This window comes from Janthinobacterium breve (assembly GCF_051380895.1).
Classification (GTDB): Bacteria; Pseudomonadota; Gammaproteobacteria; order Burkholderiales; family Burkholderiaceae_D; genus Janthinobacterium.
Window position 1 is genome coordinate 1 of record NZ_JBNYXY010000016.1, and the last position, 55,022, is coordinate 55,022.

Annotated in this window: 58 protein-coding genes (1 of these 58 running past the window's edge); 35 read left to right on the plus strand and 23 right to left on the minus strand. The window is 62.5% G+C overall.

The genetic code is table 11. From position 1 onward, the window contains the following. Nucleotides 1-250: 250 nt before the first annotated feature. The 4 genes from ACQ4W0_RS27480 to ACQ4W0_RS27495 all read left to right on the plus strand — a co-directional run bounded on the left by ACQ4W0_RS27480 (nt 251) and on the right by ACQ4W0_RS27495 (nt 4,581). Nucleotides 251-2,365, plus strand: coding sequence for an FUSC family protein (locus ACQ4W0_RS27480; RefSeq protein ID WP_436579626.1), 2,115 nt, complete (start codon nt 251-253; stop codon nt 2,363-2,365). 87 nt (nt 2,366-2,452) lie between these two features. Continuing rightward, on the plus strand, nt 2,453-3,592 hold the full coding sequence (locus tag ACQ4W0_RS27485) for a cytochrome-c peroxidase (protein WP_436579627.1): 1,140 nt from the start codon (nt 2,453-2,455) through the stop codon (nt 3,590-3,592). Between the two features lie 311 nt (nt 3,593-3,903). Beyond that, nucleotides 3,904-4,287 (plus strand): glutaredoxin family protein, encoded by a 384-nt coding sequence (locus ACQ4W0_RS27490; RefSeq protein WP_436579628.1) that lies wholly within the window; start codon nt 3,904-3,906, stop codon nt 4,285-4,287. 81 nt (nt 4,288-4,368) lie between these two features. Then, nucleotides 4,369-4,581 carry a hypothetical protein gene (locus tag ACQ4W0_RS27495; protein ID WP_219135024.1) on the plus strand — a complete coding sequence of 71 codons (213 nt, stop codon included), beginning with the start codon at nt 4,369-4,371 and terminating at the stop codon, nt 4,579-4,581. Between the two features lie 30 nt (nt 4,582-4,611). Here ACQ4W0_RS27495 and ACQ4W0_RS27500 read toward each other — a convergent pair whose 3' ends face one another. Beyond that, nucleotides 4,612-5,163 carry a cob(I)yrinic acid a,c-diamide adenosyltransferase gene (locus tag ACQ4W0_RS27500; RefSeq protein ID WP_436579629.1) on the minus strand — a complete coding sequence of 184 codons (552 nt, stop codon included), beginning with the start codon at nt 5,161-5,163 and terminating at the stop codon, nt 4,612-4,614. A 149-nt stretch (nt 5,164-5,312) separates the two neighbouring features. Here ACQ4W0_RS27500 and ACQ4W0_RS27505 point away from each other — a divergent pair, with 149 nt between their 5' ends. From ACQ4W0_RS27505 to glcF, 3 genes are read left to right on the plus strand one after another with little or no spacing between them, the layout of a single operon-like run. After that, nucleotides 5,313-6,803: an FAD-linked oxidase C-terminal domain-containing protein gene (locus tag ACQ4W0_RS27505; RefSeq protein WP_436579630.1), complete on the plus strand. Its 1,491-nt coding sequence runs from the start codon at nt 5,313-5,315 to the stop codon at nt 6,801-6,803. Between the two features lie 15 nt (nt 6,804-6,818). After that, the gene (glcE, locus tag ACQ4W0_RS27510; protein ID WP_436579631.1) at nt 6,819-7,889 is read left to right on the plus strand and encodes a glycolate oxidase subunit GlcE; all 1,071 of its coding nucleotides are present in this window, start codon (nt 6,819-6,821) and stop codon (nt 7,887-7,889) included. A gap of 6 nt (nt 7,890-7,895) precedes the next feature. Beyond that, on the plus strand, nt 7,896-9,119 hold the full coding sequence (gene glcF, locus ACQ4W0_RS27515; RefSeq protein WP_436579632.1) for a glycolate oxidase subunit GlcF: 1,224 nt from the start codon (nt 7,896-7,898) through the stop codon (nt 9,117-9,119). A 57-nt stretch (nt 9,120-9,176) separates the two neighbouring features. Here glcF and ACQ4W0_RS27520 read toward each other — a convergent pair whose 3' ends face one another. The 4 genes from ACQ4W0_RS27520 to ACQ4W0_RS27535 form a co-directional block, all read right to left on the minus strand. After that, a complete protein-coding gene (locus ACQ4W0_RS27520; protein WP_436579633.1) occupies nt 9,177-11,288 on the minus strand; it encodes a putative bifunctional diguanylate cyclase/phosphodiesterase in 2,112 nt (703 codons plus the stop codon). A gap of 183 nt (nt 11,289-11,471) precedes the next feature. Further along, nucleotides 11,472-11,957, minus strand: coding sequence for a glutathione peroxidase (locus tag ACQ4W0_RS27525; RefSeq protein WP_436579634.1), 486 nt, complete (start codon nt 11,955-11,957; stop codon nt 11,472-11,474). Nucleotide 11,958: 1 nt separating this feature from the next. Further along, complete coding sequence (locus ACQ4W0_RS27530) at nt 11,959-13,098, minus strand: PilT/PilU family type 4a pilus ATPase (RefSeq protein ID WP_436579635.1); 1,140 nt, start codon at nt 13,096-13,098, stop codon at nt 11,959-11,961. A 4-nt stretch (nt 13,099-13,102) separates the two neighbouring features. Beyond that, entirely contained in the window at nt 13,103-14,146 is a 1,044-nt protein-coding gene (locus ACQ4W0_RS27535; RefSeq protein ID WP_436579636.1) for a type IV pilus twitching motility protein PilT, read from the minus strand. A 70-nt stretch (nt 14,147-14,216) separates the two neighbouring features. Between ACQ4W0_RS27535 and ACQ4W0_RS27540 the strand changes: the two genes are divergently transcribed. Next, entirely contained in the window at nt 14,217-14,918 is a 702-nt protein-coding gene (locus tag ACQ4W0_RS27540) for a YggS family pyridoxal phosphate-dependent enzyme (protein WP_436579637.1), read from the plus strand. A 16-nt stretch (nt 14,919-14,934) separates the two neighbouring features. Next, nucleotides 14,935-15,765: a pyrroline-5-carboxylate reductase gene (gene proC / locus ACQ4W0_RS27545; RefSeq protein WP_436579638.1), complete on the plus strand. Its 831-nt coding sequence runs from the start codon at nt 14,935-14,937 to the stop codon at nt 15,763-15,765. Between the two features lie 7 nt (nt 15,766-15,772). Here proC and ACQ4W0_RS27550 read toward each other — a convergent pair whose 3' ends face one another. From ACQ4W0_RS27550 to ACQ4W0_RS27585, 8 genes are all read right to left on the minus strand, one after another. Beyond that, nucleotides 15,773-16,489 (minus strand): anti-sigma factor, encoded by a 717-nt coding sequence (locus tag ACQ4W0_RS27550; protein WP_436579639.1) that lies wholly within the window; start codon nt 16,487-16,489, stop codon nt 15,773-15,775. Beyond that, the gene (locus tag ACQ4W0_RS27555) at nt 16,486-17,043 is read right to left on the minus strand and encodes a sigma-70 family RNA polymerase sigma factor (RefSeq protein ID WP_436579640.1); all 558 of its coding nucleotides are present in this window, start codon (nt 17,041-17,043) and stop codon (nt 16,486-16,488) included. The genes ACQ4W0_RS27550 and ACQ4W0_RS27555 overlap by 4 nt, the downstream gene beginning before the upstream one ends. A gap of 216 nt (nt 17,044-17,259) precedes the next feature. Then, on the minus strand, nt 17,260-17,823 hold the full coding sequence (locus ACQ4W0_RS27560; RefSeq protein WP_436579641.1) for a DUF3455 domain-containing protein: 564 nt from the start codon (nt 17,821-17,823) through the stop codon (nt 17,260-17,262). An 88-nt stretch (nt 17,824-17,911) separates the two neighbouring features. Continuing rightward, nucleotides 17,912-18,259, minus strand: coding sequence for a hypothetical protein (locus ACQ4W0_RS27565; protein ID WP_436579642.1), 348 nt, complete (start codon nt 18,257-18,259; stop codon nt 17,912-17,914). Continuing rightward, entirely contained in the window at nt 18,256-18,642 is a 387-nt protein-coding gene (locus ACQ4W0_RS27570; protein WP_436579643.1) for a phage holin family protein, read from the minus strand. Before ACQ4W0_RS27570 ends, ACQ4W0_RS27565 begins: the two co-directional genes overlap by 4 nt. 51 nt (nt 18,643-18,693) lie before the next feature. Next, a complete protein-coding gene (locus tag ACQ4W0_RS27575) occupies nt 18,694-19,050 on the minus strand; it encodes an ElaB/YgaM/YqjD family protein (protein ID WP_436579644.1) in 357 nt (118 codons plus the stop codon). A 108-nt stretch (nt 19,051-19,158) separates the two neighbouring features. Continuing rightward, nucleotides 19,159-20,013 carry a 4-hydroxybenzoate octaprenyltransferase gene (ubiA, locus tag ACQ4W0_RS27580; protein WP_436579645.1) on the minus strand — a complete coding sequence of 285 codons (855 nt, stop codon included), beginning with the start codon at nt 20,011-20,013 and terminating at the stop codon, nt 19,159-19,161. Nucleotides 20,014-20,090: 77 nt separating this feature from the next. Beyond that, the gene (locus tag ACQ4W0_RS27585; RefSeq protein ID WP_436579646.1) at nt 20,091-21,029 is read right to left on the minus strand and encodes a hydrogen peroxide-inducible genes activator; all 939 of its coding nucleotides are present in this window, start codon (nt 21,027-21,029) and stop codon (nt 20,091-20,093) included. A 134-nt stretch (nt 21,030-21,163) separates the two neighbouring features. Between ACQ4W0_RS27585 and ACQ4W0_RS27590 the strand changes: the two genes are divergently transcribed. From ACQ4W0_RS27590 to ACQ4W0_RS27625, 8 genes are all read left to right on the plus strand, one after another. Beyond that, nucleotides 21,164-21,409, plus strand: coding sequence for a DUF3717 domain-containing protein (locus ACQ4W0_RS27590; protein ID WP_436579647.1), 246 nt, complete (start codon nt 21,164-21,166; stop codon nt 21,407-21,409). Between the two features lie 26 nt (nt 21,410-21,435). Then, nucleotides 21,436-21,918 carry a D-glycero-beta-D-manno-heptose 1-phosphate adenylyltransferase gene (gene rfaE2 / locus ACQ4W0_RS27595; RefSeq protein WP_436579648.1) on the plus strand — a complete coding sequence of 161 codons (483 nt, stop codon included), beginning with the start codon at nt 21,436-21,438 and terminating at the stop codon, nt 21,916-21,918. Between the two features lie 129 nt (nt 21,919-22,047). After that, nucleotides 22,048-23,532, plus strand: a complete 1,485-nt coding sequence (locus ACQ4W0_RS27600) for a hypothetical protein (RefSeq protein ID WP_436579649.1) — start codon at nt 22,048-22,050, stop codon at nt 23,530-23,532. Further along, entirely contained in the window at nt 23,529-24,998 is a 1,470-nt protein-coding gene (locus ACQ4W0_RS27605) for a hypothetical protein (protein ID WP_436579650.1), read from the plus strand. Before ACQ4W0_RS27600 ends, ACQ4W0_RS27605 begins: the two co-directional genes overlap by 4 nt. Nucleotides 24,999-25,040: 42 nt before the next feature. Then, entirely contained in the window at nt 25,041-25,478 is a 438-nt protein-coding gene (locus tag ACQ4W0_RS27610) for a hypothetical protein (RefSeq protein WP_436579651.1), read from the plus strand. Between the two features lie 37 nt (nt 25,479-25,515). Beyond that, the gene (locus tag ACQ4W0_RS27615; RefSeq protein WP_436579652.1) at nt 25,516-29,205 is read left to right on the plus strand and encodes a tubulin-like doman-containing protein; all 3,690 of its coding nucleotides are present in this window, start codon (nt 25,516-25,518) and stop codon (nt 29,203-29,205) included. A 33-nt stretch (nt 29,206-29,238) separates the two neighbouring features. Next, a complete protein-coding gene (locus ACQ4W0_RS27620) occupies nt 29,239-30,456 on the plus strand; it encodes a hypothetical protein (protein WP_436579653.1) in 1,218 nt (405 codons plus the stop codon). Nucleotides 30,457-30,473: 17 nt separating this feature from the next. Beyond that, entirely contained in the window at nt 30,474-31,220 is a 747-nt protein-coding gene (locus tag ACQ4W0_RS27625) for a hypothetical protein (RefSeq protein WP_436579654.1), read from the plus strand. Here ACQ4W0_RS27625 and trmL read toward each other — a convergent pair. Both trmL and ACQ4W0_RS27635 read right to left on the minus strand, forming a co-directional pair. Then, nucleotides 31,217-31,687, minus strand: a complete 471-nt coding sequence (gene trmL / locus ACQ4W0_RS27630; protein ID WP_133988631.1) for a tRNA (uridine(34)/cytosine(34)/5-carboxymethylaminomethyluridine(34)-2'-O)-methyltransferase TrmL — start codon at nt 31,685-31,687, stop codon at nt 31,217-31,219. The two genes, ACQ4W0_RS27625 and trmL, sit on opposite strands and share 4 nt — an antisense overlap. A 31-nt stretch (nt 31,688-31,718) precedes the next feature. Continuing rightward, nucleotides 31,719-32,468: a ComF family protein gene (locus ACQ4W0_RS27635; RefSeq protein WP_436579655.1), complete on the minus strand. Its 750-nt coding sequence runs from the start codon at nt 32,466-32,468 to the stop codon at nt 31,719-31,721. A gap of 57 nt (nt 32,469-32,525) precedes the next feature. On the opposite strand from ACQ4W0_RS27635, the gene ACQ4W0_RS27640 reads away from it, so the two are divergent. Next, a complete protein-coding gene (locus ACQ4W0_RS27640; protein WP_436579656.1) occupies nt 32,526-33,449 on the plus strand; it encodes a methyltransferase domain-containing protein in 924 nt (307 codons plus the stop codon). 159 nt (nt 33,450-33,608) lie between these two features. Here ACQ4W0_RS27640 and ACQ4W0_RS27645 read toward each other — a convergent pair whose 3' ends face one another. Next, nucleotides 33,609-33,836, minus strand: a complete 228-nt coding sequence (locus tag ACQ4W0_RS27645; protein WP_436579657.1) for a hypothetical protein — start codon at nt 33,834-33,836, stop codon at nt 33,609-33,611. 78 nt (nt 33,837-33,914) lie between these two features. On the opposite strand from ACQ4W0_RS27645, the gene coxB reads away from it, so the two are divergent. The 6 genes from coxB to ACQ4W0_RS27675 are packed head-to-tail and all read left to right on the plus strand — an operon-like array spanning nt 33,915 to nt 38,594. Further along, nucleotides 33,915-35,123: a cytochrome c oxidase subunit II gene (gene coxB / locus ACQ4W0_RS27650; RefSeq protein WP_436579658.1), complete on the plus strand. Its 1,209-nt coding sequence runs from the start codon at nt 33,915-33,917 to the stop codon at nt 35,121-35,123. 13 nt (nt 35,124-35,136) lie between these two features. Beyond that, nucleotides 35,137-36,747, plus strand: coding sequence for a cytochrome c oxidase subunit I (ctaD, locus tag ACQ4W0_RS27655; RefSeq protein WP_436579659.1), 1,611 nt, complete (start codon nt 35,137-35,139; stop codon nt 36,745-36,747). Between the two features lie 51 nt (nt 36,748-36,798). After that, complete coding sequence (locus tag ACQ4W0_RS27660; protein WP_219116544.1) at nt 36,799-36,903, plus strand: cytochrome oxidase small assembly protein; 105 nt, start codon at nt 36,799-36,801, stop codon at nt 36,901-36,903. A 1-nt stretch (nt 36,904) separates the two neighbouring features. Further along, nucleotides 36,905-37,477, plus strand: coding sequence for a cytochrome c oxidase assembly protein (locus ACQ4W0_RS27665; protein WP_436519826.1), 573 nt, complete (start codon nt 36,905-36,907; stop codon nt 37,475-37,477). 9 nt (nt 37,478-37,486) lie between these two features. Continuing rightward, a complete protein-coding gene (locus ACQ4W0_RS27670; RefSeq protein WP_034749002.1) occupies nt 37,487-37,693 on the plus strand; it encodes a DUF2970 domain-containing protein in 207 nt (68 codons plus the stop codon). Nucleotides 37,694-37,733: 40 nt separating this feature from the next. Continuing rightward, complete coding sequence (locus ACQ4W0_RS27675) at nt 37,734-38,594, plus strand: cytochrome c oxidase subunit 3 (protein WP_436579660.1); 861 nt, start codon at nt 37,734-37,736, stop codon at nt 38,592-38,594. 121 nt (nt 38,595-38,715) lie between these two features. Here the strand turns inward: ACQ4W0_RS27675 and ACQ4W0_RS27680 are convergent, their stop codons facing one another. After that, nucleotides 38,716-38,916, minus strand: a complete 201-nt coding sequence (locus ACQ4W0_RS27680; protein ID WP_034748996.1) for a twin transmembrane helix small protein — start codon at nt 38,914-38,916, stop codon at nt 38,716-38,718. A 36-nt stretch (nt 38,917-38,952) separates the two neighbouring features. Here ACQ4W0_RS27680 and ACQ4W0_RS27685 point away from each other — a divergent pair, with 36 nt between their 5' ends. Genes ACQ4W0_RS27685 through ACQ4W0_RS27710 form a run of 6 tightly spaced genes read left to right on the plus strand, consistent with a single transcriptional unit; the run spans nt 38,953 to nt 44,115 of the window. After that, nucleotides 38,953-39,699 (plus strand): SURF1 family protein, encoded by a 747-nt coding sequence (locus ACQ4W0_RS27685; RefSeq protein ID WP_436579661.1) that lies wholly within the window; start codon nt 38,953-38,955, stop codon nt 39,697-39,699. Next, the gene (locus ACQ4W0_RS27690) at nt 39,680-40,309 is read left to right on the plus strand and encodes an SCO family protein (RefSeq protein ID WP_436579662.1); all 630 of its coding nucleotides are present in this window, start codon (nt 39,680-39,682) and stop codon (nt 40,307-40,309) included. Before ACQ4W0_RS27685 ends, ACQ4W0_RS27690 begins: the two co-directional genes overlap by 20 nt. Before the next feature lie 18 nt (nt 40,310-40,327). Continuing rightward, entirely contained in the window at nt 40,328-41,503 is a 1,176-nt protein-coding gene (locus ACQ4W0_RS27695) for a COX15/CtaA family protein (protein ID WP_436579726.1), read from the plus strand. Next, the gene (cyoE, locus tag ACQ4W0_RS27700) at nt 41,504-42,403 is read left to right on the plus strand and encodes a heme o synthase (RefSeq protein WP_436579663.1); all 900 of its coding nucleotides are present in this window, start codon (nt 41,504-41,506) and stop codon (nt 42,401-42,403) included. It abuts the gene before it with no gap. Further along, nucleotides 42,400-42,993 carry an SCO family protein gene (locus ACQ4W0_RS27705; RefSeq protein ID WP_436579664.1) on the plus strand — a complete coding sequence of 198 codons (594 nt, stop codon included), beginning with the start codon at nt 42,400-42,402 and terminating at the stop codon, nt 42,991-42,993. Before cyoE ends, ACQ4W0_RS27705 begins: the two co-directional genes overlap by 4 nt. A 42-nt stretch (nt 42,994-43,035) precedes the next feature. Next, the gene (locus ACQ4W0_RS27710) at nt 43,036-44,115 is read left to right on the plus strand and encodes an AI-2E family transporter (RefSeq protein ID WP_436579665.1); all 1,080 of its coding nucleotides are present in this window, start codon (nt 43,036-43,038) and stop codon (nt 44,113-44,115) included. Here the strand turns inward: ACQ4W0_RS27710 and ACQ4W0_RS27715 are convergent. From ACQ4W0_RS27715 to nhaR, 3 genes are all read right to left on the minus strand, one after another. Then, nucleotides 44,112-45,452, minus strand: a complete 1,341-nt coding sequence (locus tag ACQ4W0_RS27715) for a hemolysin family protein (protein WP_436579666.1) — start codon at nt 45,450-45,452, stop codon at nt 44,112-44,114. The two genes, ACQ4W0_RS27710 and ACQ4W0_RS27715, sit on opposite strands and share 4 nt — an antisense overlap. A gap of 120 nt (nt 45,453-45,572) precedes the next feature. Continuing rightward, complete coding sequence (locus ACQ4W0_RS27720) at nt 45,573-46,907, minus strand: MFS transporter (RefSeq protein WP_436579667.1); 1,335 nt, start codon at nt 46,905-46,907, stop codon at nt 45,573-45,575. A gap of 124 nt (nt 46,908-47,031) precedes the next feature. Next, nucleotides 47,032-47,946, minus strand: a complete 915-nt coding sequence (gene nhaR / locus ACQ4W0_RS27725) for a transcriptional activator NhaR (protein ID WP_436579668.1) — start codon at nt 47,944-47,946, stop codon at nt 47,032-47,034. Between the two features lie 115 nt (nt 47,947-48,061). Here nhaR and ACQ4W0_RS27730 point away from each other — a divergent pair, with 115 nt between their 5' ends. The 5 genes from ACQ4W0_RS27730 (at nt 48,062) to ACQ4W0_RS27750 (ending at nt 51,644) form a co-directional block, all read left to right on the plus strand. Beyond that, complete coding sequence (locus ACQ4W0_RS27730; RefSeq protein ID WP_436579669.1) at nt 48,062-49,141, plus strand: DUF475 domain-containing protein; 1,080 nt, start codon at nt 48,062-48,064, stop codon at nt 49,139-49,141. A 131-nt stretch (nt 49,142-49,272) separates the two neighbouring features. Continuing rightward, nucleotides 49,273-49,848, plus strand: coding sequence for a TerD family protein (locus ACQ4W0_RS27735; RefSeq protein ID WP_034784897.1), 576 nt, complete (start codon nt 49,273-49,275; stop codon nt 49,846-49,848). Nucleotides 49,849-50,033: 185 nt separating this feature from the next. Continuing rightward, nucleotides 50,034-50,729, plus strand: a complete 696-nt coding sequence (locus ACQ4W0_RS27740) for a TIGR00266 family protein (RefSeq protein ID WP_436579670.1) — start codon at nt 50,034-50,036, stop codon at nt 50,727-50,729. Between the two features lie 34 nt (nt 50,730-50,763). After that, a complete protein-coding gene (locus tag ACQ4W0_RS27745) occupies nt 50,764-51,345 on the plus strand; it encodes a TerD family protein (RefSeq protein WP_436552592.1) in 582 nt (193 codons plus the stop codon). A gap of 80 nt (nt 51,346-51,425) precedes the next feature. Further along, a complete protein-coding gene (locus ACQ4W0_RS27750) occupies nt 51,426-51,644 on the plus strand; it encodes a YqaE/Pmp3 family membrane protein (protein WP_086139074.1) in 219 nt (72 codons plus the stop codon). Between the two features lie 70 nt (nt 51,645-51,714). On the opposite strand, the gene ACQ4W0_RS27755 is transcribed toward ACQ4W0_RS27750, so the two are convergent. From ACQ4W0_RS27755 to ACQ4W0_RS27765, 3 genes are all read right to left on the minus strand, one after another. Continuing rightward, nucleotides 51,715-53,367 carry a patatin-like phospholipase family protein gene (locus tag ACQ4W0_RS27755; protein ID WP_436579671.1) on the minus strand — a complete coding sequence of 551 codons (1,653 nt, stop codon included), beginning with the start codon at nt 53,365-53,367 and terminating at the stop codon, nt 51,715-51,717. A 223-nt stretch (nt 53,368-53,590) separates the two neighbouring features. Then, nucleotides 53,591-54,445: a DUF3667 domain-containing protein gene (locus ACQ4W0_RS27760; RefSeq protein WP_436579727.1), complete on the minus strand. Its 855-nt coding sequence runs from the start codon at nt 54,443-54,445 to the stop codon at nt 53,591-53,593. Nucleotides 54,446-54,583: 138 nt separating this feature from the next. Continuing rightward, a protein-coding gene (locus tag ACQ4W0_RS27765; RefSeq protein WP_436579672.1) for an ArsR/SmtB family transcription factor crosses the window boundary here: on the minus strand, nt 54,584-55,022 show its 3' portion. It continues 257 nt past the right edge of the window; only the last 439 of its 696 coding nucleotides appear in the window; the start codon falls outside the window, past its right edge — the gene reads right to left on this strand; its stop codon occupies nt 54,584-54,586.

Below are 55,022 nucleotides of genomic sequence, written 5' to 3' on the forward strand. Positions count from 1 at the left end.
GTGTTCTGTCAAAAAATGCATCGCGTCATCAAGCATGTATCGCAGGTTAACAGGCTCTTCTGACGTTTACAAGCCGGAAAATAAAAATGCTGTTCAGTCTTAACTGAACGGCATTAGCACTGCGGTGCCGCTTTTTTTTGTCTGGCGAGATTTTACGCTGCACTGCAACATTTATCCTCCGGGAATGCTACGATGACGCTTTGATACCTTCTCAAAGTCCACCTTGCATTTCAGGAAACTCCACCGCCGTGTGCGCGCACTGGCTGGCCGCTGGCTGACGGGCATGCACGCCTATACCGACAAGCTGGCGCAGCGCCGCCCCCTGTGGATGGTCACCTTGGCCATCGACGAAACCAATCTGTCCGAGGGCTTGCGGGCCGCGTGCGCATCGAGCGCCATGCTGCTGCTGGGCCTGCTGTTCGACCACCCCGATTTTTCCTGGGCCGCCATCGGCGCCTTCTGGACCTGCCTCGCGGACGCGGCCGGCACGCGGCGCATGCGCTTCGTCTCGATGCTGGGCTTTGGCTTGCTGTCGACCGTGGCAGGCGGCCTGACGGCGCTGGCGGCCGGCCATGGCGTGGCGGCGGCGGCCATCGCCGTGCTGCTGTTTTCCTGGGCCGGCGCGCTGGCGCGCATCTGGGGCGCGGCCACGGGGCAAGTGGCCATCCTAGCGGCCACGGCTTGTGTCGTCATGGTCACGCATCCGCTTGAGTCGATGACGCAGACGGCGCCTTTCCTTGGGCTGTACATGTTTGGCTGCCTGTTTGCCACCGTGCTCAGTTTTACCGTCTGGCGCATTCACCCGTTCGGCCCGAGCAGGCGTGCCATCCGCGCCGCGTATTCGCGCCTGGCCGGCATCGCGCGCGACAATGCGCGCTTCCTAGCGCAAGGTCCGGCATTGCCGGACGCCGCTGCGCATGGCGCCAGCTACCGTTCGCAGGCGCGCGCCGCGCTGGAAGCGGCGCGCGTGGCGCTGGCCGCCGTGCCGCCCGCCCGAGCGGGCCGCAGCGCCCTGTACGACAACCTGCTGCTGGCGCTCAGCGACGCCGAGCGCATCTTCGCCTATCTGATCGCCGTCACGCATACCTGCGAGCGCGAGCAGCAGCGCCTGCGCCAGGACCCGCGCGCGCGGCGCAGCCTGGAAGTGATGGCCGTGCTGCTGCGCCGCCTGGGGCAGGCCGTGCAGCGCCAGCCGGAAACGCCGCCGCTGACCTTGCAGCGCCGCCTGGCGGCGTGCGGACGGCGCCTGGAAGCGGCGCTGGGCGCCTTGCTGCCGCTGCGCCTGAACGTGGAATTCATGGAACTGGGCTTGCCGCGCGCGACGCAGCTGCCGTGGCGCGAGGCGGCTTTCCTGGCGCTGGGGCAGGCATGGCAAACGGCGAAAGTCAACGCCACGCCACAGTCGCTGAGCTGGCGCCACGCGGCGCGCGTGTCGCTGGCGACGACGGCCGGCTTCCTGCTGGTCGAGGTCTTGCATATTCCCTTCGGCTACTGGGCTACCATGGCGACGTTGCTGATCTTGCAGCCCTCCGTGTCGACCACTTGGCCGCGCGGCATCGAGCGGGTCGCGGGCAGCGTGCTGGGCGCTGTGCTGGCTGTGCTGATCGGCCTGGCGGTGCATACACCGCTGGCGATCTCGTTGGTGGTGTTTCCCCTGATCGTCGCCACCATGGCCTTGCGCCGCGTCAGCTACAGCCTGCACGTGCTGTTCATGACGCCCGCCTTCGTGCTGGTGGCCGACTATGCGGCGCCGGCCAGCGAGATGGTGTATGCGATGAGCCGCCTGGGCAACAATGTACTCGGCTGCGTGCTGGCCTTGCTGGCCACGTTTTTCCTGTGGCCGGATCGCGAGGCGGATGACCTGGACCAGCGCCTGGCGAAGGCCGTGTCGGCCAACCTGAAATACCTGCTGGCCGTGCTGGCGGCGGGCGGACGCTGGGATAGCGCCATCGCCCGCCTGCGCCGCGAGGCGGGGCTGGCCAGCAATAATGCGGAACAAGTGCTGCAACGTTTGCGCATCGAACGCCGCCTGGACCGCAGCGCCGGCGTGGGCCTGGCGGCGTTGCGCACCTTGCCGCTGCTGCGCCGCGTGGCGGGCAGCACGGCGCGCATCAGTCTGAGTCCCCAGGCCGAGCCGGCGCCGCCCGAGCTGCAGCGGTGGATTGCCGAAGTCAGCGGGGAAATCGATGCGCTGCTGCGCGGTGTCCCCCCTGCATCCGCGCCCGGCCCCTGCGCGGCCGAGGGCTTGACTGCCCTGCAAGCGGACGCGGTGGCCCAGGTGCAGCTGCTGCGCGGCTTGCTGCGCGAACATGTGCAGCCGCAAGCGCAGGGAAATCCGGGAAAATTGACGCAGGTCGCCGAATAGCCACTGCGTGTCCGCTTTCGCTTTGTCGCTGCCATGCTCGATGGTTATCATTTGTCGATGCCAGCGTACAAGACAGGAATGAGCGACGTGTATAGATTGACAGTGGGAAAGACAGGATGGGCGGCGACTGCCGTGCTGGCCATGACCGTGGGATTGCCGGCAGGAGGGGATGCCGCCGAGCGCGAGACCGATGCTGTCGTTTGCGCCAGCGCAAGCGGCTGGGACCTGGCCTGTTTGCGCCAGACGTACGCGCGACCGATGGCCGGCTGGCCCCGTCCGCACCTGCCCGCTGGCGTGAAGGCTGCGGAAATGGCGCCCGTCTCCGCCATGCCCGTGCCGTCCGTAGCGCCGGCCGTCGTAGCGCTGGGGCAGCGTCTGTTCAACGATCCCCGTTTGTCGCGTTCGAACGCGGTGGCCTGCCTCAGCTGCCATAGTCCCGCGCACAGCTTTGCCGACAGCAAGCGCGTTTCCGTGGGGCACGAAGGGCGGCTGGGACAGCGCAATGTGCCCGGCTTGCTGGGCGTGGGCCAGATCACGCCGCTGTTCTGGGATGGCCGCGCCAGCACCCTGGAAGAGCAGGCGCTGGGACCCTTGCAGCATCCGGATGAAATGGCGGCCGTGGCGGCGCAATTGCCCGCCAAGCTGGCTGCGCTGGACGACTATGCGGCGCAATTCGATGCGGCTTTTGGCAAGGGCGCCGGCGTGACCCTGCCGCGCATTTTGACGGCGCTGGCCGATTACCAGCGTACCCTGCTGCCGCCCGTCACGCGCTTCGATACCTTCCTCGAAGGCGACCGCACGGCCCTGAACGACCGCGAGCTGCTGGGCCTGCACCTGTTTCGCACCAAGGCGCGCTGCATGACCTGCCACGGCGGCGCCTTGTTGACGGACCAGCAATTCCACAACCTGGGACTGAGCAATTACGGCAGCCGCAAGTACGAAGACCTGGGGCGCTACAAGGTGACGGGCAACAATGAGGACGTGGGCAAGTTCCGCACGCCGGGCTTGCGTGGCGTGGCGCAATCGGGGCCGTGGATGCACAATGGCGCGTTCGCGCAGATGGTGGGCATGTTGAACATGTATAACGCGGGCATGTCGCACCCCGTGCCGCAAAACGCGCAGCAGGCGGCCGATCCGAAGTTTCCCGTCACCTCGTCCCTGCTGCAGCCATTGCAACTGACGTCCGATGAAATCATCGCGCTGAAGAGTTTTCTGGAAGCGCTGTAGCCGCTCGGCCGGTTGCGCCCGCAACCGGCCTTTACCTGCTTGCGGCGCCATATTGTATAGACGTTTGACGCGCCGCAATCTCTCCAAATGCCACATTTCACGGGCTTCGTCGATATATTTTCCAAAGTGGAAATTTATCGAAAGGAAACGTTGACTCTAAAATAAGTGCGGTCTATATTCGTTTTTCTGGCAAGCTTATTCGGTATGCGCCGCACCCGGACACGGCTTGTGGGCAGGACGGTGCCTTTGTTGTGGCCGTGATTTTTTTTCAACCATAGTACATGTCGTCGCAGACAAGGAAAGCGCTCACGATGCAGAAAAAACTGAAAACCACGGCGCTGTACCTGGCGATCCTGGCCGCCGGCCTGGGCAGCGGTTATGGCTTGTCCTTGCTGCCTGGTTTATTCAAACCGACTTATACGGAAGGTAATTACTCCGCGTATTTCCCGAATGCCCAGGCGAAGGTGGTGTTGTATGGAACGGACTGGTGCGGCTATTGCGCCAAGACGCGCGCGTACTTCAAGGAAAACAAGATCGAATTCGTCGATCTCGATATCGAGAAATCCCCGGCAGCGAAAAAAGCCCATGCGGAACTCGGCGGCGGCGGCGTGCCGGTGGTGCTGATCGGCAACCGCAAGATCACCGGCTACGACACCGGCGCTTTCCAGGCGGCGTTGAAGAATGCCGCTGGCTGATTCCATTCCTGATTTTTGTGCGCAACATGAATCGACGGCATGTTGCGTGTTTTATTTCACGTCGCTCATAAAAGGAATAGCATGTTCAAAAAAATCGCTTTTTTTCTTTTTGTTGCAGGTGCCAGTCTGTCGTTCAACAAGGCCGCGAACAGTACGCCGAGCTGTGGTTTTCAGTGTGCCCAACTGAGGGGAATTTGCCTCGATGAAGGCCGGGGCGATGCTTCTTGCCGCGACAACTACAATTTCTGCCTTGAAAATTGCCGCAATGGCATTTATCCGGACATGCCGGAATAAGCGGTAACATGCCGTGGCGGCATGGCCGCGTCATCTGGCACGGTCATGTCGCCACAGCACATCGCTGCCGCCGGCAAAGCGGTTCAGCACGCGCGACAGCACGAACAGCAGGTCCGACAGGCGGTTCACGTACTGGCGCGGATGTGCGTGGAGGGTTTCCGCATTGGCCAGCGTGACGATGCTGCGCTCGGCGCGGCGGCACACGGTGCGGCACACATGCGCCAGCGAGGCGGCGCGCGAGCCGGCCGGCAGGATGAATTCACTCAGGGCCGGCAAGTCCGCATTGTATTTTGCCAATAGCGCATCGAGGCGCAGCACGTGTTCTTCCTGGATCAGCTGATAGCCGGGGATGCAGATTTCTCCGCCCAGGTCGAACAGATCGTGCTGGATGGCCACCAGCTCCTCGCGCAAGGCGTCGGGCATGGCTTCGCACAGCAGCAAACCAATATTCGAGTTCAGTTCATCCACGTCGCCCATCGCGTGGATGCGGGCGCTGTCCTTGCTGGTGCGGCTGCCGTCGCCCAGGCCGGTGCTGCCATTGTCGCCCGTGCGCGTGGCGATTTTCGAAAGTCGCTTACCCATGATGTCGATCCTGTAAAGAAGAATGGGGGCAGCATACGACACCGTGCACCTCCTGGCCGCGGATTTGCCAGCAAATCGGACAAAAAATGCGCTGCGCGCCACTTTTGTGCTTACAATCGTTGCACGCCCATGCCTTTTTCCCCCACCTTATGCTCAATGCTGCCCCTGAATCCGGATTGACCGCCGCACGCCAGCAAACCGTTGTCGCGGCCCTGCTTGCCGTGCTGCCGGCCCGCTGCGTGCTGTCCGAGGCCGAAGATACGCGCCCGTATGAGTGCGACGGCCTGGCCGCTTACCGCCAGCTGCCGATGGTGGTCACCCTGCCAGACACGGAAGAACAGGTCATCGCCATCCTCGGCGTCTGCCGGGAACTAAAGGTGCCGATCGTGCCGCGCGGCGCCGGCACGGGCTTGTCGGGCGGCGCCTTGCCGATCGCCGATGGCGTGGTGCTGTCGACGGCGCGCCTGAACCGCATCGTGCGCCTCGATGCCTACGCGCGCACGGCCGTGGTGCAGCCGGGCGTGCGCAACCTGGCCATTTCCGAAGCGGCGGTGCCCTACGCCTTGTACTACGCGCCCGACCCCTCGTCGCAGATTGCCTGCAGCATCGGCGGCAACGTGGCGGAGAACTCGGGCGGCGTGCATTGCCTGAAATACGGCTTGACCGTGCACAATGTGCTGCGCGTGCGCGTCGTTACCATAGCTGGCGACGTGCTGGAACTGGGCGGCGAATGCCTCGATTCGCCCGGTCTCGATTTGCTGGCCGTCTTCATCGGTTCCGAAGGCATGCTGGGCATCGTCACAGAAGTGACCGTGAAACTGATCCCGAAACCGGCCACCGCGCGTGTCATCATGGCGTCGTTCGGCGACGTCGTCACGGGCGGCAATGCCGTGGCCAACGTGATCGCCGCCGGCATCATCCCGGCCGGCCTGGAAATGATGGACCAGACCTCCTCGCGCATGGTCGAACCGTTCGTCAAGGCCGGCTACGACATCGACGCGGCGGCCATTTTGCTGTGCGAAGCGGACGGCACGCACGAGGAAGTGGAAGAGGAAATCGCCCGCATGACGGCCGTGCTGGAAGGGGCGGGCGCCAGCGCCATCGCCGTCTCGCAGTCGGAAGCGGAGCGCATGAAGTTCTGGTCCGGCCGCAAGAACGCTTTTCCCGCGGCGGGACGCATCTCGCCCGACTACTACTGCATGGACGGCACCATCCCGAGAAAAAAACTGGCGGAAGTCCTGACGGGCATCGCCGGCATGGAAACGACGCATGGCTTGCGCTGCGCGAACGTGTTCCACGCGGGCGATGGCAATCTGCATCCCTTGATCCTGTTTGACGCCAACAAGCCCGGTGAATTCGAGCGCGCCGAAGCGTTTGGCGCGGACATCCTGGCCCTGTGCGTGGCCGTGGGCGGCACCATCACGGGCGAGCATGGCGTGGGCATGGAAAAGATCAATTCCATGTGCGTGCAATTTACGCGCGCCGAACTCGATGCCTTCTTTGCCGTCAAGCGCGCCTTCGATCCCCACACCTTGCTGAACCCGGACAAGGCGATACCCACCTTGAACCGCTGCGCCGAATTCGGCAAGATGCATGTGACGGCGGGACGCCTGCCGTTCGCCAACCTGCCCCGTTTTTAACCGCCGGAGACCCCTTTGCAAGCGATAGTGGAACAATTCAGGCAACAGATCCTGGCGGCCAGCGCAGCGGGCAAGCCGTTACGCCTGCGCGGCGGCGGCACCAAAGACTGGTATGGCCAGCAGCTCGATGGCGAGGTACTCGACACGCGCGCGTATGCCGGCATCATCGACTATGAACCGACGGAACTGGTGATCACGGCCCGCTGCGGCACGCCGCTGGCCGAGATCGAGGCGGCGCTGGCTGCGCGCAATCAGATGCTGGCTTTCGAACCACCGCATTTCGGCCCGGGTGCCACGGTGGGCGGCGTCGTCGCCAGTGCGCTGTCAGGCCCGCGCCGGGCCAGCGCGGGCGCGCTGCGTGATTTTGTGCTGGGCGCCGTGCTGATGGATGGTCATGGCGAGCGCCTGGCCTTCGGCGGGCAAGTCATGAAGAACGTGGCCGGCTACGATGTCTCGCGCCTGCTGGCCGGTTCCCTGGGCACCCTGGGCCTGATCCTGGAAGTGTCGCTGAAGGTGCTGCCGCTACCGCTGCGCGAAGCGACTTTCCGCGTGGCGTGCGCGGAAATTGCCGCCTTGCGCATGCTCAATGAATGGGCGGGAAAACCGCTGCCGATCTCCGCCAGCTGCTGGCATGACGGCGTGCTGACGGTGCGCCTGTCCGGCGCTGAAGCTGCCGTGTCGGCGGCGCTGCACACGCTGGGCGGCGAGGTGCTGACAGCGCAAGACGCGGCCGCCTTCTGGCTGGCCGTGCGCGAGCAGACGCACGCTTTCTTTGCGGGCGCGGGCAGCCTGTGGCGGCTGTCGCTGCCGCCGCACGCCAGCGCCATGATCCTGACAGGGCGCCAGCTGATCGAGTGGGGCGGCGCGCAGCGCTGGCTGAAGCTCGATGTCGACGCCGATGTGCAAGGCGCACGGCACATACGCCAGGCGGTGGCTGCCGCCGGCGGCCACGCCACCCTGTTCCGTGGCGGCGACAAGGCGGTGGGCGTGTTCCAACCGCTGGCGCCCGCGGTTGAAAAAATCCACCAGCGCCTGCGGCAGGCTTTCGACCCTGCCGGCATCTTCAACCCGCACAGAATGTATTGAGCGCGCATGCAAACCAATCTCGCCGATTTCATCAAGAATACCCCGGCAGGCGACGAAGCCGAAGCCATCCTGCGCGCCTGCGTGCATTGCGGCTTTTGCACGGCCACCTGTCCCACTTACCAGCTGCTGGGCGATGAACTCGATGGCCCGCGCGGACGCATTTACCTGATCAAGCAGGTATTGGAAGGCGCGCCCGTCACCGCCAAGACGCAGACGCACCTGGACCGCTGTCTGACCTGCCGCAACTGCGAGTCGACCTGTCCCTCGGGCGTGCAATACGGGCGCCTGGTCGACATCGGCCGCAACGTCGTCGAGCAGCGCGTGCAGCGCCCCTTGCGCGAACGGGCCTTGCGCTTCGCCCTGAAGGAAGCCTTGCCGCGGCGCTGGCTGTTTACGCCCGTGTACAAGGCGGGACAGGCGCTGCGGCCCTTGCTGTCAAAAAGCCTGCAGGACAAGCTGCGCCCCGGCGCCGTTGCCGGCGCATGGCCCGCGCGCCAGCACGCGCGCACCATGTTGCTGCTCGACGGCTGCGTGCAGCCGGCCATGTCGCCGAACATCAACGCGGCCACGGCGCGCGTGCTCGATGCGCTGGGCGTGCAATTGATCGTCGCGCCGAAGGCCGGCTGTTGCGGCGCGCTGCGCCATCACCTGAACGACCAGGAAGCGGCGCTGGACGACATGCGCCGCAATATCGACGCCTGGTGGCCGTATGTCGACAGCGCGGAAGCCATCGTCATGACGGCGTCGGGCTGCGGCGCCACGGTGAAGGAATATGGCCATCTGCTGGCGCACGACGCCCACTATGCGGATAAGGCGCGGCGCATCGCCGCACTGACGCGCGATTTGTCCGAGATCATGCCGGCGTTTGAAAACGAACTGGTGGCGCAGCTGAAGGGGCGCATACTGAAAAAAGTGGCGTATCACCCGCCATGCACCCTGCAGCATGGCCAGCAGGTGCGCGGCAAGGTGGAGCAGGTGCTGCGCGCCGTCGGCGTTGACGTGCGCCTGTGCGCCGACAGCCATCTGTGCTGCGGTTCGGCGGGTACGTATTCGATCCTGCAGCCGGCCCTGTCGCAGCAGCTGCGCGACAACAAGGTGGCGAACCTGGAAGCGTGCGAGCCCGATGAGATTGTGTCAGCCAATATCGGCTGCCTGAGCCACCTGCAGTCGGGTACGGAGACGCCCGTGCGGCACTGGATAGAGTTGATCGATTCCGCCTTGATCCCCTAAGAGCCTGTCCCAGTAGGGAGCGCCAGCAGGATATGTATTCATCTGCTGGAATAGGCTCTAAATAGGTATCTCGCTGTACTGCGCCATGTGCCATTGGGGAGCCGGCACGAAGTTGGCTGCCCACGCCAGCACGGCGTCGGCCGGCATGGGGCGGGCGATGCCGTAGCCTTGCGCCAGGTCGCAGCCCAGCTGGATCAGGCGCGCGCCATGCTCGACGCTTTCCACGCCTTCGGCGATCACCGTCAGGGAAAATGAACGGGCCAGGCCGATGACGGCGCGCACCAGGTGCAGGTCGTCGCGGTCGTTGAGCATATTGCGCACGAAGCTCTGGTCGATCTTGACGATGTTGGCCGGCAGGCGCTTCAAATACGACATCGACGAGTAGCCTGTGCCGAAATCGTCGAGCGCGAACGTGATGCCCAGCGCCTGGCAGGCGCGGATGATGCGGCGCACGTCTTCGATGTCGTGCAGGGCAGACGATTCGAGGATTTCCAGTTCCAGCATGCTGGCGCGCACGCCGGGAAATTCGCTGAGGATGGTTTCCAGGCGCGAGACGAAGTCCGGTTGCTGGAAGTGGCGCGCCGCGATATTCACGCTGACCACCCATTGCTTGCCGCAAGCCACCCAGCGCTGCATCTGCCACAAGGCCTGGCGCAGCACCCATTCGCCGATGTCGATGATCAGGTCCGTCTGCTCCACCAGCGGCAGGAATTGCGCGGGCGCTAGCACGCCGCGGCGCGGATGCTGCCAGCGCAGCAGCGCTTCCATGCCCACCACGGTGCCGGCGCGCATGTTCACCTTGGGCTGGTAGTACAGCCGCAGTTCGCCGTTGATCAGGGCCTGGCGTACTTCCGTGCGTTGGTTGTGGTGCGTGCGCACTTCTTCATCGAGGTTGGTGTCGAAGAAGTGGTACTGATTGCGCCCCGTCAATTTCGCCTGGTAGACGGCGTGGTCGGCATGGCGCAGCAGGCTTTCCGTATTCAGGTCCTTGCCCGCATAGACGGCGATGCCGACGCTGGCCGTCATGTGCAGCGCCTGCTGGTCGCAGTGGTAGGGGCGGCTCAGTTCCTGCATCAATTGTGTGACGTTCTGTTCGATGCTGGCGATGCTGGCCTGGCCGCACAGCAGCATGACGAATTCATCGCCTCCCAGGCGCGCCGCGTAGTGCACCTGGCCCGTAAAGCTGTGCAGGCGGCCCGCCACCTGCTTGAGGATTTCATCGCCCGCCTCGGCGCCGTAGCGGTCATTGATGGCCTGGAAGTGATCGAGGTCGAACAGGCAGACGGCCAGCAGGCGCTGGCGTTCGCGCGCCAGGAACAGTTCCTGTTCGAAGCGGGCGGCCAGCGCGGCCCGGTTGGGCAAGCCCGTCAGCACATCATTGTAGTTTTGCCATGAAAGTTTTTGCAGCGCCTGCTGCATGTGCACGGTTTCGTTCAGCTGTTCGCCCAGCTGGCGCTGGCTGGTCTTGAGCGACGTCAACAGTTCTTCGACATCGCCGGCCATGCTGTTGAACGAGTGCGACACGGCTTGCGCTTCGGGCGTGGCGCCAGCCGCCAGGCGCACGGCGAAGTTGCCTTCGCGGAAGCGGTCGGTCGCTTGCACGAGCCGCGCCAGCAGCCTGCGGTGCATGGCCAGGATCAAGCCCAGCAGGAGGAAGACCAGCACGATATTGATGGTGCTGAGGACGGCCTGCTCGCGCACCCTGTGCCATACCTGCGCCAGGGGCAGGCCGGGCGTGTAGTGCAGGTCGAGGATGCCGTCGCCGCCGTCCGGCAGCGCCACCGTCAGGCGGCTGCGGATGGCTGTGATGCCGGCCAGGCGCGCGAACCACGCGGGCACCGTGGCCACCACGCTGTCGGCCAGCGGTTTGTCGGCCAGCACTTCGAGATGCCCGCCAGCCGTATCCCAGCGCACGGAGGCGAGGCTGGGGTTCAGCGGCAGGGCGCTGCGCAGCACCTGGCGCACGCTGTCGTGCATCGTGTGACTGTCCGTCTGCACGGCCAGCGGCAGCACGCTATTGGCCAGGAACAGGTCGAGTTGCCGGGCATCGCTCTGGTAGCGCGCATTGGCCAGTGTGCTTTCCGTACCGAGCAGGGCGTGATAACGGATAGCGGAAACGGCGAGTATCAGGAAGAAAATAGGAATGAACAGGCGGGAATAAATGCCCATCCGCATCCATGAAGATATTAATTTCCCAAAGACTGGCATCGTTTTTTGATCGATATATGCGAATAATTATGCCAACATTATCACCGAAATTTGCTATTGGAAACACAATATTGATATCAAGCATGAAATAAACACGGATTGATTGATTTCAGTGTTTGTTGTTTTAAATCAAGGCGTCGCGTGCTATTCCCCTAGTAATTGCCGAATGTCAGCCGCCAGGCTGGCCGGTTTGCTGGCCGTCGCGTAGCGGCGAAATACGCTGCCATCCTTGCGCACCAAAAACTTGGTGAAATTCCATTTGATCGACTGCGTGCCCAATATGCCGGGCGCCGCCTGTTTTAATTGTGCAAACAGGGGATGGGTATGCGGGCCATTCACATCGACCTTGGCAAACAGGGGAAAGGTGACGCCGAAGTTTTTTTCGCAAAAGGCGCCAATTTCCCCGTTCGAGCCCGGTTCCTGCTGGCGGAATTGATTGCAGGGAAAGCCCAGCACGACTAGGCCCTGCGCGTGAAATTCGCAGTACAGCGCTTCCAGGCCCCCGTATTGCGGCGTGAAACCGCAGGCGCTGGCTGTGTTGACGATCAGCAGCACCTTGCCTTGGTATTGCGCCAGGTCGACGGGCGTGCCGTCCAGCGCCTCGGCCTGGAAATCGTGGATGCTGGTCATGTCAGAGGAGTCCCAGTCTGGTGCTGCCCGTTTGCGGGGCGGGTTCGGGCGTCGTCGTGCCCTTGAGTTTGATCGCCAGGCGCAGGTCGTTGACGGAGTCCGCGTTGCGCAGCGCGTCTTCATGGCTGATGGTGCCCGCTTCGTGCAGGTCGAACAGGGCCTGGTCGAAGGTCTGCATGCCATGCTCGCGCGATTTTTTCATCAATTCCTTGATTTCGTGCACCTGGCCCTTGAAGATCAGGTCGCTCATCAGCGGCGAATTGAGCAGGATTTCCAGCGCCGCCTTGCGCCCGCCGCCTTCCTTGTTGGGGATCAATCGCTGCGAAATCATGCCCTTCAAATTGAGCGACAGATCCATCAGCAGCTGCTGGCGCCGCTCTTCGGGGAAGAAATTGATGATGCGGTCCAGCGCCTGGTTGGCGTTGTTCGCGTGCAGGGTCGCCAGGCACAAGTGCCCCGTTTCGGCAAACGCGATGGCGTGGTCCATGGTCTCGCGGTCGCGGATTTCGCCGATCTGGATCACGTCGGGCGCCTGGCGCAGGGTGTTTTTCAGGGCCGTGGCCCAGTCGTCCGTATCGACGCCCACTTCGCGCTGGGTGACGATGCAGTTGCCGTGCGGATGGATGAATTCCACGGGGTCTTCGATGGTGATGATGTGGCCATGGCTGTGCGCGTTGCGGTGGCCCACCATGGCCGCCAGGGTGGTCGACTTGCCGCAGCCCGTGGCGCCCACCATGATGACGAGGCCCCGCTTGCTCATCACGATGTCTTGCAGGATGGCGGGCAAGCCCAGCCCATCCAGGGTGGGGATGGCAGTATTGATCAATCGCAAGACCATGCCTGCCTGGCCCATCTGCACGAAGGCAGACACGCGGAAACGCCCCAGTCCCTCCGGGCTGATGGCGAAATTGGCTTCGCGGCTGGACTCGAACTCGGCTGCCTGGCGCCCGTTCATGATGGCGCGCACGTAGCCGGCCACCTGCTGCGCGTCGAGCGCGGCGCCCGCCAGCGGCGTCAGCTTGCCGTCGAGCTTGATGGCGGCAGGAAAGCCGGCCGTGATGAACAGGTCGGAGCCGCCCCGTGCGCGCATTTGCGCCAGCAGCGCGTGCATGGCGCCATAGTGTTCGTTCGTCGTCTGCATGGGTTTATCCGGGGAAGTTTTCAGGCGATTTGGCGGCCGCGCGGGCCGCTTCGGCCGTAATCGTGCCGCGCCGCACCAGGTCGGACAGGCACTGGTCCAAGGTCTGCATGCCCACATTGCTGCCCGTCTGGATGGCTGAATACATTTGCGCCACTTTTGCTTCGCGGATCAGGTTGCGCACGGCCGGCGTGGCCAGCATGATTTCATGCGCGGCTACGCGGCCCGCGCCGTCCTTGGTTTTGATCAAATTTTGCGAAATGACGGCTTGCAAGGATTCGGACAGCATGGCGCGCACCATTTCCTTTTCCTCGGCGGGGAAGACGTCGATGATGCGGTCGATCGATTTCGCCGCCGACGAAGTATGCAGGGTGCCGAACACCAGGTGGCCCGTTTCGGCCGCCGTCAGCGCCAGGCGGATGGTTTCCAGGTCGCGCAATTCGCCCACCAGTATCACGTCCGGGTCTTCGCGCAGGGCCGAACGCAGCGCATTGCTGAACGAGTGCGTGTGCGAACCCACCTCGCGCTGGTTGATCAGGCATTTTTTTGGCTCATGCACAAATTCGATCGGGTCTTCGATGGTCAGAATGTGGTGATTCAGGCGTTCGTTGACGTGGTTCACCATGGCCGCCAGCGTGGTCGACTTGCCGGAACCCGTCGGGCCCGTGACCAGCACGAGGCCCCGTGGGCGCATGGCCAGCTCGCCGAAGATGCGCGGGGCGTTCAGCTCTTCCAGGGTCAGCACCTTTGACGGAATCGTGCGCAGCACGGCCGAAGCGCCCCGTTCCTGGTTGTAGGCGTTGACGCGGAAGCGGGCCAGGCCGGGAATCTCGAACGAGAAATCGCATTCCAGCGCTTCTTCATAGACCTTGCGCTGGCTGTCGTTCATGATGTCGTAGATCATGCTGTGCACTTCCTTGTGCTCGAGCGGGGCCACGTTCAGGCGGCGCACGTCGCCATGGACCCGTATCATCGGCGGCAGGCCGGAAGACAGGTGCAAGTCGGAAGCCTTGTTGTTGACGGAGAAAGCGAGTAGTTCGGAGATGTCCATTTATAATCCCTGTGCCTGCATTGATGGGCCGGCGCACTGTGCCGCCGCCCCTATACACTAGAAAATGATTATGTCCACAATCGAACAGAACTTGCAAGCCGTGCGCGAGAGTATTGCGCAGGCCGCCGCTGATGCGCAGCGAGCGCCGGCCGACGTGACCCTGCTGGCCGTCTCGAAGACCTTCGGCGCGGACGCCGTGCTGGAGGCCATGCGCGCCGGTCAGGCGGCGTTTGGCGAAAACTATCTGCAGGAAGCGCTCGACAAAATTGCCGCCGTCGGGCTTGCGCTGCCGCAAGGCGGGCCCGTCTGGCATTTCATCGGCCCCATCCAGAGCAACAAGACGCGCCCCATCGCAGAGCACTTTGACTGGGTGCATACGGTGGAACGGGAAAAGATCGCCGCGCGCCTGTCCGAACAACGCCCGGCCGGCTTGCCGGACTTGAATATCTGTCTGCAAGTCAATATCAGCGGCGAGGCCAGCAAGAGCGGCGTGACGCCGGCTGATCTGTCGGCGCTGGCGCACGCCGTGGCGCAGCTGCCGCGCTTGCGTTTGCGGGGCCTGATGGCCATTCCCGAGCCGGAAACGGATGTCAACCGCCAGCGCGCGGCCTTTGCGCAATTGCGCGCGCTGTACGAACAATTGAAGGCCGAAGGACTGGCGCTCGATACCCTGTCGATGGGCATGTCGGCCGACTTGCGTGCCGCCGTGCTGGAAGGTGCCACCATCGTGCGCGTCGGCAGCGCCATCTTCGGTTCCCGCAACTATTCCTGATGAAGAGAGAACAAGCATGACGACAGAATTGAATATCGCCTTTGTGGGCGGCGGCAACATGGCCGCAGCCCTGATCGCCGGCCTGGCGGGAAAACTGACCCTGGGCGGCAATATCCACGTGATCGACCCGCATGAGCCCGCGCTGGAAAAGTTGCAGGCGCAATTCGGCGTTACGACGGCAACTTCCGCCGGGGAGGCGCTGCGCGCCGTGGACGTGATCGTGCTGGCCGTGAAACCGCAAAGCATGCGCGAAGTGGCGGCGCAATTGCTGCCCTTCCTCGACGGGGAGCGGGCGCCGCTGGTCCTGTCGATCGCCGCGGGCATCCGCGCGCAAGATCTGTCGCGCTGGCTCGGTGACTACCCTGCCATCGTGCGCTGCATGCCGAACACGCCGGCCCTGATCGGCATGGGTATCACGGGCATGGTGGCCAGCAGCGGCGTCAGCGACGAGCAGAAAAAGACGGCGGACGCCATCCTGCGCGCCGTCGGCCAGACCGTCTGGCTAGCTGACGAAGCCAAGATCGACCCTGTGACGGCCGTGTCTGGCAGCGGTCCCGCCTACGTGTTTTACTTTATCGAAGCGATGCAGCAGGCGGCCACCGAACTGGGCTTGACGCCGGAGCAGGGCACGCAGCTGGCGATTGCCACGTTTACGGGCGCGGCGCAGCTGGCGGCCAATTCCAGCGAACCCGTGTCGCTGCTGCGCGAGCGCGTCACTTCGAAGGGCGGCACCACGTACGCGGCGCTGACCAGCATGGAAGAGAGCGGCGTGAAGGCGGCCATCGTCAAGGGCATCAAGGCGGCCGCGCAGCGCGGGCGCGAGATGGGGGATGAGCTGGGTAAATAAAACCGGCTTACATCACCTTCACGGCGCGGCCGATGTATAAAACCGGCCCCGTCGGCCGGCCCGTGGGCGAACCAGTTGCCGGCTCCAGCGTGATTTCAAACAACTGCTCGGGCTGCAACGGTGGCAGTGTGTCCAATGTCAATTTGACGGATTGCCCCGGCTTGACCAAGCCCAGCGAGACGGGGGCGCTCCAGTCCTTGCCCTTGGTCCAGAATTGCAAGGCTTTTTGCTGCGGCACGGCGGTCGGGCCCAGCGGGATCAGGCTCAGGTCGCGGTTTTTGCTGCCGCGTCCGCCCGCCTGCACGATCCAGCCCGGCGATTTGTCCTGCGGCGCCACCAGCACCACCAGATAGCCGGGTCCGCCTGGCGCTTGCAGCTGCAGGCTGACCAGCACGGCCAGAGCCGCCGTGGCCACCAGGCCGCCGCCGGCCAGCAGTCTCCAGAACGCCAGGCTGTTCCACCACGCCCGCCAGCCGCCAGCCTGTTGCACGGCTTGCGGCGTGAACAGGCTGGCGTTGATGCGCGGCCACAGTTGCGCCGATGGCACTGCGGGCGGCGCCAGGGTCGTCAATGGCAGCAAACGTTCTTCCCAGGCATCGATGGCCTCGCGCAAGGCTGGCTCGCGCGGCAAACGCTGTTCCACTTCCGCGCGCTCGGCCTGTTCCAAAGTGCCCAGTACATATTCGCTGGCCAGCCTTTGCAGTTGCTCGTCGCTGTTGATCATCCCATGCACTCCCGCAAGGCGGCCAGGCCCCGCTTGACCCAGGCTTTCACCGTGCCCAGCGGCGCTTGCAAGCGCTGCGCGATTTCACTGTGGGAACAGCCATCGACGTAGGCGTACAGGATGCTGTTGCGTTTAGATTCGTCCAGGTGCCCCAGGCAATCGTGCAGCTTGCCCATGTCCGCTTGAAGGGCGTAGGCATCACCGGCGTCATCGCCGTGGCGTTGGTGCAGCAGGGTTTCCACGCTATCCTCGTCGGCCGATACTTCATGTGCGCGGGCGCGCGCCACGTCCAGCGCCTGGTGCCGCACCACCACATAGATCCAGCCCTTGCCGCTGCCACGCGTGGCGTCGAAACTGCCGGCGCGGCGCCAGATGCTGAGAAAGGCGTCGTGCAGCACGTCTTCGGCCAGCGCCCGCTGGCGCACGATGCGCAGGGCCACGCCCAGCAGATAGCGGCTTTCCTGCTGGTACAGGCCGTGCAATGCCTGCTGCTCGCCCCTGGCGCAGGCGCGCAGGGCGGCATCGTAATCGAAGGGAGTGGCTAGCGTTGGCAAGGTTGGCGCAATCGTCAAGAGTGAACGGTTAGCAAGTTTTTAATACGGAGTATAGGCCAGAAACCCGCATTTCCACCGTTGTTTTCCTGTTTCACAACGCCTGACAAAACCGTAGCGAGCGGAAGGGAGAGGTGGCTAAGAAGCGCAACCGTACTCTAGTACGGTGAGCATCGCAGGCCGCCTATCACGACGCGTAGAAGGTTTTGATAGGTGTATTCATGCAGCTTTCCAGAAGATGTAGTCAGCCTGGTAGGGCACCCATTGCTTGACGCCGACGGACTCCAAGCCGCAGGGGCTGCTTGGCGCTACGCCGCCGCTGGTGGCCACGCGCTGGATGTAGCTGACGCCCTGCATGGCGCCGCTGCCCGTGGCGGGATTGGCTTTCACCAATTGATACGGGATGTTGCCCGTGCCGGCAGGCGCCACGGCCACTTGCGTCGCCGTCACTTTCGAACCATCCAGGTTGGCCCAGGTGGCAGGCGGGCCGACATACGTGCCCACTTGCATGCCGTTGCGGTCGTTCAGGGCCGCGTCCGGTCCCACGAAGACCCATTCGTGGCCCGTCATGTCCTTCTTGGCCTTGCATTCATAGGCGATCTTGCCCACGCCCACCGTTTGCATGGCCACTTGATGGCCATCGGGTACCTTGACGGCGTTCGGCAATTGTTCTTGCGAATAGCGCGCGCTCATGGGCGCGCAGGCGCTCAGCAGCAAGGCGGCGCCCAGCACGGTGAGTGCGAGGGCGGGAACGGTGTGGCGTGGGGTGGTGAAGGCAATCATGGTGAACTCCTGGTAGTTGGCTCAACCGGTTGGTTGATGCCATTACTACGCATGGGACTGCCATTTGGATGCAGCCAGGCAAAAATATTTAAGGCGGCGCGTCTTTCTTGCTGAAACGCTGCGCCAGCGCCAGCACGAGGGGCATTGCGGTGGTCGCGTGCTTGAGCAGCGCGCCGCTGGCCCGCAGCAGGGGCAGGATGCGGCGCGGGCGCACCAGCGCCAGGCCCAGCACTGCGCCGCCTATCATCAGGGGAATCTTGAAGCGCGTGGCCAGGGTGTGGCGCAGATTGCCGCCCGTCAACGGTTGCAGCAACTGGCGCGTCTGCACGCCCAAGGCCAGGCGCTGCAGCGCGCATTCGGCCAGCAGCGCGTCGCGCCGTTGCGCCAGGCTGGCGGCCGTGTGGACATGCGACAGTTTGGTGGGATGCGTGGTCATGGCCGCTCCGATTCCCGGTGCGCCAGCAGTTGCAGCTCGTCCAGGTCTTTGTTCAGTTCGGAAAGTGTGAAGGACAGCAGTTTCGGCTTGCTGCGGAAACTGGCGCGCACGCCCAGCAGGATGGCGAGGGCGGCAATGATGAAGACGGCGGCCGTGATGGCGATGGCGGCGATGCGGTGCGTGTCCCAAAATAAGACGATGACGAGGAACACGATCAATACCAGGCCGACGAACAGGCACAGCAGCGCCAGCATGGCCAGCGCCAGATAGGACAGGAAGCGCAGCGACTCTTCTTCCATTTCCACGGCCGCCAGTGCCAGACGGGTCTGGACGATGGCGGCGAGAGTCGCTGCGACTTGGGCGACATGGTGCACGATAGCCATATGCTGCCTTTCGCGTCAAGAGACGGCCTGCGCCGTCGGTACTGGGATGACTTAGCGGCGTGACGAGGAGAGCAGCAGGCCGAACAGCACGCCAATGACGGCGCCCGCGCCCACGGCTTTCCATGGATTGTCCTGCACGTATTCGTCGGTGGCCTTGGCCGCCTTCTTGGTGCGTTCGAGCAAGTCTTCTTCCAGCTTGATCAAGTCTTTCTTGGCCGTTTCCAGGGTGGCGATGAACTTGTCCTTGACGGCTTTGACATTCTCGCCCGTCTGATCCTTGGCGCCATCGAGCCAGCCTTCCGCTTCATTGATGACGGTCTTCAGGTCGCCGACCAGTTTGTCGCGGGCCTTGTCGGCGTCGGCGAGGATGTTGTCGCTGCTGGATTTTCCGGTATGTATCGAGTTCATGTATTACCTCATGGAAGTGAAACTGCACAGTGAAATACCAGTGTAGGCAGCAGCGGACAGGCTAGTCTTGCGCCGCCTCAAGAACTGCCGCGGCGCAAGGACCATTGATTAACGGAAAGCAAAGTCCAGCACCACGCCCGCAAACACCGCTGCTCCTAGCCAGTTATTATGCCGGAACGCCGCAAAACACGGCATACGCTCGCGTGCGCGGATCAAGGTGTAGTGGTAAACGGCGCAGCCGGCCGCCACCAGCAAGCCCGCTACATACCAGTAGCGCAAGCCCAGATGCCAGCCGCAGACCAGCCACAGCAGCAGGAAAGCGGCATAGCACAGCATGATGATGGCCACGTCGTAGCGGCCAAAGGTGATGGCCGATGTCTTGATGCCGATCTTTAAGTCGTCGTCGCGGTCGACCATCGCGTATTCCGTATCGTAGGCCACGGCCCAGAAGACATTGCCCAGCAGCAGCAGCCAGGCGACGACGGGAACGGCATCCGTGATGGCGGCAAAGCCCATGGGAATGCCGAAGCCGAAGGCGATGCCCAGGTAGGCTTGCGGAATCGCAAAGAAGCGCTTGAAGTAGGGATAGGTGCCGGCGATGATGACGGCGGCCACCGACAGCTGCTTGGTGAGGGCATTCAAGGGCAGGATCAGGCAGAAGGCCAGCACGGTCAGCACGCCGGCCACGGCCAGCGCTTCCTTGCCACTGATGCGCCCGCTGGTGATGGGGCGGTCCACCGTGCGCTTGACGAATTTGTCGATATCCTGGTCGGCGTAGTCGTTGATGGCGCAGCCTGCCGAACGCATCAGGAAAGTGCCGAGGGTAAAGATGAGCAGCAGCCGCCAGTCCGGCACGCCCTGCTGCGCCAGCCACAGCGCGCACAGGGTAGGCCATAGCAGCAATACGGTACCGATAGGTTTGTCCAGCCGTATCAGGCGGAAATACAGCGCCAGCTTGTTCATGGAAGACTCGATCTTGTTGAAGAGAAAGGTCGATTATCGCAAATAGTATGCAAATGTACTATTTTGACGCCTGGCCGCTAGGCTGCGTCTTCGCACAAGGGGGTAATGCCGGGCAAGTCGCAGCTGGCGATGGCCGCGCACAGGGCATCGATGGCGGCCTTGCGCGTAAAACTCTTGCGCCACAGCATCACCACTCTGCGCGATGGCACGGGTGCGGCGAATGGCCGGTATTCGAGCATGCCTTCGGTGGCATGCATATTGGTCACGGAGGCGCGCGGCAAGACCGTTAGGCCGATGCCGCTGGCCACCATGTGGCGGATGGTTTCCAGCGAGGAACCTTCAAACGTGCGCTGCATGCCGTTGCCGGGCGAGGAAAAACGCGCCATTTCGGGGCACACTTCCAGCACCTGGTCACGGAAGCAGTGGCCATTGCCCAGCAGCAGCATGGTTTCCGATTTCAAATCTTGCGCGGCGATTTTTTCACGCGCCGTCCACGGATGCTGACGCGGCATGGCCACGACAAACGGTTCGTCATACAGTTCCTGCATGGCCATGCCGTGTTCGGGCAGGGGCAGGGCCATGATGGCCACGTCCAGTTCGCCCTGGCGCAGCAATTCAAGCAGGCGAACCGTGAAGTTTTCCTGCAAGATCAAAGGCATTTGCGGCACCTGGTCTATCATGGCCTTGACCAGGGGCGGCAGCAGGTAGGGGCCGATCGTGTAGATCACGCCCAGGCGCAGGGGGCCGGCCAGCGGGTCCTTGTTTTGCTTGGCGAGTTCCTTGATGGCGGCTGTCTGTTCCAGCACGCGTTCGGCTTGCGCAATGATCTGCGCGCCCAGGGGCGTGACGGAGATTTCCGCGCCGCCCCGTTCGAACAGGACCACGCCCAGTTCGTCTTCGAGTTTCTTGATGGCCACTGACAAGGTGGGCTGGGCCACGAAGCAAGCCTCGGCAGCATGGCCGAAATGCTTCGCTCGCGCGACTGCAACGATATATTTCAGTTCAGTCAGTGTCATAGTTTGATTGAAACACAGGAAGTGCTTACTTGCAATGAATGAAAGGTGGCGCAAACGTGAAACTGTGGCGCCGATGGCGTATTGTAGCGGATCGCCCCCTATAATGCGGGACCGGGCAGCAAAGGGAGATGGCGATGGAACTGCAGATGCAGGCGCTGGAAGCGGCAATTAATTACTGGCGTGCCAGGCAACCGGCGCGCGGCAATGAATATGCGCTGTCGCCACCCGTCAGCCGCCTGGCCGGCGTGTATGCGCTGATGATTTACTACCGGCAAGATTGCATCGCCGAAGAGGGCCTGGAGCCGGCCATCCTGGCCCTGATCGATGCCTGGCGCCACGATGTCGGCGGCATGCAAGGCGATAGTCGCGCCGGATTGTGACCCTACTAACCCAACAAGAGATATTCATGCCTGATTTTGAAAACAAACTGTGCGGCCGTGAAGAACTGCGTGCGCGTGCCGCGGCCCTGCCGAAACCGGTGGTAGTGACGAATGGCGTGTTCGACATTTTGCACCGCGGCCACGTGACCTATCTGGCGCAGGCGCGCGCGCTGGGCGCTTCGCTGGTGGTGGCCGTGAATACCGATGCCTCCGTGAAACGCCTGGGCAAGGGCGATGACCGTCCCTTGAATAGCTGCGAAGACCGCATGGCCGTGCTGGCGGCGCTGGAAGCGGTGAGCCTGGTGGTGCCGTTCTCGGAAGACAGCGCCCTGGAAGTGGTGCAGGAGATCGCGCCGGAAATCTATGCCAAGGGCGGCGACTACGATATGGCGGCCATCCCTGAAGGACGGGCCGTGCTGGCGTATGGCGGCCAGGCCGTGGCCATCGATTTCGCGCACGACCGCTCGACCACGAAGCTGTTGACGAAAGTGCGGACGCAGCAGGGCTGAGGAACGCCGTCAATGTTTCCATACAGATAAAAAGACGTTACTATGAGAACTGCCAGGGTTGCGACCTCGTTGCGTCAGCCCCAGCACACGTTACACCGTCCGATATGCATTGCTTGTCATAGAAAATACATGGATCTTAAAACTTCTGGGGATTGGGCAGTGCCCTCTGGCGTCTGGTACGTCGATGACGATGGCGCGTGGACAATGCAGCGCAGCGCGGACGGCCAGAACGTCTCGCCCTTGCTGAGCGCTGCCGATATCGGTCTGCTGATGCACGCGCGGCGCCTGCCCGCTGCCGCCGGCACGCCCGTGAGGCAGTTTCCGCCTGAATTCTCGTTCGACCCCGCCTCGGGCGCGGCCTTGCAAATGCCGCCCGACACGGCCGCCACACCGCCCTGGGTGCCGCCCTACGGTGCGCATCCCGTCAGCGATGTGCCACCGGCTGGCGCGGCCGGCTTGCGCCAGGCCAGCGTGCCCCTGAAACTGGCTGACCAGCGCGCGCGCGAAGAGCATGCGCAGGCCGACGCCTCGCTGCCCATGCCGCCGCCGGGCGAGTACGAATTCTTTTCCGCCCAGTTCGGCACCAGCGCCGCCGCGCTGCTGGCGCTCGACCCGCGCAAGGCCGTCTTGCACGCCTGGCTGCCCGCCTCGAAACGCTGGCTGGCGCTGGACCCCGAATATGGCGGCTTGCTGGCCGAATCGGACCTGGCCCACGGCGCCTGGCGCGCCGAGCTGGTGCCGGAGTTCAACAGCGTGCTGGTCTTGCCGACCAGCCATGGCCTGGCCTGCATCCGTCCCGACGTGCCTTCGCTGAGCTACGTGGTCGAGCATGTGGGCAACGCGCCGTGCGCTGCCGCGCCCGTCTGGTTCCAGAACCGCCTGTGGGCGCCGCTGCGCGACGACGATGGCCGCATCCGCTTCGTCAACCTTGACGCGCAACAAAAGCCGGGCAGCGACGTGCTGCTTGATGGTGTCGTGGAACTGGGCGCCGTCAGCGCGCCCGTGGCCTACAACCGCATGGCCGTGTGGCCCTGCGCCAACGGCCAGCTGCGGCTGCAACTGCAGCCGGACGGCAACGTGGCCGCCTCGTTCACGCCCTGGCCCGAAGGGCTGGTGCCGCACTTTGAATTCGGCAGCCCCTACCTGTCGCGCGACGGTGGCCTGTGGCAACTGTGCTTTGAAAGCCGCCGCGGCACCTATGTCTACGTGAAACTGGGCGCCCAGGTCGAGAAGGCCGATGCGCTGGCGCCGCGCCTGTGTTCTGGCAGCTTCAATTACCGCTTCGCCACCAAGCTGAAAACGGCGCCGTGGGAAGAGCCGGAACATGGCGACGATGGCGGCAAGAACCAGGCTGTCATGCCGCTGCTGGAATCGAGTGCTGGCAACAGTGTGTTTGGCGTGAAGTTTGCCACCAGCGCCGGCCTGTCCAGCGTGCTGCGCTCGAACGAGCGCCTGGCGGCGCAGCTGGTGCAGGACGATGAATTGCGCGAAACCGTGTTTCACACCTTTGCCGTCAGCGAGCCGTGGCGCGTACGCCTGTTTGTCCATGAACGCACGCTGTGGGCGTACCACCCGCTGCTGTCGCGCATCGATGGCTGGACCTTGCAGGCATGAAGGCGCGCTTACTGATCGTGGCCTGCGCCGTGTTTTTCAGCGCTGCCGCTGCGCACGCGGCCGGCATCCAGCAAGCGTTTCTGGTGCAAAACTCGGGCTGGATGGAGCCGTTCTACACGGATGAGCATTCGCAACTGAAAGCCCTGGTGGGCGCCGTGGCGCAGGCCGCCACGAATCCGTCCGATAAAGTCTATACCCTGGCGTTCAGCCAGAGCAGCGGCGCGCACGTGTCGCCGTCGCTGCTGGGGCAAGGGCAGGGCGGCGGGGGCGTTGCGGGCCAGCTGGCCAGTCTGGGCCTTGCGCGCAAGAGCGCCGGCGGCGCGCTGGCCGACACGGATTTCCAGGAAGCCGTCACCAAGACCATCACGGGCCCGTTCCAGTCTGCGTCCGGCATCGTGTGGATCTTTACCAATAACAAGAACAGCCCGAACAACGACAGCCAGACGGCCGAACGCAACCGCGACTTTTACCGCTTGCTGCACCTGGAGCCGTCGATCACCAAGACGGTGGTGTTTCCGCTGCGCATGCCCGTGCAGGGCAAGCTGTATAGCGCCAAGGGCTTGATGGTGTATGCGCTCGCGTATGGCCAGCCGGCGTCCGAGGCCCTGAACCGCATCCTGACCGAAGGGCGGCTGTCGCAAGTGCTGACGCGCCCGCCGGCGCGCCTGAAACCGGTGGACCAGGATGCCGTGCGCATCGTGCCCCAGTCCGTCAAGAACAGCGCCAATGTGCACGCCAGCCTGGGGCGCGATGGGCGCACCATCGTGCTCGACGTCGATGCGGCGAATCTGGTGCCGCAAGTGGTGTTGCAGGCGTCCCTGCAAAACATGTTTTTCCCGTATGTGATCGACAGCGCCAAAGTGCACGCCAGCCTGGCCGGGCAGAACGCGCCCCTGCAGGTTGCGCCCGATCAAATCCACCAGCTGCAGCCGGGCGCCAGCCAGTCCGTGCAGGTACAGTTTGCCCTGCCGATGGCGCAGATTCCTTCGCCGTGGTCGGCGCAAGCGATTGCCGCCATGGGCAAGCAGGTGATGCTGCCGATGCAGGCGCAGGTGGGCCTGTCGGAACAGCGGCTGGCGCTGGCGTCCAGTTTTGGCAAGGATTTGCAGGAACTGTTCCCCGGTGACCCGATCTCGGATATGTTCACGCCGCCCGACAGCGTGCGCGTGTCGCAGGCGACGATCCCGTTGCTGGTGCGCATACAGTATCCGCTGCTGCCCGTGCTGGTGATACTGGGCGGCGTGCTGGCACTCGTGTTGGGCTTGCTGGCGCTGGGTTTGCTGGGCACGCGCGCCACGCGCTACAAGGTGATGGCCGATGGCGTGCAGCGGCAAGTGTTATTGAAGCCATTCAAAAGCGTGCAGATCCGCGATGATGACGGCCGCGACATCGGCGAACTCAAACGTGGCCTGGGCAAGCCGGCCATCGTGCGCGTGGCCGAAGGCCATACCCTGAGCCTGGCCTGAACAACTATTCTTTAAAAACCTTCCATTCAACTGAGGCATACCATGGCGCAAGATACTCCAAAAGACAACGCAGGTTTTACCTTGCCGGCCCCGGCGTCTGCGCCGCCCGCTGCGGATGCATCCGCAGCCAGCGCGGCCGCCACCGCCACCACCGAGCCTGCGCCCGCGCTCGATCCTGCCAGCACCACCGATACCTCGTCGCGCGACACGCTGGTCGGTGGCGTGGTGCTGTTGCTGTTGTTCATCGCCTTTTTCTTTGCCAAGAATGCCTATGCGAATGGCCTGGTGGCCAAGCGCGTGCCGCCCAACAAGGCCAATGCCTCGGGCTGGTGGCTGTTCATCTTTCTGGCCAGCCTGGCCACGGGCGTGGTGCTGGCAGCCGTGAACGCGCATAAATTCCTCGCGCCACTGTTCATGGGACCGCTGGTACTGGTGGGCCTGGTCGCGTTACTGTTGACCTTTACATCGAGCCGCCGCTAAGCCGCACGCCGTCGTACGCATCATCGAAGGAATCATCATGGCAGAGAACCTGAACCAACTCATCACCGGCGGCGCCAACGAGCGCAAGCAGGACAAGATTATCGAACTGCGCCCGACCCTGTTCATCGGCATCGGCGGCACGGGCATGCAGGTGCTGATGCGCGTGCGTCGGCGCATTCTCAACACCCAGTGGGGCGGTGCGGGCAAGCGCACGCGCATCGAAGGGCTGGCGGACTTTCCCATCGCGCAATTCATCCATTTCGACCTGGACAATGGCGCCGTCATCGAAAGCGGCGAATCGCAGGCGAAAGACTTGCAATTCGACCAAGTGAAGTTCACGGATGACGACAAGGTGGTCGAATCGTTCGACATGGACAAGTACAGCCGCGATGAAGATTCTCTGGAGAAATATCCGCACATCAAGGAATGGCTGCCCCTGACACCGCAGCGCATCCGCGAATTGCGTTTCGACATGAGCAGCGGCGCTGGCCAGATCCGCGCCGTCTCGCGCCTGTATTTCTTCGACAAGTATGCCAAGATCCGCGACAAGATCCGTTTGAAACTGAAAGCCCTGAAGGCGGGCCTGTCGCACGAGCGCCAGCTGGCCGAGCTGGGCTTACGCATGGAAACGAATCGTTTTCGCATCGTCATCGTCGGTTCTGTGGCCGGTGGCACGGGTTCCGGTTCCTTCCTCGACATGGGCTTGCTGGCGCGCTGGCTGGCGCGCAGCGAAGTGGGCGCGGCCGACGTCGAGCTGATGCTGTTCTTGCCGACCGGCTACACCAAGGCCAACAAGGACCGGGTCGAGGCCAACGGCTATGCGGCGCTGATGGAGCTGGAATCGGCGATGATGGGCAACAAGGGCTACGTGGGCCGCTGGGATGCGTATGACCGGCCAGAACTGACGCGCGAGCCGTACAGCGAGGTCTACCTGATCGATTCGGGTAATCTTGCCCAGCAGCACACCAAGGAAGTCAGCGACGTGTACCACATGGTGGCCGACTCGCTGTTCGAGGATTTCGCCTCGGCCGACTTTGCGCGCGCCAAGCGCTCGATCGCCGTCAACCAGGCGCAGCAAAAGAACTCCCTGTACAACGCGCCCGTGCCGCAAGACCGCTTCGGCGACATGCGCCTGTATTTCTCGAAGCGTTTTTCCTCGTTCGGCATGGCCGTGCTCGATACGCGCCAGGAAGCGGCGCGCGATGAGCGGGCTCACCGCTGGGCCGGCGCCATGCTGCAAGCGTTCTTTGGCGTGGGCGGCACGGATGCGGGCGCCAACCGCGCCACGGATACGCAGCGCGATAATTTCGTCGCCGCCAATATGTTCCTGAAGGGCACGCCGTTCAGCGATTTCCCCGAGTTTTCCGACAAGAGCATCGAATTGAAGCGCTCCAGCGGCGACTTCATCGATTTCCGCGTCGTCGACGAATTGCTGGAAGACCGCCACGGCCACTTGCTGGCTGGCGTGGAAAACCGGGTCAACACGCGCATCAACGATATCCGCACGGGTTTTGACCGCAGCGAATGGCCGGCGCAGGTGCGCGACGCCATGAAGCACCTGGAACGCGACGCCGTGCGCGACCAGGATTCCACGGCCGACACGACGGAAGACCGCATCAGCAAGCGTCGCCGCGAAGTGCTCGAGGATGTCAAGAAAGTCGTGCGCGACCAGTTGTATGGCTATCTTGATAATAAAGAGTTCGGCGGCCTGGAATACGTGCTGTCGCTGGTGGAACAGATCAAGGACCGCATCGAGGCGCCGGGCAGCGGCTTGACGGCGCAGATTGGCGCGAATGCCGAGCGTTACCGCGAAATCAAGGAAGCCGTGCGTTCGCGCGAATACGAGCGCCTGTTGAATAACCTGGAACAGACGCGCAGCACCTTCGGTTTCCTCAGCAATGGCGAAAAGCAGGCGGGCGTGGTGATGGACCATCTGCGCACGGAAATGGCGAATGCACTGAAATTCCATCTGCGCGCCAAGGCGGCGGACGAGTCCGTCATCCTGCTGGGCGAACTGTCGCGCTGGCTGGGCAACCGGATCGGCGTCGATGCGCAAGGCCGCGCGCAGTGGAATGGCCTGGTGGGCGAGCTGCAAACGGGCCGCGAAGGCGTGCTGGCCATGCTGGCGGAACTCAAAACCGCCAATTCCATCCTGCAAAAGGACCTGGACAAGGAACACGCGACCCTGATCGTCATTCCCGTCACGGAAAAAGACATTGCGCTGCCGTCGGCGGCCACCTTGCGCCAGTGGGCCGATGAGGCGTTCAAGGACATGGGCGGCTCGAAAGCGCTGTTCCCCATGCTGGGCGAACCGGCGCAGCGGGGCTTGATCCTGGCCAAAGTCACGCGCATGGCCGAGAACATGATCGCCACGGCGGGCCTGGTGGAAGGGGCGACGAGCACGCCCGACCCCTTGTTCGAGGCGCTGGAACAGATGGATGTGTCCGAACGCCTGGACCGCTTCCGCAAGCTGCTGGCCTGCTCCATGCCATGGATCGACGCCAACATGGCGGGCGACTTCACGGTCGTGTCGGACCAGTTCAAGTGTGTGATCGGCGTGGCCAACGCGGCCGCCTTCAAGGCGAAATTCGGCGCCGAGCTCGAATCGTGCGTGCCGACCCAGGTGGGCATCACGGTGAGCCAGCTGGAAATCGTCGAGACGGGCATTCGCGGGCGCGCCGTCTGCTATTGCGAGCTGGCGGGCGTGCCGATGACGGTGCTGCGGGGCCTGGAAGGCTGGCGCACCAGCTACCGCAAGGAAGGCGACAACGACAAGGCGCCGACCCACACGCATATTGATCCGACGCAATTTACGCATCCGATCGCGCCGAACACGGACGAGATGAAGCGCCTGGCGGAAGATTTCGGCGAATTCCTGCAAGCCATCATGCTGGGTATACTGACGCGCCACACGGGCCGCGTCGTGCCGCCGGGCCAGTACCAGTTTGCCGTCGAACCGGGCGACTTGCGCCGCATCGGCAATGAACGGGCCATCCGCCAGAACGGCATGCCCGCCTCATACGAGAAAAATATCGCCCTGCGCATCGAGGGAAAACTCGCTGCGCTTGACGCCGTGCAGACGGCAGCCATGGCGGCGCTGGCAAAATACTATGAACGGGGCGTGTATGCGCCGAAGCTGGTGGCGCAGGCCGATGGCTCGCAGCTGCCGTATATCGGCTTTGGCAGCGCCATTTCCGCCGAAGTGGGCGCGCGTTTGCGCGAGTCGGCGCGCCGCAAGGGCATGGCCAGCGATGAGCTCGATCGCACGGTGCAAGCCCTGCTGGGTCGCCTGAAGGAATGGGCGAACGTCATCGGCGACTCCGACAGCGATGCCTACGACTGGGAAGTGCGCGAGCCGGAAGCGGACGGCCAGCCGCGGCTGAAGTATGCGATCAAGGGGGAAATGCTGGAAGCGGGGCGGTTGGAGCAATTGCTGCGCCCGGCCGGCGCGCCGGCGGCCCCGGTTTTTGGCATGGCGCCGCCACCGCTGGGCGGCATGCCGCCACCGCTGGTGGAGCACCAGTATTTCCTGGGCATAAACGGCCAGCAGCAGGGACCGTTCACGGCCCAGCAGATCGTGCAGTACGTGCAGGCGGGTCAGGTCGTGCCAGCCACTACCAAGGTGTGGCGCGCCGGCTTGCCGGCCTGGGTCGATCTGGCCCAGTTCGCCGAGCTGGCGCCTTTGTTCCTCAGTGCGCCGCCACCGTTGATGCCGCCGCCCCTGTAAACGCTGGAATGACGTTGGAATGAAGGATTAGTTTTGGATATCTGCCTCAAATGTCAGGGCGGCCTGTGGCTCGCTGTCAGCCATTGCCCGTACTGTGGGCAAGCGCAGGCTGGCGCGGCTGTACCGCCGCTGCTGTCGCCCGTGCCCGCGCCTGTGCCCGTGGCTATGCCAGTAGCGCCGCCAGTGGCGCCCAAGCCGCCGCCCCAGCCGGTGGCGCCGGCGCCGAAAGCGCCGCCGGTGCCGGTGTCCGCGCCGTCTGCGCTACCGAAGCCGGCCCAGCCGAAAACCGTGCCAAAGCCCGTGCCGGTTGCTTCACCGGCGTCAACCGAACCGCCGTCACCGCCGCGCAAGTGGCTGCGCTGGCTGGGCGGTCTTGCCGTGCTGGCGGCCGTCGTCGTCTACATGAATGGCAAGCCGGGCGGCAAGAATGAGTCGGCTTGCAATGACGCCATCGACAGCGGCCTCAAATTGGTAGCGAATGGCAGCCTGGACGGCGCCCGCCAGAAGCTGGCGACGGCGAAAAATGTGTGCACCGGCAAGTCCAGCGCCAAGGCGGACGATTTGCAGGCGGCGATCGGCAAGGCGGGCGCCGCATCAGGCAGTTGCCAGCGCGGCGTGCGTGCCATCGAGCGCAATATCGATGGCCATCAATTGCAAAGTGCCGTCAAGGGCATCGCCGCGCTCGACGCCGATTGCGCGGGCGCTGCCAGCGTGGCATCCTTGCGCAAGCAGCTGGCGCGCCAGCAGGCGGCAGCCGCATCCGTGCTGGTGGGAGTGCGCCAGGCACTCGATGGCAAGGATGCGACATCGGCACGCAATGGCATCGCCAGGCTGGAAGCGATCGACCGCGAAGCGGCGGAATTGCCGCAGTTGAAGGCCGACGTGCAAGCCTTGTCAGCGGCCGTCGCGCCTGCGCCCGTTTCTGCACCGGCACCGCTGGAAACGGCACCGGCCCGCGTCATGCCAACGGAACCGGCGCCCGCGCGCGCGGTCGAACGTTCAGCGGTGGCCGAACGCCGTCCGCTGGAAGCATCGCCCATGGATAACGGCGCGGCCATGCGCAGCGAGATGGCGCAATCGTTCCTGCGCGACGCCGAGCGGTCGTTGTTGGAAGGTAAGTTCGATGCGGCCAAGACGTATCTGGAAAGCGCGCGCCGCGTCGATCCCGGCAATGCGCGCATCGACAATCTGTCGCGCCGCATCCGCGAACGGGAACGGCAAGTGTTGCAAACGGAAACAACGATCAATTAGTCATCGGGGGAGCCACCATGCTGAATCACACCACCTTGCGCGCCACTGCTGCACTGACTATCGCGGCCATGCTGGCCGGCTGCGCTACGGCGACGATGAGCCCGAACGGCGTGCGCGAGGACAGTGCCTATCCGCAAGGCGGAACCCAGGCGGCCACGGATGAGTATCCTTGCAGCGTGGGCACGACGGCAGCGGCCGGCGCAGCCGTGGGGGCGCTGCTGGGCGCGCTGGCGGGCGGCAAGAATGGCGCGCTGAAGGGCGCCGCCATCGGCGGTGGCCTAGCGGCGGCCGGTTGCCTGGCCATCAATGTCAATTCACGCCAGACCAAGACGGCAGCGCAGGCGGACCGCGACTATATCCGCGCACGCGGCGCGCTGCCGCGCGAGCCGCAAGTGGTGTCGTACACGCCGCAGCTGAGCGCGGCCACCGTCAAGCGTGGCCAGCCGTTCAAGGTCCATTCGGTGGTGGAGCTGGTCAACGGCAGCACGCAAAGCGTCAACGACGTGCGCGAAGAGCTGGTGGTGCTCGATCCGCAGGGCCAGCCATTCAAGTCTGGCTCGAAAGCCTTGGCCAGCAACAACAAATCGGGCGGGCGTTTTGAAAACTCGTTCGAGCTGACCTTGCCGGCCGGCGTGTCGCAGGGCGTGTATGGCGTCAAGACGAATCTGTACGTGAACGGCAAGCTGGCCGCCACGCGCGACCTGCACACGCAGCTGGTGATGTTGGACTCGGACGGTGCCGCGCCGCAGCTGGCGCTGCGTTAAGCTCCCCCAGAGTAGCCGTGCTGGCGCCAGGCCTCGTAGACGACGACCGCCACCGTATTCGACAAATTCAAACTGCGGTTGTCGGGGCGCATGGGCAGGCGGATGCGTTGCTCGGCAGGAAAACCGTCGCGAAGGGCGGGATCGAGGCCTTTTGTCTCAGAACCGAACACGAACACGTCACCCGGCAAGAAGGCCACGTCGCCGAACGGGCGCGAGCCGCGCGTGGTCATGGCGAACATGCGCGCCGGGTCGGGCTGGGTGTCGGCCAGGAACGCTGCCCAATTCTTGTGCACCTTCATCTTGGCGTAGTCGTGGTAATCGAGGCCGGCGCGCTTCATCTTGGCATCGTCGAGCGGGAAGCCCAGCGGTTCGACCAGGTGCAGCTGCGCGCCCGTGTTGGCGCACAGGCGGATGACGTTGCCCGTATTGGGCGGGATTTCAGGTTCTACCAAAACAACGTGAAACAAAATGCTCTCCTCATATATGTAGCTAATCTTTCTAATGCGGCGGCGTGCGCGCCACGACCAGGATGCTGACCTTCGCCGCCCCCGCGCGCTTGCAGGCGGTGGCCAGGGCATTGACGGTATGGCCGCTGCTCATCACATCGTCGACGATGCCGACATGGCAGCCTTGCAATAGTCCCGCGCATTCCGGCGCGATGGCGAAGGCGTGCGCCAGGTTGGCTTGCCGTTCCTGCGGCGCCACGCCGCTTTGCGCCCTGGTTTCACGCACGCGCAGCGCCAGGCGGGGCTGTAAATGTACGTCCAGCAGGCGCGCCAGCGGGCGGGCAATTTCCAGCGCCTGGTTGAAGCCCCGCTGGGCCAGGCGGGCCGGGCCCAGCGGCACAGGGCACAGCAGTTGCGGCGCTTCCCAAGTTGATTGTTGCTGAATGGCAACATGCAGCAATTCTGCCAACAGGGGCGCCAGCGCCAGGCGCGCGCCGAATTTCAGCTGCAACAGCAACTGGTCGACGGGCGCCGCATAATCAAACGACGTGACGGTGGCGTCATACGCGGGCCTTTGGTGCAGGCAGCGGCCGCACAGCGTTGCCACGTCAGCGAGCGGATTGGCGCACCGGCGGCAGCGGGGACGCAGCAGGCCCAGGTACTGCGCGCGGCAGGGCGGGCACAGCACTTCCGGGCAGCCGATGCCGCACAGCGCGCACTGGGCCGGCAGCAGCGTGGCGCCCAGCCACTGGCGCAGCGCCTGCCATGCGGCATCAAGGCGGTGCTGGGTGGCGGTCCGCATCGCGATGGCGTCCTTCCATGTACACTGCCGACATTATCTCACCTCACCGGTTTCAACATGCCAGTTCCCACCAGTCCGCCCAAAATGAGTGCGCCCATCGATGCGGTGCAAGTACGCGATTTCTTTTCCCGTCCGGTGCGCATCGCGCCGTCCGACTTCCTGCGCCGCGAAGTATCAAAGCGCATGCACGAGCGCCTGGAGCTGGTGAAAATCACGCCCTTGCGCGTGCTTGACGCCGGCTGCGGCCCCGGCGCGGACCTGGCGCAGTTGCATAAGGATTATCCCGCCGCGCAGATTATCGGTCTCGATGCAGCGCAAGTGATGGTGCAGGCGGCGCGCGCGCCTGCGTCGAAACTGGCCAGCCTGAACCAGTTCCTCAGCAAGTTGCTGCCGGCCAAGGCGGGCGTGGATTTATTGTGCGGCGACCTGGGCGACCTGCCGTTGGCGCAGGGCAGCATTGACCTCGTATGGTCCAACCTGGCGCTGCACTGGCATGCCCAGCCCGACCGCGTGTTTGCCGAATGGCGGCGCGCGCTGCGCCTCGATGGCTTGCTGATGTTTTCCTGCTTCGGCCCCGATACCTTCCGCGAAGTGCGCGACGCCTTTGCAGAAGCGGATTTATATCCGCACGCCTTGCCCTTCGTCGACATGCACGACTTTGGCGACATGCTGGTCGAAACGGGTTTTTCCACGCCCGTGCTGGACATGGAGATCATCACCGTCACCTACGATACGGCGGAAAAACTGCTGGCGGACGTGCGTGCCTTTGGCGGCAACCCCTTGACCACGCGCCGGCGCGGCTTGATGGGCAAGGCGGCCTGGCAGCGCATGCTCGATGCGCTGGAAAAGATGCGCCGTCCCGACGGCAAGTTGGGCCTGAGTTTCGAGGTCATCTATGGCCACGCCTTCCGTCCCGCGCCGCGCGTGACGCGCAATGGCGAAGCCATTATCCGATTTGATTTACCCAGAAAACCCAAATAAAAGGCTAAAGAAACCGACACTTGGTCGGCATCCGCGCGTCAATGCTGCAGTAACCGTTGCAAAGCGCGCGGCGGCCAGGAGAAGGGTGCGCACAAAGCCGATTATTGCTTGATGGATTCAAGTTTACTTGATTATAATCGTTGATTGTTTGTCAGCTTGTTAAGTAGAAAAAACAAGGGCTGCATACAAAATAAAAAAAACAAAGCAAGACTTATTTGAAGTTACTGCATTAGTATAGTAACCATCTTCCACACGAGGCCATTTCAAGGTGGGGAAGAAAAACAGGGTTCCAGCATGGTTGCGCGCCGCCGTTTTTGTTGCGGCAGCCAGCATGGAATTCGCTGGTGCTTGACGCACATGGCCGTATTCTGGCCGTGTTGCTTTCATGGAGGAGCGGCAGCGGTCCAGTACGGAGAAATCCGCAGCCGTTTAAAATATCATTATTTTTGGGTGGTTGGGGAAAACATGACACATGCAAAGCGACTTCAATCGTTGCTGCTCGGGCTGTCTTTGACAGCGTTTGGCATCGGGCGATGGGCCACGGCGGCACCGGCTGCCAGTACCTATCCCGGCACCGGCGGTCCCGTGCCGTTCGAAATGAATCTGCAACCGCCGGCGACACAGATCGCCCATGAAATCTACGATTTGCACACCCTGATGATGATCATCTGTCTGGTGATCTTCGTGGCTGTATTCGGCGTCATGTTTTATTCCATCTTCAAGCACCGCAAGTCCTTGGGCCACAAACCGGCCACCTTCCACGAAAGCACCACCGTCGAGATCGCCTGGACCGTCGTGCCCTTCCTGATCGTCATCGGCATGGCCTTGCCTGCCACGCGCACCGTGGTGGGCATGAAAGATACCTCGAACGCCGACATCACCATCAAGGCCACCGGCATGCAGTGGAAATGGGGCTATGACTACCTGAAAGGCGAGGGCGAAGGCATTTCCTTCCTCTCCAACCTGGCCACGCCGCGCTCGCAAGTGGGTGCGCCCGGCGTGCCGCCGACGGAAAAACGGGGCGAAAACTACCTGATCGAAGTCGACAATGAAGTCGTGGTGCCCGTCAACAAGAAGATCCGCATGGTGCTGACGGCCAACGACGTCATCCACGCCTGGTCCGTGCCCGCCTTTGGCGTCAAGCAGGATGCGATTCCGGGTTTCGTGCGCGATACCTGGTTCAAGTCCGACCATATCGGCACCTTCCGCGGCAATTGCGCCGAGCTGTGCGGCAAGGAACACGCCTTCATGCCCATCGTCGTCAAGGTCGTATCGGCAGATGACTACAAGGCCTGGGTTGATGTAAAACAAAAGGAAATGGCGGCACTGGCCGATGATCCAAGCAAGGTGTGGACCATCGACGAATTGAAGGTCAAGGGCGAGAAAGTGTATACGGCCAACTGCGTGGTCTGCCACCAGGCAACCGGCAAGGGCGTACCCGGTGCGTTTGCAGCGCTGGACGGCTCTGCCGTGGTGAACGGTCCGAAAGCGGCACAGATGCATGTCTTGCTGAACGGGCAAAAGAGCGGCAAGTTCCCTGCTGAAATGCCAGCGTGGAAACAGCTGTCCGACACGGAAATTGCCGCAGTGATCACTTACACGCGCAATTCCTGGTCGAACAAGGCCGAAGAGAACATCGTTCAACCAGCCGAAGTCGTGGCTGCACGCAAGTAATTAGGAGCCGTATATGAGTACTAGCACGAGCACTAGCACCTTGGATCACGCCGGTCACGGTCACGGTCACGACCACGCCCACGATCATCCCCACGGCTGGCGCCGCTGGCTGTTTGCCACCAATCATAAAGATATCGGTACCCTGTACCTGTGGTTTTCGTTCATCATGCTGCTGTCGGGCGGCGTGCTGGCCCTGATGATCCGTACGGAACTGTTTCACCCAGGCTTGCAATTCTTTCACCCTGAATTCTTCAACCAGCTGACCACCATGCACGGCCTGGTGATGGTGTTTGGCGCCATCATGCCGGCCTTCGTGGGCTACGCCAACTGGATGATCCCGCTGCAAGTGGGCGCATCCGACATGGCGTTTGCCCGCATGAACAACTTTTCGTTCTGGCTGCTGCCACCGGCCGCGCTGCTGCTGGCCACGTCCTTCCTCGTGCCGGGCGGCGCTACGGCTGCCGGCTGGACCCTGTATGCGCCGCTGTCGACGCAAATGGGCCCTGGCATGGACATGGCTATTTTCGCCATGCATCTGATGGGCGCTTCGTCCATCATGGGCTCGATCAACATCATCGTCACCATCCTGAACATGCGCGCCCCTGGCATGACCCTGATGAAAATGCCGATGTTCTGCTGGACCTGGCTGATTACCGCGTATCTGTTGATCGCCGTCATGCCCGTGCTGGCTGGCGCCATTACCATGACCCTGACAGACCGCCATTTCGGCACGTCCTTCTTTAACGCGGCAGGTGGCGGCGACCCCGTCATGTACCAGCACATCTTCTGGTTCTTCGGCCACCCCGAGGTCTACATCATGATCTTGCCGGCGTTCGGCATCGTCTCGCAGATCCTGCCCGCGTTTGCCCGCAAGCCCCTGTTCGGCTACGCGTCGATGGTGTACGCCACGGCCTCGATCGCCATCCTGTCGTTCATCGTCTGGGCGCACCACATGTTTACCACCGGCATGCCGGTGACGAGCCAGCTGTTCTTCATGTACGCGACCATGTTGATCGCCGTGCCGACGGGCGTGAAAGTGTTCAACTGGATCGCCACGATGTGGAAGGGTTCCATGACGTTCGAGACGCCGATGCTGTTCTCTGTAGGCTTCATCTTCGTCTTCACCATGGGCGGCTTCACGGGCCTGATCCTGGCCGTGACGCCGATCGACATCCAGCTGCAGGATACCTATTATGTCGTGGCGCACTTCCACTACGTGCTGGTGGCCGGTTCGCTGTTTGCCCTGTTCGCCGGCTTCTACTACTGGTCGCCGAAATGGACGGGCCACATGTACAACGAGACGCGCGGCAAGATTCACTTCTGGCTGTCGCTGATCACGTTCAACGTGACCTTCTTCCCGATGCACTTCCTGGGCTTGGCCGGCATGCCGCGCCGCTACGCCGACTATCCGGCGCAGTTCACGGACTTCAACATGATCGCTTCGATCGGCGGCTTCGGCTTTGGCCTGATGCAGGTGTACTTCCTGTTCTTTGTGGTCTTGCCGACCATCCGTGGCGGCAAGGCTGCGCCAGCGAAACCATGGGAAGGCGCGGAAGGCCTGGAATGGACCGTACCGAGCCCGGCGCCATTCCACACGTTTGAAACGCCGCCGACAGTGAAATAAGGTATCCCGGGCCGGCGTGTTTCGCGGCCCGTCTTGAATAAAGTGCCTGTCATGACCGAACGTAAAAAACCGAATAACCTGCGTACCGGGCTGATCTTGGCCGCCCTGGCGGCCTTCTTCTTCCTGTCCGTATTCGTCAAGCGCATGTGGCTCTGACGTGACAACGCCCCACCAACAGGAAACACGCGGCCTGAACCGCAAGATGCTGGGCAAGCTGATCGTCATTGCCATCCTGATGTTTGGCTTTGGCTATGCCCTGATTCCCGTCTACAAGCAGATTTGCGAAGTGATGGGCATCAACGTGCTGACGCAAAAAGATGGCACGGTGGCCTACGATAACAATACGCAGGTCGATACGACGCGCAGCATCACCGTCGAGTTCGACGGCAATGCGCAGGGACCCTGGCGTTTCCGCCCGACCGTGTCGAGCATGCAAGTGCATCCGGGCGAACTGGTGACCGTCATGTATGAAGTGGTCAACACGCAAAACCGCGTCGTCAACGCGCAAGCCATCCCCAGCTATGCGCCGCAAAGCGCCACGCCGCATTTCAAGAAGGTCGAGTGCTTCTGCTTCAAGCAGCAGACCTTGAAACCCCACGAAGCGCGGCAGATGCCAGTGGTGTTCTTCCTCGATCCGGCCCTGCCGAAAGAGGTGAAAACCATCACCCTGTCGTACACGTTTTTCGAGATTGCCGGTCTGAGCCAGGCTCAGACGCCGGCCGTCCAATAGGAGAGTGCCATGGGCGAATCCAAGCAGCCTGAAAAAGCGTCGTTCCTGTATTCGCTGCGGGCCGTGGTGTGGTCATTCACGGGTCTGCGCCGCAAGAGCGATTTCGACACGGATTCGGCCAAGCTCAATCCCGTGCACATCGTCATCGCCGGCTTCCTGGTGGTGGCTTGCCTGATCGGCATCTTGATTTCGATTGTTAAATTCGTCGTTTTATAAATTATAAAAAACCACCGTATAAGTTTTTGAGGAGATGATGATGAGTTCCAACCACGCCGCCGTACCTTATTATTTCGTGCCCGGCCCCTCGCGCTGGCCCATGCTGGGCGGCGCCAGTCTGCTGCTGACCATGATCGGCGCCTCGGCCTGGGTCAACGACGTGTCGTGGGGACCCTATCTGAACTTCATCGGCATCGCCGGCATCCTGCTGGTGCTGTATTTCTGGTTCGGCGACGCCATCAGCGAATCGGAGCAGGGCCTGTACAGCGAGCGCATCGACCACTCCTTCCGCTGGAGCATGAGCTGGTTTATCTTTTCGGAAGTCATGTTCTTCGCCGCCTTCTTCGGCGCCCTGTTCTATGCGCGCAGCATTTCCATGCCGTGGCTGGCCGACCTCGACCACAAGGTGATCTGGCCCGATTTCGCCGCCCACTGGGGTAATACGGGCCCGGCCGGCACGGTGCAGGAATTTACCACCATGACGCCGTTCTGGATTCCGACCATCAATACGGCCTTGCTGCTGACGTCGGGTGTCACCCTGACTATCTCGCACCACGCGCTGCGCGCCGGCCACCGCGCCATGACGGCGCTGTTCCTGTTCGCTACCATCGTGCTGGGCGCCATCTTCATGGGCTTCCAAGTGTACGAATACATGCACGCCTACAGCGAACTGAACTTGAAATTGACGTCCGGCATCTACGGCGCCACCTTCTTCATGCTGACGGGCTTCCACGGCTTCCACGTGACCCTGGGCGCCATCATGCTGTCCGTCATCCTGTACCGCGTGCTGAAAGGCCACTTCACGCCCGACCACCACTTCGGCTTCGAAGGCGCCGCCTGGTACTGGCACTTTGTCGACGTCGTCTGGCTGGGCCTGTACGTGGTCGTGTATTGGTTATAATGGCGGGGCAGGGCGCGCGCCGTTGTTAGGCGGCCTGCACCATAAAAAAAGCCGTACCGGGAGATCCTGGGTACGGCTTTTTTCTTAGTGTGAAGAATTTGCCAATCAGGCAAGAAGAAGCTTAATGTATGCCCGTCGGCTGAATATAGCCGAGCTTGTGCGCCAGCAGTATCAGCAAAAACAGGGTGATCGACAGCCCCACGCGCAGGGCCAGCGCCTGCACGGTGCGGTTGCTCTTGCCCTTGTCGCGCATGAGGAAGAACAGGGCCGAGCCCAGGCTGCCGAGGATCAGGATGAAGGCAATGGCAACGAGGATTTTCATGGATGGTAGCGCCAGGCTTGAGGAGGTTTCATTGTAATGCGTATCCGCTTCCATTTTAGATGGATTCCATTTGTTGTAATGCTGCTACTGGTGGCCCTGGGGGTATCGCTGGCGCAATGGCAGCAGCGCCGTGGCGACGAGAAACTTGCCCGCGCTGCCCGGCTGGAGGCGGGCAACCAGGCCGCACCCCTGGCCTTGAGCGCCGCCCCTTTGCTGCCGGCCGATGCGCAAGCGATCGAATACCGCCGCGTCACCGTCACGGGCCGCTTCGTGCCCGCCTGGACGGTCTACCTGGACAACCGGCCCTACAAGGGCCAGGCGGGTTTTCACGTGCTCACGCCATTCCAGATCGACGGTTCCGCCATGCACGTGCTGGTGGCGCAGGGCTGGTTGCCGCGCAACAACGCCGAGCGCACGCGCATCCCCGACTACGCCACGCCCGCGGGCAAGGTCACCATTAGCGGCATCGCGCGCCTGAACGCGGGTCACGTGATGGAACTGGGCACGGCGCCGGCCCTGGCGCCGCACGCCATCGTGCAAAATGCCGATATCGGCCAACTGGCCCGGGCCAGCGGCCTGGCCTTGCAGCCCTTCCTCCTCGAACAAACAGTGGATGTGGCCGCGGTGCCAGCGGCCAGCGCGCTTCCCGTGCGCGACTGGCCGGCGCCCGACCTGGGCGTCGACAAGCACCGCGGCTATGCATTCCAGTGGTATGCACTGGCACTGATGGCTTTTTTATTTTTTGTCTTTACAGGATTTCGACGTGCAAACAAACAGCCCTGAAGCAACGCAAGACAGCCCCGAGAAACAGACGCAGAACAGCGGACGCTGGAAACTGCTGGCGGTGGTGGCCGTGTGCGCCTTTCCCATCATCGCCTCGTATTTCACGTATTACATCATCAAGCCCACGGGCCGCAACAATTATGGCGCCCTGATCGACCCCCGTTTGCACCCGATTCCCGAAGCGCAGCTACAGGTGACGGAACTCGACGGCAAGGCCGCGCCGCTGGCGCAATTCAAGGGCAAGTGGGTGCTGCTGCAAACGGGACCGTCCGATTGCCAGGCCGCGTGCAAGAAGCAATTGTTTGACATGCAACAATTGCGCCTGATGCAAGGCAAGGAACGCGAACGCCTGGAACGCGTCTGGCTGGTGACGGATGCCCAGCCGCTCGACACCCTCGTGATGCGCGAATTCGATGGCACCAGCATGCTGCGCGTGAATGGCGACGCCTTGACGGCCTGGCTGCCCGTGGAGGCGGGCGGCAAGACCAGCGACCACCTGTATTTGATCGATCCACTGGGCAATTTGATGATGCGCTTCCCGAAAGATGCGGACCCGAACAAGATCAAGAAAGATATCGCCAAGCTGCTCAAAGCTTCGGCGATCGGTTGAGGAGGCTGCATGCCGACGATGCATCTCTCCGCGCTGGCCCAGCTGGGCTTGACAGGTTTGCTGGTGGCGCTGCTGCCGCTGACCATGGTGTGGGTGTCCGCGGACGCCAATAAATACCGCAAGCTGGTGTGGATCGCCGTCTTTTTGACGGTCGACCTGATCATGTTTGGCGGCTTCACGCGCCTGTCCGATTCCGGCCTCGGTTGTCCTGACTGGCCAGGCTGTTATGGTTCTGCCAATCCTTTCCTGGCGCACGAGCACATCGTGGCGGCGGAAACCCTGATGCCGACGGGACCCGTGACGGTGGTGAAAGCGTGGATCGAGATGACCCACCGCTACCTGGCCATGGCCATCGGCGTGCTGATCGTGGCGATGATGGTGCAGGCGTGGCGCCAGTGGCGCAAAAGCAAACGGCAGGAATTCGCCCCGGCGCTGCCGACGGCGCTGTTCTTGTTCGTCTGCTTGCAGGGCGCGTTCGGCGCCTGGACGGTGACCTTGAAGCTGCAGCCGGTGATCGTCACCATCCACTTGCTGCTGGGCATGGGCTTGCTGGCCATGCTGACTTGGCTGGGCGGGCGCCAGGATCATGCCGTCAAACCGATACTGCGCGCCGATGCGGACGCTTCCGTGCTGCGTCCCGTGCGCGCGCTGGCCGTCATGTCGCTGGTGCTGCTCACCGTGCAGATCGCGCTGGGCGGCTGGGTAAGCACCAACTACGCCACCCTGGCCTGCACGGATTTCCCCCTGTGCGGCGGCAAGGTGATTCCGGAGATGGATTTCGAGCATGGTTTCCATTTGTGGCGCGAACTTGGCAAGACAGCCGCCGGCCATTACTTGCCATTTTCTGCGCTGACGGCCATCCACTGGGTGCACCGCAACTTCGCCTTCGTCGTGCTGGCCGGTGTCGGCTATACGGTGTTGCGCGCGTGGAGCCTGCCGTCCCTGCGCGGCACGGCGCGCTGGCTTGCGCTGGTGCTGGCCTTGCAGGCTGCCACGGGCCTGGCGACGATCTACCTGAGCTGGCCATTGTCGATTGCCGTGCTGCATAACGGCGGGGCGGCGCTGCTCGTGTTGTTGCTGACCATGTTAAACTACAAGGCTAAATTCCAACTCGATGTAGCGCGCACTGTTAAGCGCGCTTGCGCCTCCGCGACAGTGCCCACTGCATCAGCCAGTCCTTCCCGTACCGCATAAATGACTACTCAGACCATCAGCCGTAAACCTTCCCCCCGCATCGCCCAGTACTGGGCGCTGACCAAGCCGCGCGTGACGCAACTGGCCGTGTTTTGCGCCGTCATCGGCATGTTCCTGGCCAGCGAGGAGTTGCCTGACTGGCGCGCGGTGGTGTTCGGCACCCTCGGCATCTGGCTGCTGGCCGGCGCCGCGTTTGCCGTCAACTGCCTGGCCGAGCGCGAAATCGATGCGCGTATGGCCCGCACGGCGCGCCGCCCCATGGCCATGGGCGACATCAGCGTGAAGCAGACGGTGGTGTTCGCGCTGGTGATCGGCGGCCTGGGCATGGCGATTTTGTACAACCTCGTCAATCCGCTGACCATGTGGCTGACCTTTGTCACCTTTGTCGGCTATGCCTTGATCTACACCATGGTGCTGAAACCGGCCACGCCGCAAAATATCGTCATCGGCGGCCTGTCCGGCGCCATGCCGCCCGCGCTGGGCTGGGCCGCCGTCGCCAACGACGTGCCGATGCAGGCGTGGCTGCTGGTCTTGATCATTTTCGTGTGGACGCCGCCGCACTTCTGGGCCCTGGCCATGTACCGGCGCGACGATTACGCGCGCTCGGGCTTGCCCATGCTGCCCGTCACGCACGGCTTGAAATTCACGCAATTCCACGTCTGGCTGTACTCGATCGTGCTGGCGGCCACCACCTTGCTGCCCTTTGCCGTGCGCATGAGCGGCCTGATCTACCTGGCCTCGGCCGTGCTGCTGAATGCCGGCTTCCTGTATTACGCGTGGAAGATGTACCGCCACTACACGGACTTGATCGCGCGCAAAGCGTTTACCTATTCCATCATTTACCTGGCATTGCTGTTCGCGGCCCTGCTGGTCGACCACTACATTCCCCTCGGAACATGAAAAAATACCTGACCTTGTTGTTGGCGACCGCCCTGGTCGCCGTTCTCGCCGGCTGCGGCAAGCCTGCCGCGACCAAGCTGGAATTCAAGAATACGGACGTGACGGGCCTGGGCTACGCGCGCGAGTTCGCGCTGACGGACCACACGGGCCACCCGCGCACGCTGGCCGACTACAAGGGCAAGCTGGTGCTGATGTTTTTCGGCTACACGCAATGCCCGGATGTGTGCCCCACGACCATGGCCGACATGGCGCAGGTGATGCAGGAAATGGGCCCGCAGGCGGAGCAGGTGCAAGTGCTGTTCGTCACCGTCGACCCCGAGCGCGACACGCAGCCATTGCTGGCGCAGTACGTGCCCGCCTTCGACAAGCGCTTCGTGGGCCTGTATGGCGATGCAGCGGCGACGGCCAAGGTGGCCAAGGAATTCAAGGTGTATTACGCCAAGGTCGAGGGCGAAACGGATAGCAGCTACACGGTCGACCACACGGCCGGCACCTATGTGTTCGACCGCGAAGGCAAGATCCGCCTGTTCGTGCGCCACGGCGAAAAACCTGCCGCCATCGCGCACGATCTTAAACTTCTGCTATCCTGACCCGGTCGCGCCCCCAGGCGCCATCTTCAGGATATGCAGTACATGGATAAACGTTTCGAGCCTCACGCCCGCCTGGCAGCCATCATCTTCTTGCTGATAGGCTGCTTTTTCGTCTTGCGGCCTTTCCTCGCTGCCATGCTGTTTGCCGCCTGCGTGGGCATTTCCAGCTGGCCTTTGTATATTCTTCTGCTCGAGCGCCTGAAAGGCCGGCGCAACTGGGCGGCCGCCATCATGACCCTGTCCCTGGTGCTGGTCATCGTGCTGCCGCTGGCCCTCGTCACCTACAACCTGGCCGACAATGTTTCGCGCATCTATGAGCAGTTGCGTACGGCGCTGGAATCGGGCGGCCTGCATCCGCCGGCCTGGCTGGCCAGCATCCCCGTGGTGGGCGAAACCATCGCTGGCTACGTTGAGCGCCTGCTCGCTGACCGTGAGGAATTATTGAATTTGGGTAAGACCATGCTGGAGCCGGCGCGTCATTTCCTCGCTTCCGGCGGCATCTTGCTGGGCACGGGCCTGGCGCAGACCAGCCTGGCCGTGTTCGTCAGCTTCTTCCTCTACCGCGACGGCCAGCAACTGAGCCGGGCCCTGATGACGGGCGCCGGCCGCATCATCGGCGACAGCGCGCCGGGCGTTGGCCTGACCATCAGCCGCACCGTGCGCGGCGTCATGTACGGTTTGCTGGGCACGGCGCTGGCGCAGGCCCTGGTGGCGGTGATCGGCTTTCTGATCGCCGGCGTGCCCGCCGTAGCGTTGCTGGGCGTGGCCACCTTCATCTTTTCGCTGATTCCCGTGGGCCCGCCCCTGATCTGGGGCGGCGCCGCCATCTGGCTGTTTACGGACGGGCAGACGGGCTGGGGTATTTTCATGCTGGTGTGGGGCGCGCTGCTGATCAGCGGCGTGGACAACGTGGTCAAACCCATGCTGATCAGCCGCGGCAGCAGCCTGCCGTTTTTGCTGGTGCTGCTGGGCGTGCTGGGCGGCGTGCTGGCCTTCGGCTTCGTCGGCATCTTCATCGGGCCGACCCTGCTGGCGGTGCTGTACAGCCTGCTGCAAACGTGGACGGTGGGCGAGACCACCGTGCCACAGGGCAAGGATACGATTACCTTGAAAAAAGATTAGTCGCGTAAGTCCGCATCGAGGTCGCGTTCCTGCTTGGGGATCACCTTGATGAGCACGATGCGGGGCCCGTTCATCTTCTTGACGACGATGTCGAAGTCGACAAAGGTGATGCGTTGGCCCTGCTTCGGAATATCCCCCAGCTTGACCATGATCAAGCCACCCACCGATTCCACGTCATCCAGCCCCAGTTCCTCGTTTTCGATATCGATGCCGAGGATGCGTTCGAGCGAGAAGATGGGCAGGCTGGCCTTGCCGATCAGGGTGCCGTCGCTTTGCTTGAGCCAGTCGTTTTCATTGCGGCGGAATTCGTCGCGGATTTCGCCGACCATGGCGCCGAGCAAGTTATCGAGCGTAATGAAACCCAGCGGGCGCTTGCCTTTTTCGCCGATCAGGGCGAAGTGGGGCGCGCCGTCGCGGAAACGGCGAAACAGTTCGAGCGCCGGTGTGCGCGCGGAAATGATGTCGACGGGGCGCAAAAAAGGCGTCAGCGAGGTGATCGGTTTGCCTGCCTGCTGGGCAAAGAACAGGTCTTTCAAGTGCACCACGCCCAGCACATCGTCTTCATTCATGTCGAAATACGGATAGCGGCTGAAGCGGTTGCGCAGCACTGTGTCGAGGTTTTCTTCCAGCGTGCGCGAGGCGTGCAGGGCGATCACTTCGTTGATCGGGCGCATCAGGTCCGACACTGTCATCTGTTCAAAATCGAGCGACTGCGCCAGGATGTTGCGTTCGTCGCGCGTAAACTTCTCGCCGGGCTGGCTGGTGCGCAGGATCAGCTTGAGTTCTTCGGACGAGTAATGGGCATCGTGGCCGCCCTTGCCGGACAGGCCTGCCATGCGCAGCACCCAGTTGGCGCTGGCGTTGAGCAGGTAAATGGCCGGATACATGGCCCAATAGAAACCATACAGGGGAATCGCGCTCCACAGGCCGACGGCTTCCGGGTTGCGGATGGCCATCGATTTGGGCGCCAGTTCGCCCACGACGATGTGCAGGAAGGAAATGACGCTGAAGGCGACGACGAACGAGACGCCGTGGATCAGTTCTTGCGAAGTGACGCCGATGGCGCCGAACACGGGTTCGAGCAAGCCGGCAAACGCCGGTTCGCCGACCCAACCCAGGCCCAGCGATGCCAGGGTAATGCCCAGCTGGCAGGCGGACAGATAGGCGTCCAGCTGGCCATGCACCTTGGCCAGGATGCTGCCCCGCAATCCCTGCGTCTTGGCGATGGCGCGGATGCGCGTGCGCCGCAATGTGACGATGCCAAACTCGGCGGCAACAAAAAAACCGTTCAGCGCGACCAGGAAGAGGGCGAGCAGGACTAGCAAGACATTGTGCATGGGGGCGCAGAAGATGGGCTGGTAAAACGTCATCTTAAACGACGAAGGGCGCCATAGCCTAATTTAGCCGCGCGCCCCGCCCGTGCAGGCGGGCGCGCGCGGCAGGTTTTTCACGCTTTTTCAGCCTTTGGCCGCCGTTTGCGGTCCGCCGCGCATGGCAAAGACCATGACGGCCGAGACGATGGCGGGGATGGCGACGACGAGGAAAATCGTGCTGTTGGGCCAGTTCAGGCGGATCAGCTCGCCACCGAGCACGGGGCCGATGATGGAACCGATGCGCCCGATGCCCAGGCTCCAGCCGATGCCCGTCGAGCGCAAGGTGGTCGGGTAGTAGCTGGCCGCCAGGGCATTCACGGCAGGCTGGCCGCCCACCACGCAAAAGCCGGCGATGAAGATGGTGATGAACAAAAAGGCCAGCGACACGTCGGGACGGCCGATCAGGGCGATGGCGACCGCAGCGACGAGGAAGCATGGCAGGAGGATGCGGCGGAAGCTGGAGCGGTCGATCAGCTGGCCCATGACGAGGGTGCCGATGGTGCCGCCCACTTGCAGGGCCGTGCCGGCCAGCACGGCGTTGGCCGTGGACAGGCCCGCTTCCTTGGCGATGGTCGGCAGCCAGTTCGACAGGAAATACAAGTTCAGCAAGTTCATGAAGTTGATGACCCACAACAAGATCGTCATCTTCGCGCGGCCGCCCGTAAACAATTGCAGCACGGGCGCGCCCTTGTGGGCCTTCTCATGCACAACATACTGGGTATGGGCCGTGATGGTCACCGTTGGATCGATGCGTTTCAACCACTGCGCCACCTTGTCGAGCTTGCGTTGCTTGAGCACCAGGAATTGCATCGATTCCGGCAGCAGGAAGAACATCAGCACGCCAATCACCAGCGGCACCACGCCGCCCACGTAAAACACGGATTGCCAGCCGAATGCGGGGATCAGCGCGGCCGACAGCAAGCCACCGAGCACGGCGCCCAAAGTAAAACCGCAGGAGACCAGCATCATCAGCGTGACTTTCTTGCGCAGGGGGCTGTATTCGCCGGCAAGCGCCATGGCGTTTGGCATCACGGCGCCCAGACCCAGGCCCGTGATGAAACGGATCAGCTGCAATTGCTCGATGTTTGTGGCCAGCGGCGTGACCAGCATGCACAGCGAAAAGAAGATGGTCGAGCCGATCAGCACGGGACGGCGGCCGAACTTGTCGGCCGTGATGCTGAACACCAGGGAGCCGACCAGCATGCCCAGCAGGCCCGCGCCAAACACGGGGCCCAGGTTGGCCTTGCTGACGTGCCAGTCGGCGATGATGGCGGGCGCCACATAACCCATGGCCTGCACGTCGAAGCCATCCATGATGACGCACAGCCCGCACAGGATCAGCATGCCGATCTGGAAGGAACCGATCTTGTTGTTATTGATGAGATCGGGAATATCGATCGTCTTGCCTGCCGTGGACATGGTGCCGCTCCTGTTTTTTTATGGTGGTCGCGCCCTTCCGGCGAGGGACAGGCGCGTGTTTGTCTCAGGCTTCATTACAATCGCTTTTGATTGATTATTCAAACGTTATTTTCGAATGGATTTATCAGGTTTCCTTGTGAATCTTCGGCGAGCGCTGGATGCTGGCCAGGATCACGTCCAGCGCCGGGTGCATGATCTTGCGCTCGTTCGAGATGACGTAAAACTGCTCGCGCAGGGACGAGGCGTCGCCCACCAGCACGGCGCCGAATTGCTCCTCGATCTCGTCGGCCAGGCTGGCCGAGGCGAAGAACAGGCCCAGGCCCTTGCGGCCAAACGCGTTGAGCATGGCGTTGTCTTCGAATTCACCGACCACGTCGGGGCGCACGCCTTGCTGCACCATCCATTCGTCGATACGCCCGCGCAGGGCGTTATTGCGCGCGGGCAGTAAAAATGGGGCGCCGTGCAGGCTGTGCGGGAAATTGTCGCGGTATTGTCCGGCCAGCGCGGGGATGGCGAACAGCTTCATGGCGCTTTCGCCCCACAGGTGGCTGGACACGCGCAGGCTGGCGCCCGCCGGCACGGCGCGGTCCGTCAAGACCAGGTCCAGCTTGTGCAGGGCCAGGTCGGCCAGCAGGGACTCGAATTCATCTTCCAGGCACACCAGCTTGACGGGCTTGTCCAGGCTGCGCGTGGCGTCGAGCATGCGATACGCCATCAGTTTCGGCAGCGAGTCTGAAATGCCCACCGTCAGGCGCATCTTTTCCGCGTCCGTGTCGGCCAGCGCTTCCTGCATCTGTTCGCCGAGCAAAAAAATCTGGTCCGCGTAGCCCAGCGCCAGGCGGCCTGCTTCCGTCGGCACCAGGCGCCGTCCCTGCGGCTGCAGCAGGGACTTGCCCAGTTCCTTTTCCAGCAGGGCCAGCTGGGTGCTGATGGTTTGCACGGCCAGGCCCAGGCGTTCGGCCGCGCGCGTCACGCCGCCTTCCTTGGCGACCACCCAAAAGAAGTACAAATGGCGGTAATTGAAACCGGTAGTTTTCATCGCATGACCCTATCTTCTGTTTTTACGAAGTAATGCTTCTATTATCTTCCATTTTTAAATGTGTCACATGTCCTTATACTACGTTCCATTGAATTTGGATAAAGGGGAACTATCGATGAAACATTTCAGAGTGTCATTTCTAGTGACATTTATCTGCCTGGGCATTTCCGCCTGGTGGGGTTACACGCACGGTGGTGTGTCGACCATGCTGTCGGCATTGGGCATTGCGGTGATCCTGGGCGTAATGGAAGTCTCGCTGTCGTTTGACAACGCGGTGGTCAATGCCTCGGTGCTGAAGAACTGGGATAAGTTTTGGCAAAACCTGTTCCTGGGCGTGGGTATCATCATCGCCGTCTTCGGCATGCGTCTGCTGTTCCCACTGGTCATCGTGGCGCAAGCGGCGGACCTGGGCTTGCTGGAAGTATGGAATCTGGCCCTGAGCAATCCGGAACAGTATTCGATGCACCTGACGAATCACCATGCGGAAGTGGCGGCTTTCGGCGGCATCTTCCTGCTGCTGGTGTTCCTGAACTTCCTGCTGGACTCGGAAAAAGAAACGCACTGGCTGGGCCGTATTGAAGAAAAACTGGGTGCGTTGGGCAAGATCTCGTCGATTTCCGTGATGATCGCGCTGGGTACCCTGATGGCCAGCCTGTCGATGATCGAAGAAGGTCAGAAGCTGGTGGTCCTGACGGCCGGCCTGTGGGGTATTTTGACCTACGTGGGCGTCGATGTGATCAGTGGCTTGCTGGAAGGCGATAACGGCGACGGCAACATGGGCGACATCATCAAGCGCGGCGGTATTGGCGGCTTCCTGTACCTGGAAGTGCTCGACGCCTCGTTCAGCTTTGACGGCGTGATCGGCGCGTTTGCCATCACCAAGGATGTCGTGATCATCATGCTGGGCCTGGCGATCGGCGCGATGTTCGTGCGTTCGATGACGGTGTTCCTGGTGCGCAAGGGCACGCTGGACGAGTTCGTTTATCTGGAGCACGGCGCGCACTATGCGATCGGTATCCTGGCTGTGATCATGTTGGTCAGCATGAAGTTCCACATTCCCGAGATCTTCACGGGTCTGATCGGCGTGGCCTTCATTCTCGCCTCGCTGTGGTCGTCGATCCGCTACAAGCGCAGGATGGCCCTCGAAGAAGGCAAGATGGAAGCGCTGGAACCGGTCAAGGCAACAGCAGTGTAAAGAATGCGCGGCAAACGACTACACCGGTTTGTCGGCAAGTTGTAGCAAGCGTCGCCGCCGGCCTGGGGAGTCAGGCCGGTGGAGGACGCCAGGTGTTTGGTCATACACAACCCACATAGGAGCAATACATTATGGCAATCAGTCTGCAAAAAGGCGGCAACGTCAACCTGAGCAAGGAAGCCCCTGGCATTTCGAAGATGATCATCGGCCTGGGCTGGGATGCCCGCGCCACCGATGGCGCCGCGTTCGACATCGACGGTTCCGTGTTCCTGTTGAAGGCCGACGGCAAGGTACGCGCCGACGTCGACATGATTTTCTACAACAACCTGAAGTCGAGCGACGGTTCCGTCACCCACTCGGGCGACAACACCACCGGCGCTGGCGATGGCGATGATGAAACCGTCATCGTCGACCTGGCCACGGTGCCAGCCGAGATCGACAAGATCGCCGTCTGCGTGACGATACACGATGCCGAAGCGCGCAAGCAAAACTTTGGTATGGTATCGAAGGCGTATGTACGCTGCGTGAATGCCAACGGCAACACGGAAATCGCCCGCTTCGACCTGTCGGAAGACGGTTCGGCGGAAACGGCCATGGTCTTCGGCGAAATCTACCGCAATGGCGCGGATTGGAAATTCAAGGCCATCGGCCAGGGCTACAAGGGCGGCCTGGGCCCCCTGGCAGCATCGTTCGGCGTCGGCGTATAAGGTAGCCACACCAAACCTACTGCGCGGTGCGCTTTGCGGCCGGCGATGCTCACCGTACTAAAGTACGGTTGCGCTTCTCGGCCACAAATCACATCCGCTCGCTACGGTTTTGTGCGGCACCGTTATTCTGTAGTAAGGGCGGTTTAGCCCGACATCACCATCATCGTCAAGGAAGGAACAGTTGTATGCCAGTTTTCAATATTACCGGGGACGTCGACCCGTTCCTGCATGTGTCGCTGGCCAAGGGCGAGAAGATTTATTGCGAATCCAACGCGATGGTGATGATGGAAACCAATCTTGAGCTGAAAGGCAAGATGACGGGCGGCATAGGCGCCGCGCTGATGCGCACCTTTGCCAACGGCGAATCGTTCTTTCAGCAGCATATCGAGGCCATGCGGGGCGACGGCGACTGTCTGCTGTCGCCCACCTTGCCCGGCGCGATGCGGGTGCTTGATGTGGGCGCCCAGCAATACATGATCAGCGACGGCGCCTTCGTGGCGGCCAGTGCTGGCGTGGAATTGAAGGTGCGCACGCAAAGTCTTGGCAATGCGCTGTTTGCCCAGAGCGGTGGTTTTTTCATCACCGAGACGGCAGGCAGCGGCCAGTTGGCGGTGTCCGGTTTTGGCGCGATGTCGATACTGGAAGTGACGCCTGGCAAGGACGTGGTGATCGATAACTCGCACGTCGTGTGCTGGGACAACCGCCTGCAATACGAAATTTCCATGACGACCGGCAGCAGCGGTGGCTTTCTGGGTAATTTGATCAATAGCCAGACCAGCGGCGAGGGCATGGTACTGAAGTTTTCAGGCACGGGGAAAATCCTCGTGTGCTCGCGCAACCGCGCAGCCTTCCTCGCCTGGACGCAAAGCAAGCCGGCGTAATCAAGCAGTAACTAACTAAACAGGAGCAATGCGTATGTCTGTCAATTTGAGCAAAGGCCAGAAGATTTCTCTGGACAAAGAAGCTGGTGCCACCCTGACCCGTATCACCATGGGCCTGGGCTGGGATGCCGTCAAGACCAAGGGTTTCCTGGGCTTCGGTTCGAAGACCGAAGCCGTCGACCTGGACGCTTCGTGCGTCATGTTCGATGAGAACAAGAGCACGTCCGACATCGTCTGGTTCCGCCAGCTGAAAAGCAAGGACGGCAGTATCGTTCACACGGGCGACAACCGTACGGGCGCGGGTGATGGCGACGACGAACAGATCAATGTCGATCTGTCGACAGTGCCGGCGCACGTGAAAAGCCTGGTCTTCACCGTCAACAGCTTTACTGGCCAGAACTTCTCGCAGGTGGAAAACGCCTATTGCCGCATCTTGAATGCCAGCAATAACCAGGAAGTCGCGCGTTTCAACCTGTCTGTGCAAGGTTCCCACACGGCACAGATCATGGCCAAGCTGTACCGCCATAACGGCGAATGGAAGATGCACGCCATCGGAGAAAACGGCAACGGTCGCACCTTTGACGACCTCATGCCGCAGATTGCCGTGCATCTATAAGGAGCAGTACGCAGCGGGCGGGGGACGGACCGGATACCGGCCCTTGTCCGCTGCTCTATATTGAAGGAGAGTATGTCGTGATGCGATTGCTGATAGCCTTGCTACTTCCGTGTCTCACGTTTTTCATGCTGGGGCGCCCGCTGGCCGGTGCCGCCGCCTTGATCATGCAGTGCACTGTGATCGGCTGGGCGCCGGCGGCCCTGTGGGCCCTGTACACGGTGAACCAGCATAAAACGGAGCAGGAACTGGAAGGTGCGTTAAGCCGCAGCTACATGCGCAGGCGTAGTCGGTTGATTTAAATCAACCGGGCGCTTGGAATCCTTGCGCTAAAGCCCGCACGAGCGATCGTGCGGGCTTTTTTGTGGGCGCTCACTTCTTGCAGCGTATCGGCACGTTGACGGAATTGCCATCCGAACTCAAGTTGCGGTACTGCAAATCTTCGCTTTCGATGGCGAAGCGGGGCACGGCGTGGACATAGCGCTGCTTGCAGACGGTATCGTCATTGATCAGCTGGCCCGCCAGCATGTAGTCGCACAGGGCGAAGCGCGATTCTTCGTCGTCTAGGATCAGCACGCGCGCGGCGCTGTACAGGGCCGCTTGCAAGACGTCCGGGCTGCAGTTTTCCGGGCCCGTCAGCTTCAGATGGGTTTTTGTCTGCGTGGCCAGGCGTTGCAGCTTGACCAAGGCGGCGCGTTCATCCTTGCGCGCACCGTCGACTTGCACATCGTCGCTGGACAGGCGCAGCGCCAGCGAGGCGATTTGGTCGATGGAAATATGCCAGGCAAAACCTTCCAGTCGCGTGCGGATCTGGCCCGGCAAGGGATCGGCTGCATCGACTTCGCAGCGGTACTGGCCCAGATGAGGCCGACACAGCACGGGAATGGCAAAGGCCGAAGTGCGCTTGCCCTTGACGAATTTCTGGCTCAGGTCGCCAAAATTTTCATGCGTGATGGTATCGAAGCGGGCTTGCCCAAAGCCCATCTTGACGAGGTTTTCCTTGCGCTGGCGCGAAAACAGGGCGTCGACGGCATCGTAGATATTCTTGTTGAAGATGCGGTCCAGCGGCTGGCGTTCGTCCGACATTTTTTCGAATACGGCGCTGGAATTGGGCGCGTTGGCATCAATGGCAATGAGGACGAAGGGTTTGCTGTTCAGGCGCGGCGGCACGACGGCCATGTCGTTGCCATACAGCTGCGTCAAGGCCACGTCCCACAGGGTTTCCACGCCCAGGTTGTCGGCCGCGCCGCCGTCGAACAGATGCACGTAGGACGGCGATTCGCGCGATTCGGAACCGAGTTCCGGCACGAAACTGTTTTTCGGGCGGAAACGCTCGAAGGTGACGGAATCGAACACGCCGGGAAAGGCGGCCGAGGTGGCCACGGCCGTGGCCAGGCGGATATCCTGGATCGGCGAATGCAGGGTGCCGTAAAAATACTCATAGGAAAACACCACGCGCTTGCCGCCATCGGTGGCGTCCGTGGCGTTGGCCAGGAAGATGGGGCCGTCGTGCGGCAAGTCCTGGTAGGTTTTCTTGTCGTACAGCACATCGTCAAACACGTCGGACAGGAACGATGTGCGCGTCTTGTTCGTCAACAACATCGTTGTCAGGTTGGCGGGTTTTAAAATGGTCTGGCCGAAGAAATCCGTTTTCAGTTTGCTGCGCAGCAAGGGCCAATTCGTTTGCTTGCCATGCAGCGCATAGTAGCCGCCCGCGATGGCGCCGCCCGAGACGCCGGAGATGGCCGAGGCGCCGCTGACGAGGCCGAACTGTTCCAGCTGCTCCAGCGAGGCAGCCGAGAAATTGGCCGCTCGGCTGCCGCCGCCGGACAGGGCGATGCCGATGAAATGGTCGCTGGGCATGGGATTCTGGATGCGCGCCTTGGGCGCGTCAATGCGCAGGCGCGGTGTTTCCTGCACAGCAAACGTGCGGTTTTCGACGCCGCTGTTGGGGCGCAGGGCGAGTACCGTGCAGCCGCTCAGCAGCGCAAGGAGGAAAAATGGTGCGAACAAGTGTGGATGCATGCGCGATCTGTGCGTAGTCATTGTTTGGGATACGGACGGAAACGTGTGCGATTCTAGCAAACTTGTCGCTGCTTAACATGAAGATGGTGGCGTGATGGCAATGGCCCGCTGCGCGGGCAGCAAGCGCTACTGCTCGCTGCATGCAGCACGCGGGGAGCATCCTGCATCGAGGAGACAAGAGAGATGCCTTGAGACTTGTCTCCGGGAGGGCGCGTAGTGCGCTTTAATGGCGCAGCATGACGCCCGTGGCGATGCAGCCGGCGATCGCCAAACCCATGGTCAGGCTATGCGCCGCCATCAGGAATGCCCAGCGGCAGACGGTGGCGAGTTTGCCGCTCGGATACACGCGCCACATGGCCCAGGGCAGATAGGCGAGCAGCCAGGCGCCGAGTGCGAGGCGGACAATCTCGATGGGGATCAAGGTCATCAGCGCCATCGTGATGAAGGCAAAGGCATTCGTATGCAGGGCGAACAGGAAATGCTCGCCATAGCGGCGCCCGCTGCCCAGGTAGAGGATCTTCAAATACAGGGCGAACAGCGGCATCAGGCAAAACATGGCATACGGCGCGTAATGGAAAAAGCTTTCCACCACGAATTTTTGTTTCTCTGCCGTGGGTAGTTGCTCAAAGTCTTGCCATTGGCGTGGCAGGGTGGGTGTCTGGCCCAAAATGCTGACCTGCATAGTCGGTGACTTGTTTTCCGGAATTTGACGGGGGCCATGGGCGCTCACCTGGGCTTGCTGGCTGTGGACGGTGAGAAATACGTCGGGGCTGCTGAACTTCAGGATGGCAAAGAACAGGATGCTGAAGGTCAGGTACACCCGCAGCGGCTCGACGTAGCGCACGCGGCGTCCCGCGATGTATTCATTGCTCAGCGCACCCGGACGAAACAGCAGCAGCGCCAGAGTACGCCAAAGCTTGCCTTCGAGCGCCACGTAATGCGCGACAAATTCATGCAGGAATTCGCGCGCGCTGGGCACGTGCACGGTAGTCGCCTGGCCACAGGCGCTGCAGAAGTTGCCTGGTGCGTGGGTGGCGCAGTTATGGCAGGTGCTGGCGGGACTCGTGCTGGGTGACACTGTTTTCAAGATGGACTCTTTCCATAGCCGAAAGGTAAAGTGATCGCTCAAGGGCGCAGCATATGATGAAGGAAAACAATGGTAAAAGGGCATTTTTCTCTCAGTAGTTGCTTCCGCGATACAAATTGCGGGCACCGTTCAGCCAGCGAAGGCTGCCAGCAGGCGCCGCTCGCTGGCGGGCGTAAGGCGCAGGGCACGGCTGTCGAGTTCGCGCTCGGCCCAGCGCTGGCGCAGGGCCAGCTGCAGGATGGCGGCCCCCAGCGCGCCGCCCAGGTGGGCGCGCCGTTCGCTCCAGTCCAGGCAGGCACAGGCGAAGCGGCGGCGCTGCTGCTGCAGTTGCGGCAGGTCGATGCCCAGCGCAGCCATGCCGGCCGCACCCGCTTCCGACAGGCGATATTCTCCTCCATCGTCCAGCAGCCAGCCTTGCGCGTGCAACTGGTCGTGCAGGGCGACGGCGACGCTGCCGGCCATGTGGTCGTAACAGGTGCGCGCATGGCGCAAGCGGTCCGGCGTGGTGGGCGTAAAGGGCGTTGCCGGCACGCCGGCTACCACCAGCAGCGCTTCCAGCGCCCGTGCC

Excerpts from the sequence above, each read along its gene's own strand:
- ACQ4W0_RS27490 (WP_436579628.1), top strand. The coding sequence starts at position 3,904 with ATGCAGAAAAAACTGAAAACCACGGCGCTGTACCTGGCGATCCTGGCC.
- ACQ4W0_RS27495 (WP_219135024.1), top strand. The coding sequence starts at position 4,369 with ATGTTCAAAAAAATCGCTTTTTTTCTTTTTGTTGCAGGTGCCAGTCTG.
- ACQ4W0_RS27500 (WP_436579629.1), bottom strand. The coding sequence starts at position 5,163 with ATGGGTAAGCGACTTTCGAAAATCGCCACGCGCACGGGCGACAATGGC.
- ACQ4W0_RS27505 (WP_436579630.1), top strand. The coding sequence starts at position 5,313 with ATGCTCAATGCTGCCCCTGAATCCGGATTGACCGCCGCACGCCAGCAA.
- glcF (WP_436579632.1), top strand. The coding sequence starts at position 7,896 with ATGCAAACCAATCTCGCCGATTTCATCAAGAATACCCCGGCAGGCGAC.
- ACQ4W0_RS27520 (WP_436579633.1), bottom strand. The coding sequence starts at position 11,288 with ATGGGCATTTATTCCCGCCTGTTCATTCCTATTTTCTTCCTGATACTC.
- ACQ4W0_RS27525 (WP_436579634.1), bottom strand. The coding sequence starts at position 11,957 with ATGACCAGCATCCACGATTTCCAGGCCGAGGCGCTGGACGGCACGCCC.
- ACQ4W0_RS27530 (WP_436579635.1), bottom strand. The coding sequence starts at position 13,098 with ATGCAGACGACGAACGAACACTATGGCGCCATGCACGCGCTGCTGGCG.
- ACQ4W0_RS27535 (WP_436579636.1), bottom strand. The coding sequence starts at position 14,146 with ATGGACATCTCCGAACTACTCGCTTTCTCCGTCAACAACAAGGCTTCC.
- ACQ4W0_RS27540 (WP_436579637.1), top strand. The coding sequence starts at position 14,217 with ATGTCCACAATCGAACAGAACTTGCAAGCCGTGCGCGAGAGTATTGCG.
- proC (WP_436579638.1), top strand. The coding sequence starts at position 14,935 with ATGACGACAGAATTGAATATCGCCTTTGTGGGCGGCGGCAACATGGCC.
- ACQ4W0_RS27550 (WP_436579639.1), bottom strand. The coding sequence starts at position 16,489 with ATGATCAACAGCGACGAGCAACTGCAAAGGCTGGCCAGCGAATATGTA.
- ACQ4W0_RS27560 (WP_436579641.1), bottom strand. The coding sequence starts at position 17,823 with ATGATTGCCTTCACCACCCCACGCCACACCGTTCCCGCCCTCGCACTC.
- ACQ4W0_RS27565 (WP_436579642.1), bottom strand. The coding sequence starts at position 18,259 with ATGACCACGCATCCCACCAAACTGTCGCATGTCCACACGGCCGCCAGC.
- ACQ4W0_RS27570 (WP_436579643.1), bottom strand. The coding sequence starts at position 18,642 with ATGGCTATCGTGCACCATGTCGCCCAAGTCGCAGCGACTCTCGCCGCC.
- ACQ4W0_RS27575 (WP_436579644.1), bottom strand. The coding sequence starts at position 19,050 with ATGAACTCGATACATACCGGAAAATCCAGCAGCGACAACATCCTCGCC.
- ubiA (WP_436579645.1), bottom strand. The coding sequence starts at position 20,013 with ATGAACAAGCTGGCGCTGTATTTCCGCCTGATACGGCTGGACAAACCT.
- ACQ4W0_RS27585 (WP_436579646.1), bottom strand. The coding sequence starts at position 21,029 with ATGACACTGACTGAACTGAAATATATCGTTGCAGTCGCGCGAGCGAAG.
- ACQ4W0_RS27590 (WP_436579647.1), top strand. The coding sequence starts at position 21,164 with ATGGAACTGCAGATGCAGGCGCTGGAAGCGGCAATTAATTACTGGCGT.
- rfaE2 (WP_436579648.1), top strand. The coding sequence starts at position 21,436 with ATGCCTGATTTTGAAAACAAACTGTGCGGCCGTGAAGAACTGCGTGCG.
- ACQ4W0_RS27600 (WP_436579649.1), top strand. The coding sequence starts at position 22,048 with ATGGATCTTAAAACTTCTGGGGATTGGGCAGTGCCCTCTGGCGTCTGG.
- ACQ4W0_RS27605 (WP_436579650.1), top strand. The coding sequence starts at position 23,529 with ATGAAGGCGCGCTTACTGATCGTGGCCTGCGCCGTGTTTTTCAGCGCT.
- ACQ4W0_RS27610 (WP_436579651.1), top strand. The coding sequence starts at position 25,041 with ATGGCGCAAGATACTCCAAAAGACAACGCAGGTTTTACCTTGCCGGCC.
- ACQ4W0_RS27615 (WP_436579652.1), top strand. The coding sequence starts at position 25,516 with ATGGCAGAGAACCTGAACCAACTCATCACCGGCGGCGCCAACGAGCGC.
- ACQ4W0_RS27625 (WP_436579654.1), top strand. The coding sequence starts at position 30,474 with ATGCTGAATCACACCACCTTGCGCGCCACTGCTGCACTGACTATCGCG.
- ACQ4W0_RS27635 (WP_436579655.1), bottom strand. The coding sequence starts at position 32,468 with ATGCGGACCGCCACCCAGCACCGCCTTGATGCCGCATGGCAGGCGCTG.
- ACQ4W0_RS27640 (WP_436579656.1), top strand. The coding sequence starts at position 32,526 with ATGCCAGTTCCCACCAGTCCGCCCAAAATGAGTGCGCCCATCGATGCG.
- ACQ4W0_RS27645 (WP_436579657.1), bottom strand. The coding sequence starts at position 33,836 with ATGAAAGCAACACGGCCAGAATACGGCCATGTGCGTCAAGCACCAGCG.
- coxB (WP_436579658.1), top strand. The coding sequence starts at position 33,915 with ATGACACATGCAAAGCGACTTCAATCGTTGCTGCTCGGGCTGTCTTTG.
- ctaD (WP_436579659.1), top strand. The coding sequence starts at position 35,137 with ATGAGTACTAGCACGAGCACTAGCACCTTGGATCACGCCGGTCACGGT.
- ACQ4W0_RS27660 (WP_219116544.1), top strand. The coding sequence starts at position 36,799 with ATGACCGAACGTAAAAAACCGAATAACCTGCGTACCGGGCTGATCTTG.
- ACQ4W0_RS27670 (WP_034749002.1), top strand. The coding sequence starts at position 37,487 with ATGGGCGAATCCAAGCAGCCTGAAAAAGCGTCGTTCCTGTATTCGCTG.
- ACQ4W0_RS27675 (WP_436579660.1), top strand. The coding sequence starts at position 37,734 with ATGAGTTCCAACCACGCCGCCGTACCTTATTATTTCGTGCCCGGCCCC.
- ACQ4W0_RS27680 (WP_034748996.1), bottom strand. The coding sequence starts at position 38,916 with ATGAAAATCCTCGTTGCCATTGCCTTCATCCTGATCCTCGGCAGCCTG.
- ACQ4W0_RS27685 (WP_436579661.1), top strand. The coding sequence starts at position 38,953 with ATGCGTATCCGCTTCCATTTTAGATGGATTCCATTTGTTGTAATGCTG.
- ACQ4W0_RS27695 (WP_436579726.1), top strand. The coding sequence starts at position 40,328 with ATGCATCTCTCCGCGCTGGCCCAGCTGGGCTTGACAGGTTTGCTGGTG.
- cyoE (WP_436579663.1), top strand. The coding sequence starts at position 41,504 with ATGACTACTCAGACCATCAGCCGTAAACCTTCCCCCCGCATCGCCCAG.
- ACQ4W0_RS27705 (WP_436579664.1), top strand. The coding sequence starts at position 42,400 with ATGAAAAAATACCTGACCTTGTTGTTGGCGACCGCCCTGGTCGCCGTT.
- ACQ4W0_RS27710 (WP_436579665.1), top strand. The coding sequence starts at position 43,036 with ATGGATAAACGTTTCGAGCCTCACGCCCGCCTGGCAGCCATCATCTTC.
- ACQ4W0_RS27715 (WP_436579666.1), bottom strand. The coding sequence starts at position 45,452 with ATGCACAATGTCTTGCTAGTCCTGCTCGCCCTCTTCCTGGTCGCGCTG.
- ACQ4W0_RS27720 (WP_436579667.1), bottom strand. The coding sequence starts at position 46,907 with ATGTCCACGGCAGGCAAGACGATCGATATTCCCGATCTCATCAATAAC.
- nhaR (WP_436579668.1), bottom strand. The coding sequence starts at position 47,946 with ATGAAAACTACCGGTTTCAATTACCGCCATTTGTACTTCTTTTGGGTG.
- ACQ4W0_RS27730 (WP_436579669.1), top strand. The coding sequence starts at position 48,062 with ATGAAACATTTCAGAGTGTCATTTCTAGTGACATTTATCTGCCTGGGC.
- ACQ4W0_RS27735 (WP_034784897.1), top strand. The coding sequence starts at position 49,273 with ATGGCAATCAGTCTGCAAAAAGGCGGCAACGTCAACCTGAGCAAGGAA.
- ACQ4W0_RS27740 (WP_436579670.1), top strand. The coding sequence starts at position 50,034 with ATGCCAGTTTTCAATATTACCGGGGACGTCGACCCGTTCCTGCATGTG.
- ACQ4W0_RS27745 (WP_436552592.1), top strand. The coding sequence starts at position 50,764 with ATGTCTGTCAATTTGAGCAAAGGCCAGAAGATTTCTCTGGACAAAGAA.
- ACQ4W0_RS27750 (WP_086139074.1), top strand. The coding sequence starts at position 51,426 with ATGCGATTGCTGATAGCCTTGCTACTTCCGTGTCTCACGTTTTTCATG.
- ACQ4W0_RS27755 (WP_436579671.1), bottom strand. The coding sequence starts at position 53,367 with ATGCATCCACACTTGTTCGCACCATTTTTCCTCCTTGCGCTGCTGAGC.